This window comes from Streptomyces sp. TRM70350 (assembly GCF_019219825.1).
Lineage (GTDB): Bacteria > Actinomycetota > Actinomycetes > Streptomycetales > Streptomycetaceae > Streptomyces.
This window is the reverse complement of record NZ_JAHUXH010000027.1, coordinates 57,672-105,006: the sequence shown is the minus strand read 5'-3', so window position 1 is coordinate 105,006 and position 47,335 is coordinate 57,672. Positions and strand designations below refer to the sequence as shown.

The window sequence follows — 47,335 nt, the reverse complement described above, 5'->3', positions numbered from 1 at the left end:
AGCGGCAGATGTGGACGACGGGGCGGGTGTTTCTCAGATTGTTAGACCCACGTATCAAGCCACATCCGTGAACGCCAGTCGTCTATGGGGATCGCCTGCCCGGTGTAGATCGGCCAGAAGTAGACGAAGTTCCAGGCCACCAGCAGCACGAGTACGCCGGCGCCCGTGGCGCCCGCGACGCGGCGGGTGTCGGTGGAGTGGGGTGGGCCGACCAGGGCGCCGAGCAGCATCGCGACCGCGAGGCACAGGAAGGGGACGAAGACCACGGCGTAGAAGAAGAAGATCGTCCGCTCCTGGTAGAGGAACCAGGGCAGGTAGCCGGCCGCGATCCCGCAGGCGATGGCGCCCGCCCGCCAGTCGCGGCGGAAGAACCAGCGCCACAGCACGTACAGCAGCGCGAAGCAGGCCACCCACCACAGCATCGGCGTGCCCAGCGCCAGCACCTCGCGCGCGCACTTCTCGCCCGCGTCCACCGGGCAGCCGTCGGTGCCGGGGACGGGGGACTCGTAGAAGTACGACACCGGGCGGCCGGTGACGAGCCAGCTCCACGGGTTGGACTGGTACGTGTGCGGCGAGGACAGGCCGACGTGGAACTCGTACACCTGCGTCTCGTAGTGCCACAGGCTGCGCCACCACTCCGGGAACAGCCACGACCAACTGCTGTCCTTGCCCTCGGTCGCCGCCCAGTTGCGGTAGTAGCCGCCCGTGCCGTCCGTGGCGGAGAGGATCCAGCCGGTCCAGGACGCGAGGTAGGTGACGATCGCGACCGGGACCGTCGACAGGAACGCCCAGCCCAGATCGCGCCGGAGCACCGCCTTGTACGGGTGCCGGGCGCCCGCCACCTTCCGGGCACCGACGTCCCACAGCACCGCCAGCACACCGAACGCGGCCAGGACGTACAGGCCGTTCCACTTGGTGCCGATGGCCAGGCCCAGCATCAGGCCCGCCGCGATCCGCCACGGCCGCCGGCCGATCCGGGTGTGCTCCGCCGTGTGCGCGTGCGGGCGGACCCGGCCCTCGGCGTCCACGGGCAGCGCGGCGGCCAGTTTCGCCCGCGCCCGGTCCCGGTCCACGAGCAGACAGCCGAACGCCGCCAGCACGAAGAACATCAGCACGCCGTCCAGCAGCGCGGTACGGCTCATCACGAAGTGCAGCCCGTCCACCGCCATCAGCGCGCCCGCCAGGCAGCCGAGGAACGTGGAACGGAACAGACGGCGGCCGATCCGGCAGAGGAGGAGGACGGACAGCGTGCCCAGCAGGGCGGTCATGAAGCGCCAGCCGAACGGGTTGAAGCCGAACATCAGCTCGCCCAGCCCGATGACGTACTTGCCGACCGGCGGGTGCACGACATACGCCGCGTCCGTCGGGATGGGCACATGGCCGTTCTGGGACAGGATGAGGTCGTTGACGTTCTTGTCCCAGTTGACCTCGAACCCGCGGTGGACGAGCGCCCACGCGTCCTTGGCGTAGTACGTCTCGTCGAATATCACCGCCTTCGGGCTGCCCAGGTTCCAAAAGCGCAGCACCCCCGCGAACAGCGTCACCAGCAGCGGCCCGCCCCAGCCCGACCAGCGGGTGATCCGCTCGGCCAGGGGGTACCGGATGCCGAGCGCCGCCCACAGCCGCGGGCTCGGCTCGGCGTACGGCGGCACGAGCCGGTCCCGGACGTCGCCGCGGGGTCCGGCCGGGGTGTATCCGAAACGGCGCAGCCGCTGCTGCCACGAGGGCCGCTGCTCGTGGGAGGCCTGGTCCTGCCGGGTGTCCGTGGAGGACGCGGTACTGGTCACCGCGCCATCGTAGGGAACCCTTCTGTGGGAGTCCCGTGGACCGCCCCTGCGAGGATGGAAACGTGACAGGAACCCTTGTTTTGGCAGGCACCCCCATCGGCGACATCGCGGACGCGCCGCCGAGGCTCTCCGAGGAGCTGGCGCGGGCGGACGTGGTCGCCGCCGAGGACACCCGGCGGCTGCGGCGGCTGACCCAGGCGCTGGGGGTGACGCCCCAGGGGCGGGTCGTGTCGTACTTCGAGGGCAACGAGGCGGCGCGCACGCCGGAGCTGGTCGAGGAGCTGGTGGCGGGCGCGCGTGTGCTGCTCGTCACCGATGCGGGGATGCCGTCGGTGTCGGACCCCGGGTATCGGCTGGTGGCGGCGGCCGTGGAGCGGGACGTGCGGGTGACCGCGGTGCCGGGGCCTTCTGCTGTGCTGACCGCTCTCGCGCTGTCCGGGCTGCCGGTGGACCGGTTCTGTTTCGAGGGGTTTCTGCCGCGGAAGGCGGGGGAGCGGCTGTCGCGGCTGCGGGAGGTCTCCGGCGAGCGCCGGACGCTGGTCTACTTCGAGGCCCCGCATCGGTTGGACGACACGTTGGCGGCGATGGCCGAGGTGTTCGGAGTGGAGCGGCGGGCGGCTGTGTGTCGTGAGCTGACCAAGACGTACGAGGAGGTACGGCGGGGGACGCTGGGGGAGTTGGCGGCGTGGGCCGCCGAGGGGGTGCGGGGGGAGATCACCGTCGTGGTCGAGGGGGCTCCGGAGAGGGGTGCGGAGGTCGTCGACGACGAGGAGCTGGTGCGGCGCGTGCGGGTGCGGGAGGAGGCGGGGGAGCGGCGTAAGGAGGCGATCGCGGCCGTGGCTTTGGAGGCGGGGGTGCCGAAGCGGGTTGTTTTTGATGCTGTGGTTGCCGCGAAACGTGCGTTGTGAGCTGCGGGTGCTTCGTGGTTGATCGCGCAGTTCCCCGCGCCCCTTAGCGGCGTGTCCCATCCGTGGGTAAAGGGATAAGGGGGTTTCGGCAAGGTACCGCCAAGTCCCGTCCAATATTGGACAGATCCCGTGCTTTCGGTCTCGGTCGGCAGTCCACTGGATGACGGAACGCAAACCCGTTCCTCCAGCGGACCACAGGAGCTGGTATGAGCGAGATCACAGGCCGGACCGGCCTTCGCAACGGGGCGACCGCCGTCGTCAACGAGGCGTACTCCTTCGCCTGCATGCGCTGCGGGCACGGGTGGGAGCAGTCCTACGAGATAGAGCACCACGTCGACGGTGCGGGGCACGAGTTCGTCCTGTACGTGGCGGACGGGCGGGTCGTGCCGTCGCCCCTGAGCCGGCCGACGTGCGCCCAGTGCGGCGGTCACGTCGTGCGGATCATGCGGCCGGGCCGGGTCTCGTCGGCGCGCAACGCGGCGCGGCGGCACGAGCGGCGTCCGACGGTGGAGGTGCCGACGGTCCCCCGGCAGCGGCGCCACTGGCAGCTGTCCGATCTGCTGCACCCGTTCCACCGCCGGGCGAGCTGAACGGTGCGGCGTGCCCCTTTCGTAGGATCGGGGCATGCCCACCTCCGACAAGAACGCCGCCCCGCCCCTCCCGCCGCCGCTGGCGGTGCCCGTCGCCGACTCGCACACGCACCTCGACATGCAGTCCGGCACGGTGGAGGAGGGCCTCGCGAAGGCCGCGTCGGTCGGTGTCACCACGGTCGTGCAGGTCGGCTGCGATGTGAACGGCTCCCGGTGGGCGGCCGAGACGGCGGCGGCGTACGAGAACGTGCACGCGGCCGTCGCGCTGCACCCCAACGAGGCGCCGCGCATCGTCCACGGCGACCCCGACGGCTGGTCCCGGCAGGGGGCGCGCGAGCCCGGCGGGGACGCGGGGCTGGACGAGGCGCTCACCGAGATCGAGCGGCTGGCCGCGCTGCCGCACGTGACGGCGGTCGGCGAGACGGGGCTGGACCACTTCCGCACCGGGCCCGAGGGCAAGGCGGCGCAGGAGCGGTCGTTCCGCGCGCACATCGAGATCGCCAAGCGGCACGGCAAGGCGCTGGTCATCCACGACCGCGACGCCCACGCGGACGTGCTGCGCATCCTGAAGGAGGAGGGCGCGCCGGAGCGGACCGTGTTCCACTGCTACTCCGGGGACGCGGAGATGGCCGAGGTGTGCGCCCGCGCCGGGTACTACATGTCCTTCGCGGGCAACGTCACCTTCAAGAACGCCCAGAACCTGCGCGACGCGCTGGCGGTGGCCCCGCTGGAGCTGGTCCTGGTGGAGACCGACGCGCCGTTCCTGACGCCCGCGCCGTACCGCGGACGGCCCAACGCCCCGTATCTCATTCCGGTCACGGTGCGCGCGATGGCCGCCGTACGCGGTGTCGACGAGGACGCCCTGGCCACCGCCCTCGGCACGAACACGGCGCGCGCCTTCGGTTACTGACCGCCAACACGCCCACCCTGCGTAGTCGCGTCGCTTTGGAGAGCGACGACCGCTCCGCTAGGTTCTGGGGGCCCGATCCGGACCCCTCTGGACCCCTCCGGCCCCTGGAGCGTGTCGGCGTGAGCAACTCGCACTTCGAGACATACGGGACCAACCAGCCGTACGAGCCGTTCGAGACGTATGAGCCGCCGCCGGTGCACGGCGGGTTCGACGTGCACGGTGCGCCGACGCTTCCCTACGGCACCACGTCGGCCGCGTACACCGCGCAGGGTGAGGTGTACGGGGACACCTACCGGCCCGCCTACGAGATGGCCGAGCCCGTGCTGCCCCGGCAGAGCGCGCCGGAGGCCGCCGCGTCCGTCGCGCGCCCCCGCGTGGACCGGCGTGCGGCGCGCCGGCGCCGGGGGCGGTACGCCGAGCGCGCGGACCTCTCCGTGCGCCGGCTGCTGCCGCGGGCGCTGGTCGTGGCGTTCCTCGCCGGGGGCACCACCGCCTTCGTCGCCGAGGACAAGGCCGTGGAGCTGAACGTCGACGGCGAGCCCCGTCGCCTGCACACCTTCGCCGACGACGTCGGTGAGCTGCTCGCCGAGGAGGGCGTCGACGTCGGGGCGCACGATGTGGTCGCACCCGCGCCGGGCACCGAGCTGGACAGCGGTGACGAGATCGCCGTGCGCTACGGCCGTCCCGTGCGGCTCACCCTCGACGGTCACCGGCGCGAGGTGTGGACGACGGCGCGGACGGTGGAGGGGGCGCTCAGGCAGCTCGGGGTGCGTGCGGAAGGCGCGTATCTGTCCACCTCGCGCTCCCAGCGCATCGGACGTGCGGGTCTCGCGCTCGACGTGCGCACCGAGCGGTCGGTCACGGTCATGGCCGACGGCCGCGCCCGCACCATCCGCACCAACGCCGCCACCGTCGGCGAGGCCGTCGCGGCGGCCGGGGTCACCCTGCGCGGCCAGGACACCACCTCCGTGCCGCAGGACAGCTTCCCGCGCGACGGGCAGACGGTCACCGTGCTGCGGATCACCGGCGGCAAGGAGACCCGGGAGGAGGAGATCCCCTTCGAGGTACGGCGGATCGAGGACCCGACGGTACTCAAGGGGACCGAGGTGGTCGAACAGGCGGGGCAGCCGGGGCTGCGCCGGGTGACGTACTCCGTGCGGACCGTCAACGGGGTCCGGCAGAAGCCGCGCCGGATCGGGACCGAGCTGGTGCGCGAGCCGACCGCGCGGATCGTGAAGGTCGGCACCAAGCCGCTGCCGGACTCCGTCCAAGGCGCCGACGATCTCGACTGGCAGGGCCTGGCCGCCTGCGAGTCCGGCGGCCGCGCCGACGCCGTCGACCCCTCGGGGACGTACGGCGGCCTCTACCAGTTCGACGCCCGGACCTGGCGCAGCCTCGGCGGCACCGGCCGCCCCCAGGACGCCTCGGCGGCGGAACAGACGTACCGGGCGAAGAAGTTGTACACGCGGCGCGGGACCAGCCCCTGGCCGCACTGCGGGGCGCGGTTGCACCGGTGAGCCGCAGAGGGCCTGCCCGGGCCCCGCGTCCGCGGCATGGTCCGCCGGGCAGGCCCTAGGCTTGTCGCCGTGAGCAGCCCCACCCCCGACGCCCTCCTGGGTCCCGCCGACGTCCGTGAGCTGGCGGAAGCCCTCGGCGTACGGCCCACCAAGCAGCGCGGTCAGAACTTCGTCATCGACGCGAACACCGTCCGCCGTATCGTCCGCACCGCTCAGGTCCGGCCCGACGACGTGGTCGTCGAGGTCGGGCCGGGGCTCGGTTCGCTCACGCTGGCACTGCTGGAGGTGGCCGACCGGGTCGTCGCCGTCGAGATCGACGACGTACTGGCCGCCGCGCTGCCCGCCACGATCGCGGCGCGCATGCCGGCGCGCGCCGACCGGTTCGCGCTGGTGCACTCCGACGCCCTGCACGTCACCGAGCTGCCCGGCCCGGCGCCGACCGCGCTGGTGGCGAACCTGCCGTACAACGTGGCCGTCCCCGTCCTGCTGCACATGCTCGACACCTTCCCGAGCATCGAGCGCACCCTCGTGATGGTGCAGTCGGAGGTCGCCGACCGGCTGGCGGCGGCGCCCGGATCGAAGGTGTACGGCGTGCCGTCCGTGAAGGCCAACTGGTTCGCCGAGGTCAAGCGGGCCGGTGCGATCGGCCGGAACGTCTTCTGGCCCGCGCCGAACGTCGACAGCGGGCTCGTCTCGCTCACCCGCCGCGCCGAGCCGGTCAGGACCACCGCCTCGCAGCGCGCGGTCTTCGCCGTCATCGACGCGGCGTTCGCCCAGCGCCGCAAGACGCTGCGGGCCGCGCTCGCCGGGTGGGCCGGGTCGGCGGCGGCCGCCGAGGCGGCGCTCGTCGCGGCGGGCGTCTCGCCGCAGGCGCGCGGCGAGTCCCTGACAGTCGAGGAGTTCGCACGGATCGCGGAGGCCGCGTCATCGCGGGGGGCGGCCCCCACACCCCCGAAGGAGAGCCAGTGAGCGTGACGGTACGCGTCCCCGCCAAGGTCAACGTCCAGCTCGCGGTCGGCGCCGCCCGCCCCGACGGCTACCACGAGCTGGCCAACGTCTTCCTGGCGGTCGGGCTCTACGACGAGGTCACGGTCACCGAGGCCGACGAGCTGCGCGTCACCTGCGAGGGTCCCGACGCCGACCAGGTCCCGCTGGACCGGACGAACCTGGCGGCCCGCGCGGCCGAAGCGCTCGCCGCGCGGTACGGCCGCAGCGCGAACGTCCACCTCCACATCGCCAAGGACATCCCCGTCGCCGGCGGTATGGCGGGCGGCAGCGCGGACGGCGCGGGCGCCCTGCTCGCCTGCGACGCGCTGTGGGGCACCGGCGCCTCGCGGGACGAACTCCTCGACATCTGCGCCGAGTTGGGCAGTGACGTGCCGTTCAGCCTGGTCGGCGGGGCGGCGCTCGGCACCGGGCGGGGCGAGCAGCTGACGGCGCTCGACGTCGGCGGGACCTTCCACTGGGTGTTCGCGATGGCGGACCGCGGGCTGTCCACCCCGGCGGTGTTCCGGGAGTTCGACCGGCTCGGCGAGGGCACGGACATCCCCGAGCCCATCGCCTCCCAGGACCTCCTCGACGCCCTCGCCAAGGGCGACCCGGACGCGCTCGCCGCGGCCGTCTCCAACGACCTCCAGCCCGCGGCCCTCTCCCTCTTCCCGGCCCTCGCCGACACCCTCGCGGCGGGCCGCGCCGCCGGCGCCCTCACCGCGCTGGTCTCCGGTTCCGGCCCGACCACCGCCTTCCTCGCCCGCGACCCTCAGTCCGCGACGAAGGTGGCTCGGGCGCTGCGCACGTCGGGGACGTGCCGGACAGTGCGCACGGCGTCGGCTCCGGCGCCGGGGGCGACGGTGACTACGCGGCGTTAGCGGGCGGCACACCCTCCTCGCCCGATCTCCACGAGAAATTCGGGAACTTGTGATGCTGGTGGGGCAAGGGGATCGCTAAATTCCCTTGAATGTTTGAGGATTCCCCTTCCGTCTCCCACCGCAAGAAGAAGCCCCTCTCCCGCCGTGGCGTGATCGGCGCCGCCGGTGCCGTGGCCGCCGGAGCGGCGCTCACCCCGGCGGTCTTCGCGGCCACCGAGTCCGACACCCCCACCACGGACGCGGAGCCGGGGACGACCCCCGAGGCCTTCCCGGCCACCCGCACCGCCGCCGCCACCGGCACCGACTCCCTCCCCTTCGCCGCCTCCTACGTGGCCGTCCGCTGGACCGGTGCCCAGGACGGCGCCGGGATCCGCTTCCCGGACGGCTCCTGGCAGCCACTGACCCCCGGCTGCGCCACCGTCGAGGACGGCGGCACGGCACTCGTTCCGGCCGGTGCGGCCACCTCGTACGAGGTCAAGGCGCCCGGGGCGAAGCGGGTGCGCTCCCTGGCCATCGACTGCGCCGACGGACCGGACCGCACCTTCCACGTGCCGTCGCAGCCCACGCGCATACGAGGCGTGCGCTACCTCTCCCGCCCGGCCTGGGGCGCCGACGAGTCCAAGCGCTACAAGGACGGCCAGGTCAACTCGCCCGAGCAGTACTACCCGTTGCAGACGATCACCGTCCACCACACCGCCACGCCCAACGCCGACCCCGACCCGGCGGCCACCGTGCGGAGCATCTACGAGTTCCACGCGATCACCAACGACTGGGGCGACATCGGCTACCACTTCCTGATCGACGAGGCCGGCGTCATCTACGAGGGCCGCTACTCCGGCGACGACGGCATCCCCGCCTTCGACCCGGACGGCAAGCTCGTCACCGCCTTCCACACCGCCGGTTTCAACTCCGGCAACCTCGGCATCGCCCTCCTCGGCACCCTCAGCGACCAGGGCCCCACGCACGCCGCCAAGCGGTCCCTCACCCGGCTGATCAAGGTGATCGCCCGCATCAACGGCCTGGACCCGCGGGCGAATACCACCTTCGTCAACCCGGTCAACGGCGTGACCAAGGACGTCCCGGTGGTCAGCGGCCACCGCGACTGGCTGCAGACCGAGTGCCCGGGCCGGACCATGTACGACCTCCTCACCGAGATCCGCCCCGCCGCCGCCCGCTGACCTGCGCGGATCGGTCACCTCCCGGCGCGCACTACGCTGGGAGGCTGACCGATCCCCGGGAGCAGGAGAGAAATGGCCGTCAACCTGGTCAATGTCGAGAACGTCAGCAAGGTGTACGGCACCCGCACCCTCCTCGACGGCATCTCCCTGGGCGTCTCCGAGGGCGACCGCATCGGCGTCGTCGGCCGCAACGGCGACGGCAAGACGACCCTGATCCGGATGCTCGCCAAGCAGGAGCAGGCGGACTCCGGCCGGGTCACCCACTCCGGCGGCCTGCGCCTGGGCGTCCTCACCCAGCACGACTCCCTGGACCCCGGGGCCACCGTCCGCCACGAGGTCATCCGCGACATGGCCGACCACGAGTGGGCGGGCAACGCCAAGATCCGCGACGTGCTGACGGGTCTCTTCGGCGGACTCGACCTCCCCGGCTTCCCCCAGGGCCTCGACACCGTCATCGGGCCGCTCTCCGGTGGCGAGCGGCGCCGCATCGCGCTCGCCAAGCTGCTCATCGACGAACAGGACCTGATCGTCCTCGACGAGCCCACCAACCACCTCGACGTCGAGGGCATCGCCTGGCTCGCCCGGCACCTGCGCGAGCGCCGCTCCGCGCTGGTCTGCGTCACCCACGACCGCTGGTTCCTCGACCAGGTCTGCACCCGCATGTGGGACGTGCAGCGCGGAGTGGTCCACGAGTACGAGGGCGGCTACTCCGACTATGTCTTCGCCCGCGCCGAGCGCGAGCGGATCGCCGCGACCGAGGAGGTCAAACGGCAGAACCTGGTCCGCAAGGAGCTGGCCTGGCTGCGCCGCGGCGCCCCCGCCCGCACGTCGAAGCCGCGGTTCCGCGTGGAGGCCGCCAACGAGCTGATCAAGGACGTGCCGCCGCCCCGGGACAGCTCCGAGCTGATGAAGTTCGCCTCCTCGCGGCTCGGCAAGACCGTCTTCGACCTGGAGGACATCACCGTCCAGGCCGGTCCCAAGGTGCTGCTGAAGCATGTGACGTGGCAGCTCGGCCCCGGCGACCGCATCGGGCTCGTCGGTGTGAACGGCGCGGGCAAGACCTCGCTGCTGCGCGCGATGGCCGACGCGGCGCGGACGCAGGGCGAGGCACAGCCGGTGGGCGGGCGGATCGCCGTCGGCAAGACGGTCAAGCTCGCGTACCTCTCCCAGGAGGTCGCCGAACTGGACCCGGACTGGCGGGTCCTGGAGGCCGTCCAGCGGGTGCGGGAGCGCGTCGACCTCGGCAAGGGGCGCGAGATGACCGCGGGCCAGCTGTGCGAGACGTTCGGCTTCGGCAAGGAGAAGCAGTGGACGCCGGTGGGGGACCTCTCCGGCGGTGAGCGCCGTCGGCTGCAGCTGCTCCGGCTGCTGATGGACGAGCCGAACGTCCTCTTCCTCGACGAGCCGACCAACGACCTCGACATCGAGACGCTGACCCAGCTGGAGGACCTGCTCGACGGCTGGCCCGGCTCGATGATCGTGATCTCGCACGACCGGTTCTTCATCGAGCGCACCACCGACCGCGTGTTCGCGTTGCTCGGCGACGGCACCCTGCGGATGCTGCCGCGCGGGATCGACGAGTACCTGGAGCGGCGCCGGAAGATGGAGGAAGCGGCGGCGGCCACCCCCGCCGCGGTGAAGTCGGCGCCCGAGAGGACCGCCGCCGACCAGCGCGCGGCCAAGAAGGAACTCCAGAAGATCGAGCGGCAGTTGGACCGGATCTCCGAGAAGGAGAACAAGCTGCACGCCCAGATCGCCGAGAACGCCACGGACTTCGCGAAGGTGGCCGAACTGGACGCCGAGCTGCGGCAGTTGACCGGTGAGCGGGAGGAGCTGGAGATGCGGTGGCTGGAGCTGGCCGAGGACGCGTGAGTCGCGTAACAACGGCATCACGGGCCGGTGCTCCCTTGGGAACAGGGGCGCATCCGGCCCGTTTCGTTGTCGGTCCCGGGTGATAGAAATGGGCGGTCTGAGAACCGTCTGAGAATCATGGGTGTGGCGGAAACGCAGCGCCACGGGGCGCGGCGCCACATCAGTCACAAGGGGGAACCGCTGATGACCCAGCCGCCCAACCAGCCGCCGGGTGGCGGCTTCGGCGCGCCACAGGACCCGAGTCAGGGCACACCCCCACCACCGGCCCAGCCGCCCCAGCCCCCGCAGGGGCCGCCGCAGCCCGGTTACGGCTATCCGCAGCAGCCCGGTCCGTACGGTCAGCCGCATCCTCCGGGGCCGTACGGTCAGCAGCCCGGTTACGGCTTCCCGCAGCCCCCGTACCCCGGCGCGCCGGGCACGCCCCCCGGCTCCGGCTCGCGCAACCCCTTCCGGGGCAAGCCCGCGCTGGCCGTCGGTGCCGCGGTGGCCGCGCTGCTGCTCATCGGCGGCACCGTCTACGCCGTGACCAGCGGCGGCGACGACAAGAAGCCGGTCGCCGAGCAGAGCGACGACGCCAAGCCCTCCGCCTCCGACGCCCCGGTCAACCCCGGTGACGGCAGCGGCGACGGCCGCGCCGACCCGGACAACCTCAACGAGGGCCGCAAGGCGGGCGAAGGGCGGGTGCTCTGGTACAAGGAGGCGCCCGACGCGCCCGGTTCCGGCGCCAAGGCCCCCGGCATGTGGATCACCGACAAGACGGCGGTGAAGGCGGCGTACAAGGAGCTCGTCGCCTACAACGTCGGCGACGGCAGGCCCACGTGGGACCCGATCGGCTTCCCGCAGGAGATCTGCGCGGTCACCCCGCAGAAGACGGCCGACGACAAGATCGTCGTGGCGTACATGAACGGCTCCAGCGACCGCGCCGAGTGCAACAAGCTCCAGCTGATCGACCTCAACACCGGTGAGAAGGGCTGGAGCGGCGAGGTCGAGGACGGCGCGCTGTTCGACAGCACGCTCTCCATCGAACTGACCCTGGCCGGCGACACGCTGATGGTGGGCCGCTCGCAGTCCGGCACGGCGTACGACGTCACCACCGGCAAGAAGCTGTTCGACAAGAAGAAGTACGGCGACGCCTGCTTCCCGAGCGCGTTCGCGGGCGGCAGCCGGCTGGTCTCCGTCGCGTCCTGCGGCGCGGCCACGGACAACGAGCACGACGAGATACAGGAACTGGACCCGAGGACCGGCAAGGTCAAGTGGACCCGGGCCTTCGACAAGGGCTGGCGGGTCATGCGGGCGTACTCCGTCGACCCGCTGGTGGTCTACAGCACCAACGAGGACAAGGACGCCTGGAACATCTCCACCCTGGACGCCAAGGGCGGCTTCCGCTCCCAGGTCAAGGTCGACGAGGACTTCGCACCCGAGTGCGGCTGGTCCGTCCTCCAGCGCGACCTGACCGGCTGCCAGGGCGTCGCCGCCGACGCGAACACCCTCTACCTGCCCACCGAGGCCACCGGCGGCGCCAACGAGGTCGTGGCGATCAACCTCGCCGACGGCAAGGAGAAGTGGCGGGTGAAGTCCCCCGCGGACGAGTCGATGCTGCCGCTGCGGGTCGAGGGCGGCAAGCTCATCGCGTACGTCGAGCCGTCGTACGACGCGGGTGGCCAGATCGTGTCCGTTCCGACGACCGGCGGCAGCCACCGGCCGACGAAGCTGCTGCAGAACCCCACGGGCGCGGCGCAGGTCGAGGACAGCTTCTTCTCGCGGGACATCGCCTGGGTGGACGGCCGCTTCTACATCTCCACCACCCGGCTGTCCGGCGAGGACGAGGCCAAGGAGAAGCTGATGCTCGCCTACGGCAAGTGACGCGCCGTTCCGACTTGTTCCGCTGTTGTGCTGTTCCGCCGTCCCCGTCTCCCCGAGGTACCCACGTCATGACCCAGCCGCCGCCTCCGCCGCCCAACCAGCCCCCGCAGGGGGGTGGGTTCGGCTCGCCGCAGCCCCAGCCGCAGCCCCAGCCCCAGGATCAGCCGCCGGGGGCGCCGCCCGCGTTCGGTGCTCCTCAGCCGCCGGGGGCGCCGCCCGCGTTCGGTGCTCCTCAGCCGCCGGGGGGCGGTTACGGATATCCGGGGCCGCCTCAGGGGCCGCCGCAGCCTGGGTACGGGTATCCGCAGCCTCCGCAGCCGAATCCCTACGGGCCACCCGGGTACGGCTATCCGCAGCCGACCGTGCCGCTGCACCCGCAGGCGGGTCAGCCGGGGCAGGCGGCCGGTGGCGGGCGGAAGTTCAACGCGCAGGTGGCCATCATCGTGGCCGCCGTCGTGGCGATCGCGCTGATCATCGGTGGGGGTGTCTGGTACTCGAAGTCGTCCGGTGAGGGCGGCACGGACGACACCGCCAGTTCGAGCGGCGGCACGGGCGACGGCAAGGGGGGCGCCGAGAGCTCCTCCAAGGGCACCGAGAAGGTGCCGGCCGACCCGAACTCCAAGGTGCTGTTCCAGGTTCCGCAGCCCGAGGTCGACAAGGACGACTCCGTGGTCGTCACCGGCTCCTGGCTCACCGACAAGGTGTACGCCAAGACCGGTGTCGCCGAGATCGTCGGCTACGACCGGGACAAGGGCACCGAGCTGTGGACGATTCCGCTGCCCGGGCCGGTGTGCGAGGCGACCCGGCACACGACCGCGGACGGCAGGACGGCCGTCGTCTTCCAGCCCAGGATGCCCGCCAAGAACTCCTCCGAGGGGTGCAGCCAGGTCGCGGCGATCGACCTGAACGCGGGCAAAAAGCTGTGGACCGAGACCGCCACGTCCGGTGACCAGCCGATCAGCTTCGACAACGTCACCGTGAGCGCGAGCACGGTCGCCGTGGGCAGTACGAGCGGCGGTGCCGCGTTCGACATCGACAGCGGCAAGGCACTGTGGACGCCGAAGCCCGCGGACACCTGCTACGACGCCGGGTACGGCGGCGGCGCGAAGCTGGTCGCGGTGCGCAAGTGCGGGCAGTACGAGGCGCGTGAGCTGCACATCCAGACCATCGACCCGAAGTCCGGGAAGGTGATCTCGGAGTACAAGATGGCCAAGGGCATCGAGTACGCCAGTGTCGTGTCGACCGATCCGCTGGTCGTGGCGGCCGACGTGGGTGACTCGGCCGGGGACGGCAGCGGCATCTCGGACTTCTTCTCCGTCGACAACAAGACGGGGAAGCTGCGGGCGCGGATCTCGGCGCCGGGTGACTCCTACGCCGCCGAGTGCGACGGTATCTCCCGGGTCGAGGACTGCACGGGGCTGGCGGTCGGCAACGACCGGCTGTATGTGCCGACGGAGGAGCGGGACGGTTCCGGTGAGTTCGGCCGGACGAACTCGGTCGTGGTGTTCGATCTGGCGAGCGGGAAGCTGACCGGGCAGCGGGCGGACGCGGGGGACGGGTACACGATCACGCCGTTGCGGATGGACGGCGGGAACGTGATCGCGTACAAGAGCGGGCCGTACGACAAGGGTGGGCAGATCGTCAGCATCGACGGCGGCAGCTTCGAGCAGGTCAAGCTGATGGAGAACCCCGGGACCGATGCGGTGCGGGACGTGGAGTCGGGGAAGGAGCCGGGGTACGGCGAAGTCCTCTACTCGCAGGGGCGGTTGTACATGTCCGAGGTGTATGCCAGCGGGTCGGGTTCGGGTGGGGACGAGTACCTCGCCATCGCGTTCGGGGTGAGTGGTTGAGGGGGAATTTCGGCGATCTGGGGCACTTCTCACGAGTAGGGGCAGCGCGACGTCGAACAGCCGTGTAGCTTCCGGGGGCATGGCGGACGTCGGTGTTTGTGCTGGGTCTGTCCGTAGGGCCTTTGGACATCCATAGTGGGCGTCCACTGGGGGACTGGTGGGGGGACTGGGGGGGGTTGCTCGATGGGAGTGCGGCTCATGGTGGTCGACGACCACCGGTTGCTCGCCGAGGCGTTGGCCTCGGCGCTGAAGCTGCGGGGGCACCGGGTGCTGGCCGCGGCGGCGCCGGCCGTGGGGGCGGCGGAGCTGGTGATCGCGCGGGCGCCGGAGGTGTGTCTGTGGGGGACGGCCACGCCGGCCGAGGCGGGGGCGTTCGATCCGGTGGTGCGGATCAAGCGGGAGCGGGGGCAGGTGGCGGTGCTGGTGCTGGGGCCGGTGCCCAGTCCTCGGGGGATCGCGGCGGCGTTCGCGGCGGGGGCGTCCGGGTATGTGCGGCACGACGAGCGGATCGAGGGCGTCGAGCGGGCGATCATGAAGGCGCGGGCGGGGGAGGCGGCGGTGGCGCCGCAGTTGTTGCAGGGGGCGTTCGGGGAGCTGCTGAATCCTGCGGCGCAGCCGGACGACGAGGGGCAGCGGTTGTTGGAGATGCTGACGCCTCGGGAGGTTGAGGTGTTGGTGCGGGTGGCGGACGGGGAGGACACGCGGCTGATCGCGGCGGGGATGGGGATTGCGCCGTCCACTGCTCGGACGCATGTGCAGCGTGTGCTGATGAAGTTGGGGGTGGGGTCGCGGTTGGAGGCGGCGGCGTTGGCTGCGCGTACTGGGTTGCTGGATCGGGCGGGGGCGTTGCCGGGGCGTGGTGACGGCTGAATGCCTGCGGCGGCCTGCGCGGGTGGGTGCGTGGTTGCGGCTGAGTGCCTGCGGCGGCCTGCGCGGGTGGGTGTGTGGTTGCGGCTGAGTGCCTGCGGCGGCCTGCGCGGGTGGGTGCGTGGTTGCGGCTGAGTGCCTGCGGCGGCCTGCGCGGGTGGGTGCGTGGTTGCGGCTGAGTGCCTGCGGCGGCCTGCGCGGGTGGGTGCGTGGTTGCGGTAGCGCCTGCGGTGCGTGGGTGGGTCGGGGCCGCGCCGGGGGGTGTCCGTCCTCGGAACGGCGCGGAATCGGTCACTCACCAACTCGCCCGTGTTGACGCGCCAACCGCTGCGGGCGGACACCCCCCGACACGCCCCCTTCCGTGCGTACGCGAGTGCGGCTGTCGCGGTGGCTGCCGCAGCATGCGTGCGTACGGCCGCGCCATGCCGCTGTCTCGGCCGCAGCCTGCGCAGCTGCGGCCGCGCGTACCCCTCGCCGCGGGTGCGCGCTGCCGCGCTACCGCTTAGCTGCGGGTGCGGGCTGCCGCAGTGGCCCGCCCCAGCCGCGATGCAGGGTGTGGATCGGACGGGTGGGGCGGGAAACCGTGCGGCGTTTACTCCTGGCGGGTGTCGTCCGGGGTGATCGGTGGGGGTGGCGGAGCCGTGGGGCGGAGTTTTAGCCAGGTCAGGAAGAACAGGCCCAGCAGGAGCATGCCCAGGCCTGTCCAGAGGTTGATGTTGACGCCCTCGGCCTTGTCGATCGCCGCGTCGTCGTCCGTGAGGCCCGCGATCGTGACGATGACGCCGTAGACGACGAAGAGGCCGCCGATGATGCGCCGGATGTCGAAGAGCCGGGCGGCCGTCGCGGACTTGCTCTCCAGTTCGGTGACCTCCCGCAGGACGTCACGCTCGGAGTACTCGTGGTGCTGCTCTGACATGGTCTCTCCATCCTCCCGCGGTCAGAACGAGAACGGGATGTAGCAGGCGGCAGCCAGGATCACCGCGCCCCAGCCGAGCAGCGCCGGCTTGCGGTACCACGCCTCGTCGCCCTTCGCGGGCGGCTCCGCCATGCCGGGGGAGCGGGTGCCGTAGACGAGGCCCTGGAGGTCCTCCATGGGCTTGGGGGCGGTGAAGAGGGAGACGGCCACCATGACGACCGCGCCGGCGACGAAGCCCGCGATCGCGGAGACGAAGTTGGCGCCCTGGTCGGAGGGTATGTCGATGACGCCCTGCCGGTAGACGACGAAGTAGTTGACCATTGCGGCCGTGGTGCCGGCGAGGAGGCCCCAGAAGCCCGACTTCATCGACGCGCGCTTCCAGAACATGCCGATGATGAAGACGACGAACATCGGGACGTTGAAGAAGGAGAACAGCGTCTGCAGGTACGCCATGATGTTCGAGAAGGCCGACGCCAGGAACGCCGTGCCGATGGAGGCCAGGACGCCGACCGCCGTGATGATGCGGCCGAAGCGGACGTAGTAGGAGTCGTCCCGGCCCCGGACCGCGTACCTCGCCCAGATGTCGTTGGTGAACACCGTGTTGAAGGCCGACACGTTGGCCGCCATGCCCGCCATGAAGGCCGCCAGCAGGCCGGTCACCGCGAGGCCGAGGACGCCGTTGGGCAGCAGGTCCTGCATCAGGTAGGGGATGGCGTCGTTGTACTGGTAGCCCGACTCGGGGGTGCCGAACCGGGGGATCAGCGCGGCGGCGACCAGGCCGGGGATCATCACCAGGAAGACGATGAAGATCTTCGGGAACGCGGCGATCAGCGGGGTGCGCTGGGCGGCGGAGAGGTTCCTGGCCGACAGGGCGCGCTGGACCTCGGCGAAGTTCGTGGTCCAGTAGCCGAAGGAGAGCACGAAGCCCAGGCCGAGGACGATCGTGAGCCAGTTCGCGCCGAGGGGGTTGGCGTCGCCGATGCCCGTGCCGCCCCAGGCCGTCATGAAGTCATCGCCCCGGGTCGCGGTGAGGGTGTCGGACAGGCCGTCCCAGCCGCCGACCTTCTTCAGGGCCAGGAACGTGAGCGGGATGAGTGCGGCGAGGATGACGAAGAACTGGAGTACTTCGTTGTAGATCGCCGAGGAGAGGCCGCCGAGGGTGATGTAGGCGAGGACGAAGAAGCCCGCCACGACGATCGCCACCCACTCCGGCCAGCCCAGCAGTGCCTCGACGACGATGGCGAGGGCGTAGAGGTTGACGCCCGCGATGAGGACGGCGGCGAAGGCGAACAGGATCGAGCTGAGCAGGTGCGCCGGCCTGTCGAAGCGCAGGAGCAGGAACTCGGGGACCGAGCGGACCTTGCTGCCGTAGTAGAAGGGCATCATCACCAGGCCGAGGAAGACCATGGCCGGGATGGCGCCGACCCAGTACCAGTGGGTGGTGTAGACGCCGTACTGGGCGCTGTTGGCGGCCATGCCGAGGATCTCGGTGGCGCCGAGGTTGGCCGCGATGAACGCCAGGCCGGTGATCCAGGCGGGCAGGGAGCGCCCGGAGAGGAAGAAGTCGAGGCTGGTCTTCACCGAGGCGCGGGCGGCGAACCCGACACCGAGGACGACGACGAAGTAGATGCCGAGGATCGCGTAGTCGAGCCAGTTGGTGGGGAGCCGCAGCTCGGCGGAGAGCAAAGTGGGGGTTTCCATACGCACTCGCTTCGTTGCGTGGACTGATCCGGTGCGGAACCTATGAGATGTTGACTGTGGTGGTGAGTTGTGTTTTGGTGTGTTGAGTTCTGTTGAATGACTTGGGTGGCTCGAATGAGGAGTCCGCGGTGAAGAAGACCTCGACCCGTCTGGCGGACGGTCGTGAGCTGATCTACTACGACCTGCGGGACGACGCCGTGCGCGACGCGGTCGACCGCCGTCCGCTGGAGCGGACCGTGACGACCTCCGAGATCCGCCACGATGTGCTGCTGGGCGACGCGGTCGCGATCGCCTCGCACCGCCAGGGCCGGACCTACCACCCGCCGGCCGACGAGTGTCCCCTGTGCCCGTCGCAGGGTGAGCGGCTGAGTGAGATCCCGGACTCGTCGTACGACGTGGTGGTCTTCGAGAACCGTTTTCCCTCGCTGGCCGGTGACTCCGGGCGCTGCGAGGTCGTCTGCTTCACCTCCGACCACACCGCGTCCTTCGCGGACCTGAGCGAGGAACAGGCGCGGCTGGTCCTGGACGCGTGGACCGACCGTACGTCGGAGCTGTCCCATGTGCCCTCCGTCGAGCAGGTCTTCTGTTTCGAGAACCGGGGTGCGGAGATCGGTGTGACCTTGGGTCACCCGCACGGGCAGATCTACGCCTACCCCTTCACCACCCCTCGCACCGCCCTGATGCTGCGGTCCCTCGCGGCCCACAAGGACGCCACGGGCGGGGGGAACCTCTTCGACGCCGTCCTGGAGCGCGAGCTCGCCGGCGAGCGGGTCGTCCTCGAGGGTGAACACTGGGTGGCCTTCGTGCCGTACGCCGCGCACTGGCCGTACGAGGTCCACCTGTACCCGCGTCGCCGGGTGCCCGACCTGCTCGCGCTCGACGAGGGGGCCCGCTCGGAATTCCCCCAGGTCTATCTGGAACTCTTGAGGCGCTTCGACCGTATCTTCGGCGAGGGTGAGCCTCCGACGCCGTACATCGCCGCCTGGCACCAGGCGCCGTTCGGCCAGCTGGAGGAGTTCGAGGGCGTCAGCCGTGACGACTTCGCGCTCCACCTGGAGCTTTTCACCATTCGCCGTACGTCCGGCAAGCTGAAGTACCTCGCGGGTTCCGAATCCGGCATGAGCGTGTTCATCAACGACGTGCCGCCGGAGCGCGCGGCCGAGCGATTGCGAGAGGTAGCTAGTTCATGAGCGGGAAGTACCTGGTCACCGGTGGTGCGGGATACGTGGGCAGCGTGGTCGCCCAGCATCTGCTGGAGGCCGGCCACGAGGTCGTCGTACTCGACAACCTGTCCACCGGCTTCCGCGAGGGCGTGCCCTCGGGTGCTTCCTTCATCGAGGGCGACATGCGCGACTCCGCCAAGTGGCTGGACTCCTCCTACGACGCCGTGCTGCACTTCGCGGCCTGCTCCCAGGTCGGCGAGTCCGTCGTACGGCCGGAGAAGTACTGGGACAACAACGTCGGCGGGACCATGGCCCTGCTCGCCGCCATGCGGGCGGCCGGGGTGCGCAAGCTCGTCTTCTCCTCCACCGCCGCCACCTACGGTGAGCCGGAGCAGGTGCCGATCGTCGAGTCCGCCCCCACCGCGCCGACCAACCCCTACGGTGCCTCCAAGCTCGCCGTCGACCACATGATCACAGGCGAGGCGAAGGCGCACGGGCTGGGCGCGGTGTCGCTGCGCTACTTCAACGTCGCCGGCGCGTACGGCGAGTTCGGCGAGCGGCACGACCCCGAGTCGCACCTCATCCCGCTGGTGCTGCAGGTGGCCCAGGGCAGGCGCGACGCGATCTCCGTCTACGGCGACGACTACCCGACGCCGGACGGCACCTGCATCCGCGACTACATCCACGTCGCGGACCTCGCGGAGGCACACCTGCTGGCCGTCGAGGCGGCCGTCGCGGGCGAGCACCTGATCTGCAACCTCGGCAACGGCAACGGATTCTCCGTCCGCGAGGTCATCGAGACGGTCCGTCAGGTGACCGGCCACCCGATCCCCGAGGTGGTGGCCCCGCGCCGGGGCGGCGACCCGGCGGTGCTGGTGGCGTCGGCGCGGACGGCCCGCGAGCGGCTCGGCTGGAACCCGTCCCGCGCGGACCTCGCCGGGATCGTCGCCGACGCCTGGGAGTTCGCGCAGCGGCGCGGCAAGTAGAACGTACGAAAGGGTCAGGGGCAGGGCATGAGCGAGGCTGTCGCAGAGGCTGTCGCCGAGCGGTTCAGGGAGCTGTACGGGGCCGATCCGCAGGGCGTGTGGGCCGCGCCGGGACGGGTCAACCTCATCGGTGAGCACACCGACTACAACGACGGCTTCGTGATGCCGTTCGCGCTGCCGCACACCGCGGTCGCGGCGGTGTCCCGCCGGGACGACGGCGTACTGCGACTGCACTCGGCGGACATCGAAGGCGACGCGGGCGGCGTGGTGGAGCTGCGCGTGGACGCCCTGGAGCCGGAGTCGGACAAGAACTGGACGGCGTACCCGGCGGGCGTGGTCTGGGCGCTGCGCGCGGCGGGCCACGAGGTGGGCGGCGCGGACATCCACCTGTCCTCCACGGTCCCGGCGGGCGCGGGCCTGTCGTCCTCGGCGGCGCTGGAGGTGGTGATCGCTCTCGCCCTGAACGACCTTCACGACCTCGGGCTGAAGGGCTGGCAGCTGGCCCGCCTGTGCCAGCGCGCCGAGAACGTCTACGTCGGCGCCCCCGTCGGCATCATGGACCAGACCGCGTCCGCCTGCTGCACCGCCGGCCACGCCCTGTTCCTCGACACCCGCGACCTCTCCCAGCGCCAGATCCCCTTCGACCTGGCCGCCGAGGGGATGCGGCTGCTGGTCGTCGACACCCGGGTCAAGCACGAGCACAGCAGCGGCGAGTACGGCAAGCGCCGGACGGGCTGCGAGAAGGGCGCGGCCCTGCTGGGCGTCGACGCCCTGCGCGACATCCCGTACGCCGAGCTGGACGCGGCGCTGGACCGCCTCGGCGACGACGAGGAGGTCCGCAGGCTGGTGCGGCACGTGGTCACGGAGGACCAGCGCGTCGAACGCGTCGTCTCCCTGCTGGAGTCGGGCGAGACCCGGGCGATCGGCCCGGTCCTCACCGAGGGCCACGCCTCCCTGCGCGACGACTTCCGCATCTCCTGCCCGGAGCTGGACCTGGTCGTCGACACCGCCCGGTCGGCCGGGGCCCTGGGCGCCCGGATGACGGGCGGCGGCTTCGGCGGCTCGGCGATCGTGCTGGCGGAGGTGACGGACGTCGACGCCATCACCAAGGCGGTGGAAGAGGCGTTCGCGGCCGCGGGCTTCATGGCGCCCCGGGTGTTCGAGGCGGTGCCTTCGGCGGGGGCGCGGCGGGTGCGGTAGGGCTGCCGCGGTCAGTTGGTGGCCAGGCGCTTGGTCAGCGTGAACTCCGTGATACCGGGCGGGTAGTCGGGGATCGCGCACACCACTTCGTACCCCTGCTTCCGGTAGAAGCCGGGAGCCTGGAAGTCCCAGGTCTCCAGTCGGGCGGCGGCGCAGCCGCGCTCCACGCGGGCGATGCGCTCCGCCTCGGCCAGCAGGAAGGAGCCCAGGCCGGTGCCGCGGTGGCGTTGGTCGACCCAGAGGTACGTCACATGCAGCCAGGTCGTCCAGGTGTGCCCGACCAGGCCGCCGGCCAGGTCGCCGGTGGCGTCCAACGCCCAGACGTGCAGGGGGGCTTCGCGGCCGGCGGGGGTGCCGCGCAGGGCGCGCAGGACGGGGGAGGCTGCCGTATTGGTGTCGCGGAGCCGGGAACGGAGAAGATCGCGCCGGGCTCTGTCGACTTCTGTCTCAATACGAAACATGCGCCTCACCATAAACGCGCTGGACAACCAGTTCTGCAAATTGCCTTCCGCTCCTGCCCCCCGCCCGTACTCTGATGAACAGCACCGGTGGGGGCCGGTGCTGTTCAGGGGGCGAGACAAGTCGGGTACGACGCCCGAAGTGGGGGTAGCGGTTTCTGCACGGCGGCGGCCGTGCGGCTGCGGCGACCCCGTCCTGGGGAACGGCAGACACACCCACCAGGACTGCTTCGGGCGGCGTACCCGCACCGGTCATTCGGCTCCCGTCGATGGGCGTCCCCTGCTCTTCGAGAGCTCGGGGAAGGGGGTTTCGTGGTTCGCATCCGAGTCCTGGTCGTCGACGACCACCGCATCTTCGCCGAGTCCCTCGCCGCGGCGCTCGCCGCCGAGCCCGATGTCGACGTCTCCGCGGCCGGCAGCGGTCCCGCCGCGCTGCGCAGCCTGGAGCGCGCGGCCGCCGAGGGCCGCCGGTTCGACGTGCTGCTCGTCGACGCCGACCTGGGGGGCAACGTCCCTGGGATACGGCGGCCCGCCGTGCCCGTGCAGGAAGGCGGCGTGGACGGGGTCGTGGACGGCATCTCCCTGGTCGCCGGGGTCCGTTCCGCGCAGCCCGGGGTACGGGTCGTCGTGCTCGCCGAGAAGGACGATCCCCGGCGTGCCGCGCTCGCCCTGCAGGCCGGGGCGGGCGGCTGGGTCGCCAAGGACTGTTCGCTGTCGAGGCTGCTCACCGTCATCCGGGGCGTGCTGCGCGACGAGACGCATCTGCCGCCCGCCCTGCTCACCGGCGTCCTGCGCGAACTGACCGCCGCGCGCAGGCATCGCACGGAGAGCGAACGGCTGGTGGAGTCCCTCACCCCGCGCGAGCGGGAGGTACTGCGGTGCATGGTCGCGGGCCTGGGCCGCAAGGCCGTCGCCGAACGCCTGTACCTCTCCCCGCACACCGTCCGCACCCACATGCAGAACGTCCTCGGCAAACTAGGCGTCCACTCCACCCTCGCCGCCGTCGCACTGGCCCGGCGTGCGGGCGTGGGCCCGGCCGACCTGGGCCCCACCGCCCGACTCACGCCGGAGGAAAGCAACAGCGCCTGACCGACTCCAAAGGGATACGGGGCGCCTGATCGGGTTCGGTCGGGCAGCGCGCTGAAGGGGTGCGCGGACTGCGCGCTCAGCCCTCACCGGCCCGAGGCCGAGGGACGGCCGAGCGTGGTGGTGTCGGCGGGTGCGCCTGATCGGGTTCGGTCGGGCAGCGCCTTGAAGGCGCGGGGACTGCGCGCTCAGCCCCCACCGGCCCGCGGCCGACGGACGGCCGAGCGTGGTGGTGTCGGCGGGGGTGCCTGATGGGGTTCGGTCGGGCAGCGCCTTGAAGGGGCGCGGGGAACTGCGCGCTCAGCCCTCACCGGCCCGCGGCCGACGGACGGCCGAGCGTGGTGGTGTCGGCGGGGGTGCCTGATCGGGTTCGGTCGGGCAGCGCGCTGAAGGGGTGCGGGGACTGCGCGCTCAGCCCTCACCGGCCCGAGGCCGAGGGACGGCCGAGCGTGGTGGTGTCGGCGGGGGTGCCTGATCGGGTTTGGTCGGGCAGCGCCTTGAAGGGGCGCGGGGAACTGCGCGCTCAGCCCCCACCGGCCCGCGGCCGACGGACGGCCGAGCCCGCAGCGCGCCCGCGGGGAACTGCGCGACCGCCCCCACCGGCCCACAGCGCGCCTACCCGGGGATGTTGTCGAACGGCGCGGTCAACTGCCGCAGCAGCGCCGCCAGTTCGATGCGCTGGGCACGGGAGAGCTCCGCGAGGATCGCGCGTTCCTGGTCCAGCAGGCCCGCCAGGGCCTGGTCCGCACGGTCCCGGCCCTCGTCCGTGAGCCGGACCAGGACTCCACGCCGGTCACTGGGATCGGGCAGCCGCTCCACCAGGCCCTTTTTCGCCAGGCGGTCGATACGGTTCGTCATCGTGCCGGAAGTGACCAGGGTCTGGGTCAGCAGCTGTCCGGGCGAGAGCTGGTACGGCGCCCCCGCGCGGCGCAGCGCGGTCAGGACGTCGAACTCCCAGGGCTCCAGATTGTGCTCGGAGAAGGCCAGCCGACGTGCCCGGTCCAGGTGCCGGGCCAGCCGGCTCACCCGGCTGAGTACCTCAAGCGGTTCCACGTCGAGGTCCGGGCGCTCCCGGCGCCACGCTGCGACCAGCCGATCGACCTCGTCCTCCATGGCGATCAGTGTAGTGGTTGTGTCGACGTGAAGTCTCTTGACGTCGAGATACTTGGTTGTCAAGCTGAGGGCATGGCCGACCCCACCTGGGACCCCGCCCAGTACCTGCGGCACGCCGGACACCGTGCCCGCCCCTTCACCGACCTCCTGGCCCAGGTCCCCGACCTGCCCACCGACCCGCCCCGCATCGCCGACCTCGGCTGCGGCCCCGGCAACCTCACCGCACTGCTCGCCACCCGCTGGCCCACCGCCAACGTCACCGGCTACGACAACTCACCCGAGATGCTGCACCGCGCCCGCGCCGAGCACGCGGACCCCGGCCGCCTCGACTTCACCCACGCCGACCTGCGCACCTGGGCGCCCGGTGAGCCGTACGACCTGATCCTCAGCAATGCCACGCTCCAGTGGGTCCCCGGTCACGCGGACCGCTTCGCCGACTGGATCGCCGGGCTCGTCCCCGGCGGCACGTTCGCCTTCCAGGTCCCCGGCAACTTCGACGCCCCCAGCCACCGGCTGATGCGCGAGCTGGCCGCATCCCCGCGCTGGCGGGACCGCCTGGCCGACACCCTCCGGCATGCCGACGCCGTCCTCACCCCCGAGGCCTACCTGGAACGCCTCACCGCCCTCGGCTGCTCGGCCGACGTCTGGGAGACCACGTACATCCATCTCCTCACCGGCGAGGACCCCGTCCTCGACTGGGTGAAGGGCACCGGCCTGCGCCCGGTCCTCACCGCCCTCGCCGACGACCCCGAGGCCGCGCGGGCCTTCGAGGACGAGTACCGCACCGCCCTCCGCGAGGCCTATCCGCCGGGCAGGCACGGCACACCGTTCCCCTTCCGCCGCATCTTCGCCATCGCCCGCAAGGAGACGCGATGATCACCGCTGTGGACCACGCCCAGCCCGCCACCCCACCCGCCTCCGAGGACCGGCTGCGCGCGTACCACGCGGACGTCCCCGGCATGACCGAGATCCCCAAGCCACCGGCACTCGCGGCACGCGGCTGCTGCTGGTCCCAGGCGGGGGCGGCGCAGCTGCACCTCGGCATCGAGCCCGGCTTCCGCCCCGCCCGCGAGGCCCACCCGGGCCTGCGGGTCACCGACATCGAGTCCTGCGCCGCCCGGCTCACCGCCCACGGCGCCACCATCACCTGGGACGACCACCCCCCGGGCCGCCGCCTCTACTCCACGGACCCGGTCGGCAACCGCCTGGAGCTCCTGGAGCCCGGCTGAACGGCACCCACCCGCGTGCGCGGCAGCACGCGGACCGTCGACCTCCGCCGCATCGCCGGTTCCGCAGCGCCGGAACAAGGGGCGCGGGGAACCGTGCGACCCACCACGACGGCGGCGCAGACGATCACGGCGCCCCCGGCACGCCCCGCGGAGCGCTCAGCTCTTGCGGTGTCCGATCAGCCGAGGCTTCTGCTCCAGCCCGTCCAGCCCGTGCCACGCCAGATTCACCAGATGCGCCGCCACCTCCGCCTTCTTCGGCCGACGCACCTCCAGCCACCACTGCCCGGTCAGCGCGACCATGCCGACCAGCGCCTGCGCGTACAGGGGCGCCAGCTTGGGGTCGAAGCCGCGGCTTTTGAACTCGCGGCCCAGGATGTCCTCCACCTGAGTGGCGATGTCCGAGATCAGGGACGCGAACGAGCCCGTCGACTGCGGGATGGGCGAGTCACGGACCAGGATGCGGAAACCGTCCGTGTACTCCTCGATGTAGTCCAGCAGCGCGAACGCCGCCTGTTCGCACAGTTCCCGGGGGTGGCCCGCCGTCAGCGAGCTGGTCACCATGTCCAGCAGGCGCCGCATCTCGCGGTCCACCACGACCGCGTACAGCCCCTCCTTGCCGCCGAAGTGCTCGTACACCACCGGCTTGGACACCCCGGCCTTCGCCGCGATCTCCTCCACCGACGTGCCCTCGAAGCCCTTCGCGGCGAAGAGGGTGCGACCGATCTCCAGCAGCTGCTGGCGTCGCTCCGCACCGGTCATACGGGTACGGCGCGCACGCCGCGGCTTGTCGTTGCTGGAGGTGCTGCTGGAGTCGGTCGCCACGGCGTCAATCATGCCGCCTCGGCGGCCTGCCTCCCCCGCCGGGAGCCGTCCGACCCGGACGTCCGGCGGGAATCGATACGCGAGCGTGACGGCCAGCGCACGTCGTACGCCCACCCGGCGAGTTCGAACCAGCGGATCAGCCGGGCGGAGGAGTCGATCTGGCCGCGCTCCACACCGTGCCGCGCCGACGTCGGGTCGGCGTGGTGCAGGTTGTGCCAGGACTCACCGCAGGACAGGATCGCCAGCCACCACACGTTGCCCGACTTGTCCCGCGACCGGAACGGCCGCTTGCCCACCGCGTGGCAGATCGAGTTGATCGACCAGGTCACGTGGTGCAGCAGCGCCACCCGGACGAGCGAGCCCCAGAAGAACCCGGTGAACGCGCCCCACCAGGACATCGTCACCAGACCGCCGATCAGCGCCGGCAGCGCCAGGGACACCACCGTCCAGACGATGAACTGGCGGGAGATCGCCCGCAGCGTCGGGTCCTTGATCAGATCCGGCGCGTACTTGTCCTGCGGAGTGCGCTCCTCGTCGAACATCCAGCCGATGTGCGCCCACCACAGACCCTTGATCAGGGCCGGGACGGTCTCGCCGTACCGCCACGGGGAGTGCGGGTCGCCCTCCGCGTCGGAGAACCTGTGATGCTTGCGATGGTCGGCCACCCAGCGCACCAGGGGGCCCTCGACCGCCATCGACCCGGCGATCGCCAGCGCGATCTTCAGCGGCCGCTTGGCCTTGAACGAACTGTGGGTGAAGTGCCGGTGGAAACCGATCGTGATGCCGTGGCAGCCGAGGAAGTAGAAGAAGACCAGCAGACCCAGGTCCAGCCAGCTCACCCCCCAGCCCCACGCCAGCGGTACGGCCGCGACCAGCGCGAGGAACGGGACGATGATGAAGAGCAGGAGCACACCCTGCTCAAGAGAACCCTTCCGGGCGCCGCCGAGTGTGGCGGACGGAGTATGTTCGGCGGTGGCCTGCGAGGTCGACTTCGGGGCGTCGTCGATCACATCGGAGCTCGTGGTCATGGGTGCGTCCCCTGTGGGGTCGTGGGTTGAAACAGGTGCCGGGGGGTAGCGGAAACCGGGTACGGCTCGGACGAGACCTCCCTACGGTTCCGTAACCTACGGCGTCGTAAGTATGTCAGCGCGTCGCCCGGCGGCAAGAGCCCGTGACCCTGCGCGTCCCGGCCGAGACCTATCCTTGGAGTCGGTCGGACAGCGCGGTCCGTTCTGATTCCTTTCCCGGAAGTCCGGCCCGTAATGCGGCACCCGCCGTGCGACGGTCACCGGGTTCCCTCCCACACGAGCTTCAGACGAGCTTCAACACTGCAAGGAGCCGCACCTGTGAGCAGTGCCGACGACCAGACTGTGTCCCCGGCGACCACCAGCACCGAGCTGCGCGCCGACATCCGCCGGCTGGGCGACCTCCTCGGTGAGACGCTCGTCCGTCAGGAGGGCCCCGAGCTGCTGGAACTCGTCGAGAGGGTACGCCGCCTCACCCGCGAGGACGGCGAGGCCGCCGCCGAGCTGCTGCGGGGCACGGAACTGGAGACCGCGGCCAAGCTGGTCCGCGCCTTCTCCACCTACTTCCACCTGGCCAACGTCACCGAGCAGGTGCACCGCGGCCGCGAGCTGCGCGCCAAGCGCGCCGCCGAGGGCGGACTTCTCTCCCGCACCGCCGACCGGCTGAAGGACGCCGACCCCGAGCACCTGCGGCAGACCGTCCGCCACCTCAATGTTCGTCCGGTGTTCACGGCCCACCCCACCGAGGCCGCCCGCCGTTCGGTCCTCAACAAGCTCCGGCGCATCGCCAAGCTCCTCGACACCCCGGTCCTCGACACCGACCGCCGCCGCCACGACACCCGGCTGGCCGAGAACATCGACCTCGTCTGGCAGACCGACGAGCTGCGCGTCGTACGCCCCGAACCCGCCGACGAGGCCCGCAACGCCATCTACTACCTGGACGAGCTGCACGCCGGCGCCGTCGGTGACGTCCTGGAGGACCTGACGGCGGAACTGGAGCGCGTCGGCGTCAAGCTGCCCGACGACACCCGCCCCCTCACCTTCGGCACCTGGATCGGCGGCGACCGCGACGGCAACCCCAACGTGACCCCCGAGGTCACCTGGGAGGTGCTGATCCTCCAGCACGAGCACGGCATCAACGACGCCCTGGAGATGATCGACGAACTCCGCGGCTTCCTGTCGAACTCCATCCGCTACAGCGGCGCCACCGAGGAACTCCTGGAGTCCCTCCAGACCGACCTGGAACTCCTCCCCGAGATCAGCCCCCGCTACAAGCGCCTCAACGCCGAGGAGCCCTACCGCCTCAAGGCCACCTGCATCCGGCAGAAGCTGGAGAACACCAAGCAGCGCCTCGCCAAGGGCACCCCGCACGAGCCGGGCCGCGACTACCTCGGCACCGGCGAACTGCTGCACGACCTGAAGCTGATCCAGACCTCGCTGCGCGAGCACCGCGGCGGCCTCTTCGCCGACGGCCGCCTCGACCGCACCCTCCGCACCCTGGCCGCCTTCGGCCTCCAGCTCGCCACCATGGACGTACGCGAACACGCGGACGCCCACCACCACGCCCTCGGCCAGCTCTTCGACCGGCTCGGCGAGGAGTCCTGGCGGTACGCGGACATGCCGCGCGACTACCGTACGAAGCTCCTCGCCAAGGAACTCCGCTCGCGCCGCCCGCTCGCCCCCACCCCCGCGCCCGTCGACGCGGCCGGCGCCAAGACCCTCGGCGTCTTCCAGACGGTCAAGCGGGCCCTGGAGGTCTTCGGCCCCGAGGTCATCGAGTCGTACATCATCTCGATGTGCCAGGGCGCCGACGACGTCTTCGCGGCGGCCGTGCTGGCCCGCGAGGCGGGCCTGCTCGACCTGCACGCCGGCTGGGCCAAGATCGGCATCGTGCCGCTGCTGGAGACCACGGACGAGCTCAAGGCCGCCGACTCCATCCTGGAGGACATGCTCGCCGACCCGTCCTACCGGCGGCTCGTGGCGCTCAGGGGCGACGTCCAGGAGGTCATGCTCGGATACTCCGACTCCTCCAAGTTCGGCGGCATCACGACCTCCCAGTGGGAGATCCACCGCGCCCAGCGGCGGCTGCGTGACGTCGCCCACCGGTACGGCGTACGCCTGCGGCTCTTCCACGGCCGCGGCGGCACCGTCGGCCGCGGCGGCGGCCCCACCCACGACGCGATCCTCGCCCAGCCCTGGGGCACCCTGGAGGGCGAGATCAAGGTGACCGAGCAGGGCGAGGTCATCTCCGACAAGTACCTGATCCCGTCCCTGGCCCGGGAGAACCTGGAGCTGACGGTCGCGGCCACCCTGCAGGCCTCCGCCCTGCACACCGCGCCCCGCCAGTCCGTGGAGGCCCTCGCCCGCTGGGACGCCGCGATGGACGTCGTCTCCGACGCGGCGCACGCGGCCTACCGCCGCCTCGTGGAGGACCCGGACCTCCCGGCGTACTTCTTCGCCTCCACCCCCGTCGACCAGCTCGCCGACCTGCACCTGGGTTCGAGGCCTTCGAGAAGGCCCGACTCCGGCGCCGGTCTCGACGGCCTGCGGGCCATCCCGTGGGTCTTCGGCTGGACCCAGTCCCGGCAGATCGTCCCCGGCTGGTTCGGCGTCGGCTCCGGCCTCAAGGCGCTGCGCGAGGCGGGCCTGGACACCGTGCTCGACGAGATGTACGAGCAGTGGCACTTCTTCCGCAACTTCGTCTCCAACGTCGAGATGACGCTGGCCAAGACCGACCTGCGGATCGCCGGCCACTACGTCGACACCCTCGTCCCGGACGAGCTGAAGCACGTCTTCGACACCATCCGCGCCGAGCACGACCTGACCGTCCGCGAGATCCTCCGGGTCACCGGCGAGGATGAACTCCTCGACGCCCAGCCGGTGCTGAAGCAGACCTTCACCATCCGCGACGCCTACCTGGACCCGATCTCCTACCTCCAGGTGGCCCTGCTCAAGCGCCAGCGCGACGCGGCGGCCGCGGGCGCCGAGCCCGACCCGCTGCTCTCCCGGGCCCTGCTCCTGACCGTCAACGGCGTGGCGGCGGGCCTGCGCAACACCGGCTGACGGCCGCGGACACGACGGTGCCCCCGTGCTGCGTACGAGCACGGGGGCACCGTCCGTCTCCCGCCGCTACGTCAGCCCTGGTCGGCGCCCGACTTCCGGCGCCGGAAGACCAGGTAACCACCGGCGGCGAGCAACGCGGCCGCCGCACCGGCGAGCAGGCCGACGGGGGCGCTGCTACCGGTCTTGGCCAGGTCGCCCTCGGCGCCGCCGCCCTGCGCGGACGGGGCAGCGGACGGCGCGGAGGACACGGCGGGCGCGGCACCCTCCTCGGACGCGCCCGGGGAGGCGGCCGGAGCCTCGGAGCCCTCGGCCGTCTCCGACGGCGTGGCGGACGGTGTCGTACCGTCGGTCTCCTCCTCGGAGCCGCCCTCGTCGGTGTCGCCGCCGGTGTCGTCGGAGCCGCCCGGCGTCGTGCCCCCGGTCACCGGGCAGGTGTGCGACAGGTTGAACAGCTCCAGGTCACCGCCGCGCACCTCGGCGACCGCGGAGGTCAGCTCGGCCCCCGGCAGCGACCACACGTACGCGTGCTTGTCGGACGGCGGACCGAAGTCCGTCACCACCTGCTGCCCGCCCGGCTCGAAGGTGACGGTCAGCTTCACGAAGTCGGAGGACTTCCCCGGCAGCACGAAGTGCCAGCCGTCCTGCCCGTCGGGCACACCGGGGCACTGATCCCGGCCCTGCCGCGGGGCGCCGCCGTCGGCAGTGGTGGCGGTGCGCGGAAGCTGCTGGCGCAGCTGCACGCTGTAGGTGTTGTCACCGGAGTCGGTGGCGTGGGCGGCGGCCGGGGAGACGAGCAGGGCGGCCGCGGCGACGGCGGACAGGGCGCCGGCACGAGTGAGGGTATGCATGGGACGTTCCATCTTCGAAGTGTCCAACGGGGAAGATGTGGAGGGGGCGGCTAAGAATCCTGCAGGTCCCGGCAACAGAACAAGCACGAACAGGCAACGCACAGACCCTCCACAGACATGGAGAGCGACGATACGTCGTCAGATCACCACGAACGCGGCCGTGATGAGCGCACCCCCGGCCCCCGCCAGGACCCACCCGACCCGCGCCCGCCCCAGCCCACCCGCGACCACCACCGACGCGAGCAGCAGCGCCCCGCCCAGCGGCACCCAGGAGTGGAGCACCCCCGCGGGACCCGAACGGACGACCTCGCTGCCGCCCGGCTTCACTACAACGGAGTACGTCTCCCCGTCCCGCACCGCCGCCGAGTTCTCGATGACCACCCGCTCACGGGCCTGCGACCCCGCGGAGACCGGCGTGTACGGTCCGGCACAGGTGTCGTCCCCGCAGCCGGTCACCCTGATCGTCCCGCTCTCCCGTCCCTTGGTGAGCATCACGTACTGGGCGGAACTCCAGGACGCCCACACCCCGGCGATCAGAATCAGCGCCGCGACGACCCCCATCGCCGCGAGCCGCCCGAACCGCAGCGCGACGAACGCGCCCTGACTGGAGACGACGGCAGAAGGCATGGCGGCGATCCTTGGCCATGCCTGCACGGCCAGTCAACCGGGGTGGGAGACACGTCAGGAGTTGTACGAACTCTGCGCCCGCTCAAGCCCCTCGGTCACCAGACACTCCACCGCGTCCGCCGCCCGGTCCACGAAGTAGTCCAGCTCCTTGCGCTCGGCGGCGGAGAAGTCCTTCAGCACGAAGTCGGCGACCTGCATACGCCCCGGAGGACGCCCGATCCCGAACCGCACCCGGTGATAGTCCGGCCCCATCGCCTTCGTCATCGACTTCAGCCCGTTGTGCCCGTTGTCACCACCGCCCAGCTTCACCCGCAGCGTGCCGTAGCCGATGTCCAGTTCGTCATGGACGGCGACGACATGAGCGAGAGGCACCTTGTAGAAATCGCGCAGCGCGTTCACCGGACCACCGGAGAGATTCATGTACGACATCGGCTTCGCCAGCACCACCCGGCGGCTCGCCGGCCCCGGCGGACCGATCCGCCCCTCGACGACCTGTGCCTGCGCCTTGCTCGCCCGCCTGAACCTGCCCCCGATCCGCTCCGCCAGCAGATCGGCCACCATGAACCCCACATTGTGCCGGTTCATCGCGTACTCGGGCCCGGGATTCCCCAGCCCCACGATCAGCCAGGGGGCACCCGCGTCGGTCGTCACGTCGTCCATGTCTCCTTCATAACGCGCCAGCCGCTGCCCCCACGGGGAACAGCGGCTGACAAGACGAAAAAGGTGAGGATCAGGCCTCGGCAGAAGCCTCTTCGCCCTCGCCCCCGGCCTCCTCGCCCGCGGCCTCCTCGGCCTGCGCGGCCAGAACCTGGAGGACCACCGCGTCCTCCTCGACGGCCAGCGTGACGCCGTTCGGAAGCTTCACGTCCTTGGCGTGCACCGCGTCACCGGCCTGAAGACCCTCCACGGACACCGTGAAGCTCTCCGGGATGTGGGTCGCCTCGGCCTCGACCGGCAGCGCGTTCAGCACGTGCTCCAGCAGGTTGCCGCCCGGCGCCAGCTCGCCCTCGGCGACGATCGGAATCTCGACGGTGACCTTCTCGCCCCGCTTGACCAGCAGCAGGTCGACGTGCTCCAGGAAACCCTTCAGCGGGTCACGCTGCACGGCCTTCGGGATCGCCAGCTCGTTGGCCTCGCCGTCGATGTCCAGGGAGATCAGGACGTTCGGCGTACGCAGCGCCAGCAGCAGGTCGTGGCCCGGGAAGGTCAGGTGCAGCGGCTGGGCACCGTGGCCGTACAGCACACCGGGAACCTTGTTGTCACGGCGGATACGACGGGCGGCACCCTTGCCGAACTCCTTGCGGGTCTCGGCGGTGAGCTTCACCTCGGACATACGGATCACTCCTCGTAGGAACTAGGAACGGACGTGGTCACCCGGCCACGAACGGCCTGCTACGAAGAGCGCGTCGATAACGGACCGCCGTACCCCGTCGCAGAACGGACCACGGCCTCCCTCGCCGAGCAACTGCACCAGAATACTCGGCGAGGAAGGCCACAGAGAAGTTGATCATCAGCGCCCTCCGGGCGCGGGCGATCGAGCAGAGGCTTACTGCTCGTCGAACAGGCTCGTCACCGACCCGTCCTCGAACACCTCACGCACCGCACTCGCGATCGTCGGCGCGATCGACAGAACCTTGATCTTGTCCAGGTCACGCGCCAGCTCACCCGGCGTCGGCAACGTGTTCGTGAACACGAACTCACTCACCCGCGAGTTCTTCAACCGATCCGCCGCCGGACCCGACAGCACACCGTGCGTCGCCGTCACGATGACATCCTCCGCACCATGCGCGAACAGCGCGTCCGCGGCGGCACAGATCGTCCCACCGGTGTCGACCATGTCGTCCACCAGCACACACACCCGGCCCTTGACCTCACCCACGACCTCATGGACGGTCACCTGGTTCGCCACGTCCTTGTCCCGCCGCTTGTGCACGATCGCCAGCGGCGCACCCAGCCGATCGCACCAACGGTCCGCGACCCGCACCCGGCCCGCGTCCGGCGAGACCACCGTCAGCTTCTCCCGATCCACCTTCCCGCCCACATAGTCGGCGAGCAGCGGCAGCGCGAACAGATGATCCACCGGCCCGTCGAAGAAGCCCTGAATCTGGTCCGTGTGCAGATCGACGGTCAGAATCCGGTGCGCACCCGCCGTCTTCATCATGTCCGCGATCAGACGCGCCGAGATCGGTTCACGCCCACGGTGCTTCTTGTCCTGCCGCGCGTAACCGTAGAAGGGCACGATGACCGTGATGGAGCGCGCCGACGCACGCTTCAGCGCGTCAATCATGATCAACTGCTCCATGATCCACTGATTGATCGGAGCCGTGTGGCTCTGGATCACAAAACAGTCCGCGCCACGCGCCGACTCCTGATACCGGACGTAGATCTCACCGTTCGCGAAGTCGAAGGCCTTCGTCGGGACGACCCCGACACCCAGCTGGTGGGCGACCTCCTCGGCAAGCTCGGGGTGGGCGCGGCCGGAGAAGAACATCAACTTCTTCTCGCCGGTCGTCTTGATCCCGGTCACAGCACTGTCTCCTCAGAGGTGTCTCAGCTGGATGTTGACACGACGTCTCAACCGAGATACGTCGTCTCAGCTGGTGGGTGCGGGTGTGCACTTATCACGGTACGCCGTCCCGGACGGACCTGTTTCCGGTCAGCCTTCGCCGTCCGACTCCCGGGACGCCGCCTCGGCCGCCTTCGCCGCCGCGCTCCCCGGACGCTTACGAGCCACCCAACCCTCGATATTCCGCTGCTGACCACGGGCCACGGCCAGCGAACCGGGCGGCACATCCTTCGTGATCACCGACCCGGCGGCCGTATAGGCACCGTCCCCGACCGTGACAGGAGCCACAAACATGTTGTCCGACCCCGTCTTGCAGTGCGAACCGACGGTCGTGTGGTGCTTCTGCTCCCCGTCGTAGTTCACGAACACGCTCGCGGCACCGATGTTCGTGTACTCACCGATCGTCGCGTCACCGACGTACGACAGATGCGGCACCTTGGTGCCCTCACCCACGGAGGCGTTCTTCGTCTCCACATACGTACCGATCTTGGCCTTCGGCCCCAGCCGCGTACCGGGCCGCAGATAGGCATACGGCCCCACCGTCGCCTCCGGCCCGACCTCCGCCCCCTCGGACACCGTGTTGTCCACACGCGCACCGGCCCCGACACGGGTGTCCTTCAAGCGGCTGTTGGGCCCGACCTCCGAACCCTCACCGAGATGCGTCGCACCCTGCAGCAGGGTGTTCGGGTGCACGAGGACATCCCGCTCGAAGCTCACGGTCACATCGACCCACGTGGAAGCGGGGTCGACGACGGTGACGCCGGCGAGCATGGCGGCGGTCAGCAACCGGTCGTTGAGGATGCGCCGCGCCTCGGCGAGCTGCACACGGTTGTTGATCCCGGCGATCTCACGGTAATCACCGGCCACCGAGGCACCGACACGGTGCCCGGCCTCACGCAGGATCCCGAGGACATCGGTCAGATACTCCTCGCCCTGACTGTTGTCCGTCCGCACCTTGCCGAGAGCGTCGGCGAGCAGACGCCCGTCGAAGGCGAAGACCCCGGAGTTGATCTCCCGAATCGCCCGCTGCTCCTCGCCGGCGTCCTTGTGCTCCACGATCGCGGTGACCGCACCGGATGCCGGGTCCCGCACGATCCGCCCGTACCCGGTCGCGTCCGGCACCTCGGCGGTCAGCACGGTGACGGCGTTGCCGTCCCCGGAGTGCGTACGGGAGAGGTTCTTGAGGGTCTCGCCGGTGAGGAGGGGAGTGTCACCGCACACGACGACAACGGTCCCGTCGACGGCACCCCCCAACTCCTCCAGGCCCATCCGGACGGCGTGACCGGTGCCGTTCTGCTGCGCCTGGACGGCGGTGCGTACGTCGGGGGCGACCTCGGCGAGATGAGCGGTGACCTGCTCGCGGGCGTGCCCGACGACCACGACGAGGTGCTCGGGCTCCAACTCACCGGCGGCGGCGAGCACATGGCCCACGAGGCTGCGTCCGCAGATGTCGTGCAGGACCTTGGGTGTGGCCGACTTCATACGGGTGCCCTCACCCGCTGCGAGTACGACGACGGCTGCCGGGCGAATGGCGCTCACGGGATGCCCTTCGGCTGTGGAGGGGGTGTGGACAACCGCAGGATACCGGGGTGGGTGCGGGGGGAGATGAGAGCGGGTCCTGACCTGGCTAGGTCAGGACCCGAACTGAAGGGTGACGCACTGTGGCTCCCCCGCAAGGATTCGAACCTTGACCTGCCAAGACCAAAACTTGGTGTGCTGCCTGGTTACACCACGGGGGACAGTGCCTCAGACCTTACCGGAGTCGCGCGGTGGCGCCAGCAGCTATTCCGTTCCACCAACCTTCAATGCGGCAGTACAGCTCGGCTCCTTGCCGGACTCGTACGACAAGGCAGCCGCAATAGTCGTCGCCGATGTTCTTGCGAACGGTCTTGGGGTTGTGCTTCTTGAGCGTGGTCCGTTGCAGAGCGGACACGTCGATGCCCATGGGATCGGCCCAGTACTGCTCGGCGCCGGCCACGTCTGCGCTCTCGTGGATCATGACCCGGAACCCGAGGCGCTCGCGCGCCACACCCAGCAGGTCGAGCCAGGCAAGGAAGACGTGGATCACCGCCGGGTCGCTGTTGACGAAGTTGACAACTTCGCGGCGCCGGTACGGCTTGCTTTTCTGCCCCTCGGCCCAGTAGAGCGCGATTCCGGCCATGAACAGGTCCCTGTCAGTGAGCTCTCCGATCTCCTGTGCAGCCCCCTCCTTGACCCGCTTGCGCTCCTCGTCCTGCGCGTTGCGCAGGCGCGCCAGCCCGGCCTGCATGAGCTCCCGGTGCTCCTCCGGCGTGTAGCGAGGCTCCGGCTTCGGGAGATCCCGCACCCACAGCGACACAGAGGTCCTGGAGCACCCCAGCTCCGCCTCGATCTGGTCGTACGTCCAGCCCTGGAGCCGCAGCTCCCGTCCGCGCGCCCGCAGGTCGTCCTTCGCGTTCGGCCGCTTCGTCCACGCCGGTGGTGGCTCCCCCTTCACCAGCTGGTTGAGGATGTCGTTGTTGAAGATCTTCAGCTCGTCGCGGATCTGCCGAAGGCTGTAGCCCGCCCGCCGCAACGCGACCGCCCGCTCCCGGAGGCCCTCGAAGTCCGCGTACTTGCCAGATGAATGTGCCATACGCATACCGCCCAGCCGGAATAATCCATTCCGGGGGTGAACGTTCGTGGATCGCCTGTTCGAGGGATTCCGGCCGGTTTCGTTGCCGTTCGGCTACGGACTGTGGTGTGGCCAAGTCGTGGAAACTCGCCGGAAAAGCGAAGGCCACCGCCCGTAGGCTGGGAGGCATGACCACGACGGGGGAAGCGCGCGCCGAGGGCCTGACCGGGCCGTGGTGGTGGGCGAGATGGCGTAGTGCGGTGCTGGACGGGACGCTTGCGCTGGTGTCCGCGGTGGAGTGCGGTGCCGAGGGGGTGCCGTTCGCGCGGGACGCGGGGATTCCGGTGGCCGCGGGGGTGGTCTTCGGTGTGCTGGCCGGTTCGACGCTGCTGTTGCGTCGGATGTGGCCGATTGCCGTCGTGCTGGTGTCGATCGCGATCTCGCCGGCGCAGATGGGTTTCCTGCTGACCGTCGTCGGCCTGTACACGCTCGCCGCGTCGGAGCTGCCGCGCCGGATCATCGCGGCGCTGGCGGGGATGTCGCTGCTGGGGACGCTGGTGGTGACGTTCGTACGGGCGCAGCAGGACATGACGCGGGGCGAGGTGTCGAATCTCGGGGACTGGTTCGTCCCGTTCATTTCGATCACCGCTTCGCTCGGGGTGACGGCTCCGCCGTTGCTGCTGGGCCTGTATGTGGGTGCTCGGCGTCGGTTGATGGAGAGCCTTCGGGAGCGGGCGGACAGTTTGGAGCGGGAGCTTCAGTTGCTCGCTGAGCGGGCGGAGGAGCGGGCCGAGTGGGCGCGTAATGAGGAGCGGACGCGGATCGCGCGGGAGATGCATGACGTTGTCGCGCATCGGGTGAGTCTGATGGTGGTGCATGCTGCGGCCCTTCAGGCTGTGGCTCGGAAGGATCCCGAGAAGGCCGTGAAGAATGCCGTGCTGGTGGGGGACATGGGGCGGCAGGCGTTGACCGAGTTGCGGGAGATGCTCGGGGTGCTGCGCAGTGGGGACGGTGGCGCGGGGCGGCGTGAGGGGGCGTCGGTGCCGTTGGCGGCGGTGGGGGCGGCCGCGGCTGTCGCTGCGGCGGCTTCGCGGGCGGTCGCGGACGAGGAGGGTGCGGTGGGGGAGGGGCCCTGCCTGTCCGAGCTGGACGAGTTGATCGGGCAGTCGGCGGCCGCGGGGATGGTGGTCGATCTGTCGGTGGAGGGGGAGGCGCGGGCGTATGCGCCGGAGGTGGAGCAGACGGCGTATCGCGTGGTGCAGGAGGCGTTGACGAACGTGCACAAGCATGCGGCGGGGGCGAAGACGCATGTGCGGTTGGCGCATCGGGTGTCGGAGATCGCGATGCAGGTGGAGAACGAGCCGCCGCCGGAGGTCTCGTCCGCGTCCTCGGCCCGGTTGCCCTCGGGGGGCAATGGGCTGGTGGGGATGAGGGAGCGGGTCGTCGGGTTGGGTGGGGTGTTTGTGTCCGGGCCGACGGACGCGGGGGGTTTTCGGGTGTCGGCGGTGATTCCGGCGTCGTAGGCGTCGTGGGAGAACGGTCTCAGCCCGCTGTCAGGCGTACCGGTTCCATGCCGGAGACCAGGCCGGTGAGGGCCTTGTCGATGTCGGGGCCGAGGTACCAGTCGCCGGTGTGGTCGAGGGCGTAGACGCGGCCTTCGGTGTCGATGGCGAGGAGGGCCTGGGTGTCGGGTTCGGCGCCGAGGGGGCTGACTTCGGTGTCGAGGGCGCGGCCGAGGTCGCCGAGGGTGCGGGCCATGTGGAGGCCGTGCAGGGGGTCGAGGTGGAGGCTCGCGGGGGCTATCTGGCGGCCGGGTCCGGTGGGGGTGATGTGCAGGCCGCCGAATTCGGCCCAGGCCTCGACCGCGGCGGGGAAGACGGCGTGCCGGTGGCCGGCGGGTGAGGTGTGGTCGCGGAGGGTGTCGGCCCAGATCTCGGCCTGTTTGATGTCCCAGCGTCCGGGGTGCCAGCCGGCGGCGCGCAGGGCGGCGTCGACGGGTACGGCGAAGCGGGTGGTGGAGGTGCGGTCGGTGTGCATCGGCCCCTTCGTTCGTCGTGCGTGCGTGTGTCTTGCTGTGGGTCAGTGCTTTGGCGTGGGGTCGACGATGCGGACGCCGAAGTGGGCGCTGAGGGCGGTGCAGGCGCGGCAGGGGGCGGCGAAGCTGCCGTGCAGGGGGTCGCCGTCCTCGCGGATGCGGCGGGCGGTGAGTTTGGCGTGTTTGAGGGCCTTGCGGGCTTCGCCGTTGGTCATGGGTTTGCGGGCGGCGCGTTTGCTGCGGGCGGCGTCGGCGGCGGCGATGTGCCGGGAGATGAGGATGGCTTCGGCGCAGCGGCCGGTGAAGCGGTCGCGTTGGGCGCTGGTGAGGGTGTCCAGGAAGTCCTGGACGAGGGGGTGGAGCGGTGGGGGCTGGTCGCCGCGGGCGGCGGTGCCGGTGAGGGTGGCGCCGCGGACGGAGAGGGCGGCGGCGACGGTCGGGAGTATGCCGTCGCGGCGGTGGCGGAGGGTCGGCGCGGGGCGGGTCTCGGTGGCGCTCCAGCCGATGCGCGGGTCGCCGGATGTCCCGGCGTGTGCTCCCGTTTGCGTCGCGTTCATGATCGTTTGTTCCCCTCCGTGCATCCCCCGTGCATCCCCCCGGCGGACACAGAGTGCCAAATGCCGTGGCCGGTGCGGAAGCTGGGGCACTGCGACACGCCCGGGTCGGGTCGTGCTGTCACGGTGGGGTGACGGCTGGTCACCGTGGGCGGAGTGAGGGTTTCCGGTGCTGTGACGTTCGCCGGTGACCGGTTTCGTCGTACCGCATAGGCTGTCGGCACCGCGATGCGCGGTCAACGCGTTGGAGACAGTTGATACGGGGCGTAGTGGGCCGAAGGGTTCGAAAGGCTTCGCTACGGGCCGTACCAGAGTGCCGCAGGGGGCAACCGCCATGACGACAGGTCGGCTCGGGCAACAAGCCGCGCCGCCGAACGCGGCCTATGCCGGGCAGGTCGTGCATTTCCCGGATCCGGTCCGGGCGGCCCGTCACCCGAGAGGGGTACGGGTGGACGAGCGCGGCTACCCCGACTTCTCGCCCTATGCGCGTGCGGCCGCTGAGATCGCGGAGCCGCCGGCGGGTTTCGGTGTGGACGAGTTGCGGCTGACCGACTATGTGTCGGCGAATGCGGCGCTGTCGGCGTCCGGGCACGAGTTGTGGGACACGGTGTCGCCGGTGGCGACTCCGCACGGGTGGACGTGGCATCACGTGGCGGGTTCGCGGCGGCTGGAGTTGGTGCCGGTCGAGGTGAAGGCGTTGCTGCGGCATCACGGTGGGATCGCCACGGCCGCGGTGGATCAGGTGAAGCGGGGGACGCGGCCGCTGCAGGAGACGCGGCCGGCGCATTTCGGGTTGCCGAAGTCGGGTCTTGCGGTGACGGAGGCGCAGGTGCAGGGGGTCGAGGAGGACCTCGGGTACCGGTTGCCGGGTGCGTACCGTTCGTTCCTGAAGGTGGCGGGTGGGTGTGCGCCCGTCGGGACCGCGCTGGACGCGGAGTTGGGGCTGCTGATCGACCAGCCGTTCTTCACGGTGCGGGACGAGGCGGCGGTCAATGACCTGGTGTACGTGAACAAGTGCCTGCGCGACCATCTCACCAAGGACTACTTGGGTGTGGGGTTTGTGCAGGGTGGTCTGCTGGCCGTGAAGGTGAAGGGCGAGCGGATCGGTTCGGTGTGGTTCTGCGCGTACGACGACGCGCGGGACGTCGATCCCTCGTGGTCGCCCGCGGAGCGGGTGGAGCGGTTGCTGCTGCCGTGCGGGGAGGACTTCGACGTCTTTCTGTCGCGGCTCGCGGGGTCGCCGCCGGAGTTGGAGACGGTGGCGAATCTGATGGTGGACGGCGGTTTCGCGCGGGCGGTGGATGTCTCGTCCTCGGTGTCGGTGGGGGAGTGAGCTGACGATGGTGACCTTCGCGCAGGCGCAGGAGCGCGCCGAGGAGTGGATCAACGGGGATGTGCCGTCGTATCAGCACCGTGAGGTGCGGGTGCGGGAGTTCGAGCTCGGGTTCGTGGTGTGGGCCGAGGACCGCGCGGACGGGCCGCGTGCGGACGGGGGCGGGCAGCGGCTGGTGATCGCGCGGGACAGCGGAGAGGCCACGTTGTGGCCGTCGCTGCCGGTGGGGGAGGTCATTCGGCGGTACGAGGAGGAGTACGGGCGTCCGGACGGGGCTTCGGAGACGCCGGCGCCGGCGGTTGCGGAGCGGGTGGATCTGAATCAGACGTCGTTCTTGTTGAGTCCGCCGGAGTGGTTGCAGGAGGCGGCGGACAGGTTGGGGATTCCGGATCGGCGGGGCGCCGGTTCGGGTTCGGGTGCGGGGGCCGGAGGTTCGGCTGCTGGTGCTGCTTCTGGTGGGACGGGCGCCGCGGGTAGTGGGGTGGCGTGGCCTGCTGCCGGGGGCAGTGCTGACGGGGCGTCGGAGCCTGACGCGGGTTCGGGGGCGCGTGTCGGGGCGTCTGCGCCGGGGGCGCCCGCCGGGGCGACTCCCTGGGCCGGGACGGACACCAACGCCGACGCCGGTGAGGACCGTTCCGTGCCGTTGCCGGAGACGGTGTTCGCGCCGCCGTTGAGTGGGGCCGATGAGGAGGAGGCGGCGCCGGTGGCGCCACCGGAGGCGCGGACGGCGTTGATGGCGGGGGGGAGCCAGCTTCCGCCTACGGCGGTTGCTCCGGCGGTCGGTGAGATCGGTGAGATCCAGGAGACCGCTGGCTTTGCGGGTGCCGCTGGGCCGGGTACGCCGCCGCCTCCGTCGGTGCGGGAGACGCCACCTCCGGGGGCTCCGGGTGCTTCCGGTGGCCCTGGTGCTTCAGGTGGCCCCGGTGCCGCCGGTGCCCCCGGTGGGCCGGTGAGTCCCGTTCCTTCCGCTGCTCCGTCAGGTGGGCCGTTTGTTCCTGGTGGGCCGAGTGGGCCAAGTGCTCCTGGTGCGCCAGGCGGGCCAGGCGGGCCAAGTGCTCCCGGTGGGCCGGTTACTCCCGGTGGCCCGGGTACCCCGGCGTACGGCTATCCGCAGGCGCCGGGCGTGCCGCAGTCGTCGGCCGGTGCGGGGCTGCCGCTCGCTCCGGACGCCGGGGACATCGCCGACGCGGCCACGAGCAAGGCCGCGCCTCCGCCGCGTCGGGGGCAGGGCGCGACGCCGCCTCCGCCGCCGGGTGCTCCGGGTGCGCCGGGTGTGCGCCCGGGGAGTACGCCTCCGCCGCCCGGTGCTCCGGGTGCGCCGGGTGCGCCGGGTGCGTCGGCGGGTGGATACGTGCCCACGCAGCTCGTGTCGTCCCTCGGGCCCGACGGTCCTGAGGGGCCCGCAGCCGGTCCGGGCGCGCCGCAGGCGCCGGGTGCGCCGACTCCGCCCGGGCCCCCGCAGCCGCCGGGAACTCCGGGCACGCCGGGCGGTACCCCTCCCGGCGGTGTCCACCATGCCGCGACGATGCTGGCCGACCCTGGGCAGTCGGGCCCGGGTGGGGGCGCACCGCAGCCTCCGGGCCCGCCTCAGCCTCAGCCTCCGCGTGCGCCTGGTGCGCCGGGCGCGCACGGCTCGGCAGGGGGCGCGCGTGGGGCCGTGCACCATGCGGAGACCGTGCTGGCCGCGCCTCCCGTGGGCGGGCCCGGGACGCCTCCGCCCCCGCAGGCCCCCGGCACGCCCCCGCCCCCGCAGGCCCCCGGCACGCCCCCGCCGCCGCAGGCCCCCGGCACGCCCCCGCCGCCGCAGATCCCGGGCGCTCCGGGCGCTCCTGGTGTCCCCGGCATGCCCCCGGCGCCGGGCGCGATGCCGCCGCCGCACGCTCACCCGGCGCCCGGTCGGCCGCCGATGCCGGGACAGCCGGTTCCGGGTCAGCCGGTTCCGGGTCAGCCGGTTCCGGGTCAGCCGGTTCCGGGTCAGCCGCCGGCGTACGGCTACCCGCAGCAGGGGCAGCCGACCGTCGGCCCGGGCTATCAGGCCGTACTGCGCTACCGCGCGCAGGACGGTTCGGAGCAGCAGCTGATCCGGCGTTCGGCGCCGGGTACGCCGCACCCGGAGTGGCAGATCTTCCATGAGCTGCGGGCGATGAACGTGCCGCCGGACCAGGTGCTGGAGCTGCACACCGAGTTGGAGTCGTGCGAGCTGCCGGGCGCGTACTGTGCGCGGATGATCCGTGAGCAGTGGCCGCAGGCGCGGATCACGAGCATCGCGCCGTACGGCACGGATCACGCGAGCCGTCAGCAGGGTATGCAGCAACTGCTCGCGCACCAGGGCGAGTTGCATCAGGTGGCCGACGGTCCCGCGCGCCCCGCGCCGGTGCGTGCGCCGTTGCCGCCGGTGCAGCCGGCTCCGCCGATTCCGCCGGAGGGTGTGGCGCAGGAGCTGGCGGGGGCGTTCGGGCCGGGTGTGTTCCGGTTCGAGCAGGCGGCGGTGTCCCGGCAGGGTGTGCCGCCGGTCGTGGCGCACACGCTGGTGGTGGCCGGACTGCCGCTGGACATGGGGCCGTTCTTCTGGGCGCAGGCCCAGCCGGGGCGGCCGGTGCCGACGCTCGCGGAGCTGGCGCAGGAGCGGGGGGTGCAGCCGGCGTCGGACGCGGGCTCGTACCTCGTCATGGGCAGCGACTTCGGCAAGGCGATCTGTGTGCAGTACGGCACGGCGCACATCGTGGCCGTGCCGGTGGAGGCCGGGCCGGGCGGTGCGCCGGTGCCGCCGCAGTTCGTGAACACCGGGCTTCCGGAGTTCGTGCGCTGTCTGGCGCTGCTGGGGCGGATGTGGCGTCTGCGGTTCGGGCTGAACCAGGAGCAGGCGGGGCGCTGGACCGTCGACTTCCAGGCCCAGTTGGCCTCGCTCGATCCGGCGGCGCTGGGTTCGCCGGAGAGTTGGTGGTCGGTGCTGCTGGAGCAGATGTGGGACGGGTTGTTGTGACGCGGGCGTCGCGCTGACGCCGTCTGCGGGAAGGGCCGGGCCCGGTCGTGTGACCGGGTCCGGCCCTTCTGTTTGGCTGTCGGCTGCGGAGTGTCGGATTATGACCACTTCTGTCCGATACATCAAAATATGCGCTAAATCGACATCGTTCGAGGGGTTCCGGAATGAGCAGCGCATCCGTGTCGCCGCATGGCTTTGTGACAGTCCGGGGGCGCGGTTACCGCCCCGATCAGGTCGATGCGTACGCCGAGGCGTTGTCCGAGGATCGTGACGCCGCCTGGGAACGGGCCGCCCGCCTCACCGTCCTGGCCAGGGAGATGGAGGAGGAGGTCGAGCGGCTGCGGGTGGCGGTGGCCGAGCTTCCGGCGCAGACGTACGAGGCGCTCGGGGAGGGCGCTCGGCGCCTTTTCCAGATGGCGCAGGAGGAGGCCGCGGCGGTACGGGAGCGCGCGCGGCGCGCGGCGCAGGAGCAGCTTGCGCAGGCCGAGGCGTACGCCGAGGGCGTGCGCCGGGCGGCGCAGGACGAGGCCGACGCGCTCCTGGCGGAGGTCGAGGAACGTGCCCGGCACCGGGTGCTCGCCGCGCAGGCCGAGGCGGACGAGATCCGTATCGCCGCCCGGCGCGAGGTGAAGGAGGGCCGCACCGAGGCGCTGTCGGCGTTGCGCGAGGTCCGGCAGCGCACCGACGCGATGCTGGCCGAGCAGGAGAAGGAGCACGCCGAGCGCTGGGCCGCGGTGGAACGCGAGGCCGCGGAGGGTGCCGCCGCCGTGGACGCGCAGCACGCCGAGCGGGTCGCGCGTGCGGAGGCCGCGCTGTCCGAGGCGAAGCAGGAGTTCGCCGACGCCGAGCAGGCCGACCGGCGTCGGCAGGAGGAGGCGCGGGCGCTGGCCGCCGAGGTGCTCGCGCAGGCGCGGATGCGTGAGGACCGTATCGCCCGTGAGACGGAACGGGTGTTGCGGGAGCACGGGGAGCGCTGGGACGACGTACAGGCGCACATCGACCACGTACGCGACAGCCTCGCGGCGCTGACGGGCGGGCGCGCCCCGGCGGAGTGAACACCGCCGGGGCGTCCCCGTGCGGGGTCAGCCCTTCCTGCGCACGAACACCGCCGGGGCGTCCCGTGCGGGGGCAGCCCTTCCTGCGCACGAACACCGCCGGGGCGTCCCGTGCGGGGGCAGCCCTTCCTGCGCACGAACACCGCCGGAACGTCCCCGTGCGCGGTCAGCCCTTCCTGCGTGCCGCCCCGGCCAGAATCCACCCCTCCACCGCCTCGTACTGCCGCCGCTGCTCCTCCGCCTTTCGCCGGCCGGACACCGTCGTCCCCAGCCATCCGAAGGCGAAGCCCAGGGGGACGGAGACCAGGCCGGTGGTGGTGAACGGGAAGTAGGTGAAGTCGGCCTCGGGGAAGGCGGAGACGGGCGATCCGGAGACCAGGTTGGTGCCCGGCATCAGGATCACGACCGCGAGGGAGCCGCCGATGAGGGTGCTCAGCAGGCCGGTTCGGGTGTAGCGGCGCCAGAAGAGGCCGTAGACGAGGGCGGGCGCGATGGCGGAGGCGCCCAGGGAGAAGGACAGCGTCACCAGGGGCTGCAGGCTGCGGTGCTGGACCAGTGTGGCCAGCAGGATCGTCGGGATGCCGATCGCGACGGCGGAGACGCGGGCCAGCGTCATCTCGCGGCGGGCGGTCAGATCCTGGACGCGTCCGGCGAAGACGTCGTGGGCGAGCGAGTTGGCGCAGGCCAGGATCATGCCCGCGACCGAGGCGAGCACCGTCAGGAAGACGGCGGTGGTGACCGCCGTGAACAGGAACGTCTCCGTGGTCGTCACCTCCGGTCCGAGCGCCGCCTGGGAGCCCAGCAGATAGGCGGAGTTGCCCTGCGGGTCGGCGCGGGCGATGATCTCGCGGCCGATCAGCGCGGTCGCGCCGATGCCGACGACCGTGATGATCAGCACGAAGACCGCGACGCTGGACACCGCCCAGGACATCGACCGGCGCACCTGGCGGGCGCTGGACGCGGTGTACATGCGCATGGTGACGTGCGGCAGGCAGGCGCCGCCCAGCACCACGCACAACTCGGCGGTGATCATGTCGAGGCGGGGGAACGGCCCGCCCTCGAACTGCAGCCCGGAGGCGAGGAACGCGGCGTCCACGCCGCTGCGCTCCGCCGCCGTGTCGAACAGTGCGACGACATCCCAGTCGAACTTGTTCAGCACGAGTAGGGCGACCACCGCGCCCGATCCGAGCAGCATCACCATCTTCAGTATCTGGATGAGTGCGGTCCCTTTCATCCCCCCGATCGCGGCGTAACTGATCATCAGGGCGCCCAGCCCCACGATGCAGCCCGTCTCCACCCCTGTGCCGGAGATTCCCAGCAGAAAGGCCATCAACTGTCCCGTGCCCGCGAGCTGGACCAGCATCATCGGCAACAGCGCGGCCAGCGTCACCACACACGCGGTCACCCGCACACACCGCCCCGGCATACGGCGTGCGAAGGCGTCTCCCATCGTGAAACGGCCCGCGTTCCGCAGAGGTTCCGCCAGCAGGAACATCAGCAGCATCAGCGACAGCGCCGTACTGAGCGCCAGCACGATCCCGTCGTGGCCGTACAGCGCGATCACCCCGCCCGTGCCCAGCACGGTCGCCGCGGAGATGTAGTCGCCGGCGATCGCCAGGCCGTTGCGCATCGGGGACAGGGAGCTGTAGCCGGTGTAGAACTCGTCGAGGTCGTCCCGGTCCGGGCCGGTCATCACACACAGCAGCAGCGTGATCGTGGCGACGACGGTGAACGCCACCAGCGACATCGTCTCCGCCGACTCACTGAATCCCGTCACCGTGCCGCCCCTCGCTTGGCGTCCAGCGCGGCCTGTCGGCGGATCCGGTCCGCGAGCGGATCGACCCGCACGCGCGCGGTGTGCTCGTACAGCGCGATCGCGAGCCAGGTGACGGGCAGTTGCGCCAGCGCGAGCAGCAGTCCGGCGGGCAGTCCACCGGCGACCTCGGCCGTCATGAACCCCGGCGCGAACGCCGACAGCACGAGGAACAGCGTGAAGTACCCGAGCGCGGTGAGCGTCGCCACCCGCCGCTGCCAGCGGTAGGCGCTGCGCAGGATGCGCAGGTCGCTGTGGTGCCCGAGCGGCGCGCGCACCGGCGCACGCCGCGGGGCGGGCTCGGGCTGCGGTTGCGGTTGCCAGGGATAGCTCGGGTACGTCGGTGAGGTGGGCGGGACGTTTCGGGTGAACGGCGAGAAGAAGGGGTCATGGGGCGGTGGACAGGACGGATGTCGCGGCTGTGGTGACAACGGGTCGTGGGACATCCCGTGCTCCTTGCGCGGCTCGGGTCCGTGGCGGTGGACCGCAGGGAGGTGGGGGGCGGGCCACGCACGCTACTCGGCGGGCCCAGGGCGCGCGGCGTTTTGGGCAAACTGAGTGGTCGGTATGCGCTTACTTCGAGGCGCCGGGGATGACCTGCGCTGTTACCCGCGTTAACTCCGACTTTTGGCGCCACAGTTGGGGCCTGCGAGAGATGAACAAGCCTCATGGGCACGGGAACACGCATGCCCGCGCGGATGAGCGGCGCGCGCCGCCGCCCCATCCGGTCGCGCGGGCGACAGCTTCCCGCTTGACCCTCACGCGACGGCAGGGTGCAGCCTGAGTGGGCCGCAGGGAGGAACCGACCCCGAGACGGACTCCACCCAAGGGGGGACTGCCCCTAGGGGGATCTCCGTACCAGGGGTCGGGGAGGGTTCGTCCCGGCGGAGGACGAGGGATGCTCGGGCCGTCCTTAATCTGGCTTTACGCCGCTGAGGGTGCCGCCGGGGGGCAAG

Annotated in this window: 40 protein-coding genes and 1 tRNA gene; 22 read left to right on the top strand and 19 right to left on the bottom strand. The window is 71.2% G+C overall.

The genetic code is table 11. The features are described 5' to 3' along the window. Positions 1-41: 41 nt before the first annotated feature. The gene (locus tag KWI83_RS29950) at positions 42-1,787 is read right to left on the bottom strand and encodes a dolichyl-phosphate-mannose--protein mannosyltransferase (protein ID WP_218517506.1); all 1,746 of its coding nucleotides are present in this window, start codon (positions 1,785-1,787) and stop codon (positions 42-44) included. 62 nt (positions 1,788-1,849) lie between these two features. Between KWI83_RS29950 and rsmI the strand changes: the two genes are divergently transcribed. The 11 genes from rsmI to KWI83_RS29895 all read left to right on the top strand — a co-directional run bounded on the left by rsmI (position 1,850) and on the right by KWI83_RS29895 (position 15,213). Beyond that, on the top strand, positions 1,850-2,695 hold the full coding sequence (rsmI, locus tag KWI83_RS29945; protein WP_218517505.1) for a 16S rRNA (cytidine(1402)-2'-O)-methyltransferase: 846 nt from the start codon (positions 1,850-1,852) through the stop codon (positions 2,693-2,695). A gap of 206 nt (positions 2,696-2,901) precedes the next feature. Further along, entirely contained in the window at positions 2,902-3,285 is a 384-nt protein-coding gene (locus KWI83_RS29940; RefSeq protein ID WP_218517504.1) for a hypothetical protein, read from the top strand. A gap of 34 nt (positions 3,286-3,319) precedes the next feature. After that, the gene (locus KWI83_RS29935; RefSeq protein WP_218517503.1) at positions 3,320-4,195 is read left to right on the top strand and encodes a TatD family hydrolase; all 876 of its coding nucleotides are present in this window, start codon (positions 3,320-3,322) and stop codon (positions 4,193-4,195) included. Positions 4,196-4,314: 119 nt separating this feature from the next. Next, the gene (locus tag KWI83_RS29930; RefSeq protein WP_218517502.1) at positions 4,315-5,712 is read left to right on the top strand and encodes a resuscitation-promoting factor; all 1,398 of its coding nucleotides are present in this window, start codon (positions 4,315-4,317) and stop codon (positions 5,710-5,712) included. A gap of 69 nt (positions 5,713-5,781) precedes the next feature. Continuing rightward, positions 5,782-6,681 (top strand): 16S rRNA (adenine(1518)-N(6)/adenine(1519)-N(6))-dimethyltransferase RsmA, encoded by a 900-nt coding sequence (gene rsmA / locus KWI83_RS29925; RefSeq protein WP_218517501.1) that lies wholly within the window; start codon positions 5,782-5,784, stop codon positions 6,679-6,681. Further along, on the top strand, positions 6,678-7,580 hold the full coding sequence (locus tag KWI83_RS29920; RefSeq protein WP_218517500.1) for a 4-(cytidine 5'-diphospho)-2-C-methyl-D-erythritol kinase: 903 nt from the start codon (positions 6,678-6,680) through the stop codon (positions 7,578-7,580). The genes rsmA and KWI83_RS29920 overlap by 4 nt, the downstream gene beginning before the upstream one ends. An 89-nt stretch (positions 7,581-7,669) precedes the next feature. Next, entirely contained in the window at positions 7,670-8,758 is a 1,089-nt protein-coding gene (locus KWI83_RS29915; protein ID WP_218517499.1) for an N-acetylmuramoyl-L-alanine amidase, read from the top strand. 72 nt (positions 8,759-8,830) lie between these two features. Next, positions 8,831-10,630 (top strand): ABC-F family ATP-binding cassette domain-containing protein, encoded by a 1,800-nt coding sequence (locus tag KWI83_RS29910; RefSeq protein ID WP_218517498.1) that lies wholly within the window; start codon positions 8,831-8,833, stop codon positions 10,628-10,630. Positions 10,631-10,813: 183 nt separating this feature from the next. Beyond that, positions 10,814-12,493: a PQQ-binding-like beta-propeller repeat protein gene (locus KWI83_RS29905; RefSeq protein ID WP_218517497.1), complete on the top strand. Its 1,680-nt coding sequence runs from the start codon at positions 10,814-10,816 to the stop codon at positions 12,491-12,493. A gap of 68 nt (positions 12,494-12,561) precedes the next feature. After that, positions 12,562-14,343: a PQQ-binding-like beta-propeller repeat protein gene (locus tag KWI83_RS29900; RefSeq protein WP_218517496.1), complete on the top strand. Its 1,782-nt coding sequence runs from the start codon at positions 12,562-12,564 to the stop codon at positions 14,341-14,343. Positions 14,344-14,526: 183 nt separating this feature from the next. Continuing rightward, the gene (locus KWI83_RS29895; RefSeq protein WP_218517495.1) at positions 14,527-15,213 is read left to right on the top strand and encodes a LuxR C-terminal-related transcriptional regulator; all 687 of its coding nucleotides are present in this window, start codon (positions 14,527-14,529) and stop codon (positions 15,211-15,213) included. A gap of 589 nt (positions 15,214-15,802) precedes the next feature. On the opposite strand, the gene KWI83_RS29890 is transcribed toward KWI83_RS29895, so the two are convergent. Both KWI83_RS29890 and KWI83_RS29885 read right to left on the bottom strand, forming a co-directional pair. Then, positions 15,803-16,126, bottom strand: coding sequence for a hypothetical protein (locus KWI83_RS29890; RefSeq protein WP_218517494.1), 324 nt, complete (start codon positions 16,124-16,126; stop codon positions 15,803-15,805). 21 nt (positions 16,127-16,147) lie between these two features. After that, positions 16,148-17,827, bottom strand: coding sequence for a sodium:solute symporter family protein (locus KWI83_RS29885; RefSeq protein WP_218517493.1), 1,680 nt, complete (start codon positions 17,825-17,827; stop codon positions 16,148-16,150). A 128-nt stretch (positions 17,828-17,955) separates the two neighbouring features. Between KWI83_RS29885 and galT the strand changes: the two genes are divergently transcribed. The 3 genes from galT to galK are packed head-to-tail and all read left to right on the top strand — an operon-like array spanning position 17,956 to position 21,176. After that, a complete protein-coding gene (gene galT, locus KWI83_RS29880) occupies positions 17,956-19,017 on the top strand; it encodes a galactose-1-phosphate uridylyltransferase (protein ID WP_218517492.1) in 1,062 nt (353 codons plus the stop codon). Next, complete coding sequence (galE, locus tag KWI83_RS29875) at positions 19,014-19,976, top strand: UDP-glucose 4-epimerase GalE (RefSeq protein WP_218517491.1); 963 nt, start codon at positions 19,014-19,016, stop codon at positions 19,974-19,976. The genes galT and galE overlap by 4 nt, the downstream gene beginning before the upstream one ends. Positions 19,977-20,003: 27 nt before the next feature. Further along, positions 20,004-21,176: a galactokinase gene (galK, locus tag KWI83_RS29870; RefSeq protein WP_218517490.1), complete on the top strand. Its 1,173-nt coding sequence runs from the start codon at positions 20,004-20,006 to the stop codon at positions 21,174-21,176. 11 nt (positions 21,177-21,187) lie between these two features. Here galK and KWI83_RS29865 read toward each other — a convergent pair whose 3' ends face one another. Beyond that, positions 21,188-21,649: an N-acetyltransferase gene (locus KWI83_RS29865; protein WP_218517489.1), complete on the bottom strand. Its 462-nt coding sequence runs from the start codon at positions 21,647-21,649 to the stop codon at positions 21,188-21,190. A 297-nt stretch (positions 21,650-21,946) separates the two neighbouring features. On the opposite strand from KWI83_RS29865, the gene KWI83_RS29860 reads away from it, so the two are divergent. Beyond that, the gene (locus KWI83_RS29860) at positions 21,947-22,723 is read left to right on the top strand and encodes a response regulator transcription factor (RefSeq protein ID WP_218517488.1); all 777 of its coding nucleotides are present in this window, start codon (positions 21,947-21,949) and stop codon (positions 22,721-22,723) included. A 612-nt stretch (positions 22,724-23,335) separates the two neighbouring features. Here the strand turns inward: KWI83_RS29860 and tamR are convergent. Then, positions 23,336-23,833, bottom strand: a complete 498-nt coding sequence (tamR, locus tag KWI83_RS29855; RefSeq protein WP_218517487.1) for a MarR family transcriptional regulator TamR — start codon at positions 23,831-23,833, stop codon at positions 23,336-23,338. A gap of 72 nt (positions 23,834-23,905) precedes the next feature. Here tamR and KWI83_RS29850 point away from each other — a divergent pair, with 72 nt between their 5' ends. Beyond that, positions 23,906-24,709 carry a trans-aconitate 2-methyltransferase gene (locus KWI83_RS29850; RefSeq protein WP_218517486.1) on the top strand — a complete coding sequence of 268 codons (804 nt, stop codon included), beginning with the start codon at positions 23,906-23,908 and terminating at the stop codon, positions 24,707-24,709. Beyond that, positions 24,706-25,062, top strand: a complete 357-nt coding sequence (locus tag KWI83_RS29845) for a VOC family protein (RefSeq protein ID WP_218517511.1) — start codon at positions 24,706-24,708, stop codon at positions 25,060-25,062. The genes KWI83_RS29850 and KWI83_RS29845 overlap by 4 nt, the downstream gene beginning before the upstream one ends. Before the next feature lie 156 nt (positions 25,063-25,218). On the opposite strand, the gene KWI83_RS29840 is transcribed toward KWI83_RS29845, so the two are convergent. Then, a complete protein-coding gene (locus tag KWI83_RS29840; RefSeq protein WP_218517485.1) occupies positions 25,219-25,896 on the bottom strand; it encodes a TetR/AcrR family transcriptional regulator in 678 nt (225 codons plus the stop codon). Then, complete coding sequence (locus KWI83_RS29835) at positions 25,893-26,912, bottom strand: fatty acid desaturase (protein ID WP_218517484.1); 1,020 nt, start codon at positions 26,910-26,912, stop codon at positions 25,893-25,895. Before KWI83_RS29835 ends, KWI83_RS29840 begins: the two co-directional genes overlap by 4 nt. A 318-nt stretch (positions 26,913-27,230) precedes the next feature. Here KWI83_RS29835 and ppc point away from each other — a divergent pair, with 318 nt between their 5' ends. Continuing rightward, the gene (gene ppc / locus KWI83_RS29830; RefSeq protein WP_218517483.1) at positions 27,231-29,972 is read left to right on the top strand and encodes a phosphoenolpyruvate carboxylase; all 2,742 of its coding nucleotides are present in this window, start codon (positions 27,231-27,233) and stop codon (positions 29,970-29,972) included. Positions 29,973-30,043: 71 nt separating this feature from the next. Here ppc and KWI83_RS29825 read toward each other — a convergent pair whose 3' ends face one another. The 8 genes from KWI83_RS29825 to KWI83_RS29790 all read right to left on the bottom strand — a co-directional run bounded on the left by KWI83_RS29825 (position 30,044) and on the right by KWI83_RS29790 (position 36,627). Next, on the bottom strand, positions 30,044-30,820 hold the full coding sequence (locus tag KWI83_RS29825) for an LPXTG cell wall anchor domain-containing protein (RefSeq protein ID WP_218517482.1): 777 nt from the start codon (positions 30,818-30,820) through the stop codon (positions 30,044-30,046). 138 nt (positions 30,821-30,958) lie between these two features. Then, positions 30,959-31,447, bottom strand: a complete 489-nt coding sequence (locus KWI83_RS29820) for a hypothetical protein (protein ID WP_218517481.1) — start codon at positions 31,445-31,447, stop codon at positions 30,959-30,961. A gap of 54 nt (positions 31,448-31,501) precedes the next feature. Then, positions 31,502-32,107 carry an aminoacyl-tRNA hydrolase gene (gene pth / locus KWI83_RS29815; RefSeq protein WP_218517480.1) on the bottom strand — a complete coding sequence of 202 codons (606 nt, stop codon included), beginning with the start codon at positions 32,105-32,107 and terminating at the stop codon, positions 31,502-31,504. A 70-nt stretch (positions 32,108-32,177) separates the two neighbouring features. Beyond that, positions 32,178-32,780 carry a 50S ribosomal protein L25/general stress protein Ctc gene (locus KWI83_RS29810; RefSeq protein WP_218517479.1) on the bottom strand — a complete coding sequence of 201 codons (603 nt, stop codon included), beginning with the start codon at positions 32,778-32,780 and terminating at the stop codon, positions 32,178-32,180. Positions 32,781-32,993: 213 nt separating this feature from the next. Beyond that, on the bottom strand, positions 32,994-33,974 hold the full coding sequence (locus KWI83_RS29805) for a ribose-phosphate diphosphokinase (RefSeq protein WP_218517478.1): 981 nt from the start codon (positions 33,972-33,974) through the stop codon (positions 32,994-32,996). A 129-nt stretch (positions 33,975-34,103) separates the two neighbouring features. After that, positions 34,104-35,552, bottom strand: coding sequence for a bifunctional UDP-N-acetylglucosamine diphosphorylase/glucosamine-1-phosphate N-acetyltransferase GlmU (glmU, locus tag KWI83_RS29800; protein ID WP_218517477.1), 1,449 nt, complete (start codon positions 35,550-35,552; stop codon positions 34,104-34,106). 123 nt (positions 35,553-35,675) lie between these two features. After that, positions 35,676-35,752 (bottom strand) — tRNA-Gln (locus tag KWI83_RS29795). Positions 35,753-35,766: 14 nt separating this feature from the next. Continuing rightward, the gene (locus KWI83_RS29790; RefSeq protein WP_218517476.1) at positions 35,767-36,627 is read right to left on the bottom strand and encodes a hypothetical protein; all 861 of its coding nucleotides are present in this window, start codon (positions 36,625-36,627) and stop codon (positions 35,767-35,769) included. Positions 36,628-36,794: 167 nt separating this feature from the next. On the opposite strand from KWI83_RS29790, the gene KWI83_RS29785 reads away from it, so the two are divergent. Next, on the top strand, positions 36,795-38,129 hold the full coding sequence (locus KWI83_RS29785) for a sensor histidine kinase (protein ID WP_218517475.1): 1,335 nt from the start codon (positions 36,795-36,797) through the stop codon (positions 38,127-38,129). Between the two features lie 19 nt (positions 38,130-38,148). Here KWI83_RS29785 and KWI83_RS29780 read toward each other — a convergent pair whose 3' ends face one another. After that, positions 38,149-38,643: an SUKH-3 domain-containing protein gene (locus KWI83_RS29780; protein ID WP_218517474.1), complete on the bottom strand. Its 495-nt coding sequence runs from the start codon at positions 38,641-38,643 to the stop codon at positions 38,149-38,151. Between the two features lie 42 nt (positions 38,644-38,685). Next, positions 38,686-39,198, bottom strand: a complete 513-nt coding sequence (locus KWI83_RS29775) for a YwqJ-related putative deaminase (protein WP_218517473.1) — start codon at positions 39,196-39,198, stop codon at positions 38,686-38,688. A 331-nt stretch (positions 39,199-39,529) separates the two neighbouring features. Here KWI83_RS29775 and KWI83_RS29770 point away from each other — a divergent pair, with 331 nt between their 5' ends. The 3 genes from KWI83_RS29770 (at position 39,530) to KWI83_RS29760 (ending at position 44,566) form a co-directional block, all read left to right on the top strand. Continuing rightward, on the top strand, positions 39,530-40,528 hold the full coding sequence (locus KWI83_RS29770; protein WP_218517472.1) for an SMI1/KNR4 family protein: 999 nt from the start codon (positions 39,530-39,532) through the stop codon (positions 40,526-40,528). 7 nt (positions 40,529-40,535) lie between these two features. Next, positions 40,536-43,511 (top strand): SUKH-4 family immunity protein, encoded by a 2,976-nt coding sequence (locus KWI83_RS29765; RefSeq protein ID WP_218517471.1) that lies wholly within the window; start codon positions 40,536-40,538, stop codon positions 43,509-43,511. 164 nt (positions 43,512-43,675) lie between these two features. Continuing rightward, on the top strand, positions 43,676-44,566 hold the full coding sequence (locus KWI83_RS29760) for a cellulose-binding protein (RefSeq protein ID WP_218517470.1): 891 nt from the start codon (positions 43,676-43,678) through the stop codon (positions 44,564-44,566). 166 nt (positions 44,567-44,732) lie between these two features. On the opposite strand, the gene KWI83_RS29755 is transcribed toward KWI83_RS29760, so the two are convergent. Both KWI83_RS29755 and KWI83_RS29750 read right to left on the bottom strand, forming a co-directional pair. Beyond that, complete coding sequence (locus tag KWI83_RS29755) at positions 44,733-46,343, bottom strand: cation acetate symporter (protein ID WP_218517469.1); 1,611 nt, start codon at positions 46,341-46,343, stop codon at positions 44,733-44,735. Beyond that, on the bottom strand, positions 46,340-46,825 hold the full coding sequence (locus KWI83_RS29750) for a DUF485 domain-containing protein (protein ID WP_218517468.1): 486 nt from the start codon (positions 46,823-46,825) through the stop codon (positions 46,340-46,342). The genes KWI83_RS29755 and KWI83_RS29750 overlap by 4 nt, the downstream gene beginning before the upstream one ends. Positions 46,826-47,335: the final 510 nt, after the last annotated feature.

What these genes read in the sequence shown, in the direction of transcription:
- KWI83_RS29760 (WP_218517470.1), top strand. Translation starts at nt 43,676, where the DNA reads ATGAGCAGCGCATCCGTGTCGCCGCATGGCTTTGTGACAGTCCGGGGG.
- KWI83_RS29785 (WP_218517475.1), top strand. Translation starts at nt 36,795, where the DNA reads ATGACCACGACGGGGGAAGCGCGCGCCGAGGGCCTGACCGGGCCGTGG.
- KWI83_RS29750 (WP_218517468.1), bottom strand. Translation starts at nt 46,825, where the DNA reads ATGTCCCACGACCCGTTGTCACCACAGCCGCGACATCCGTCCTGTCCA.
- KWI83_RS29780 (WP_218517474.1), bottom strand. Translation starts at nt 38,643, where the DNA reads ATGCACACCGACCGCACCTCCACCACCCGCTTCGCCGTACCCGTCGAC.
- KWI83_RS29820 (WP_218517481.1), bottom strand. Translation starts at nt 31,447, where the DNA reads ATGCCTTCTGCCGTCGTCTCCAGTCAGGGCGCGTTCGTCGCGCTGCGG.
- pth (WP_218517480.1), bottom strand. Translation starts at nt 32,107, where the DNA reads ATGGACGACGTGACGACCGACGCGGGTGCCCCCTGGCTGATCGTGGGG.
- KWI83_RS29885 (WP_218517493.1), bottom strand. Translation starts at nt 17,827, where the DNA reads ATGGAAACCCCCACTTTGCTCTCCGCCGAGCTGCGGCTCCCCACCAAC.
- KWI83_RS29770 (WP_218517472.1), top strand. Translation starts at nt 39,530, where the DNA reads ATGACGACAGGTCGGCTCGGGCAACAAGCCGCGCCGCCGAACGCGGCC.
- KWI83_RS29765 (WP_218517471.1), top strand. Translation starts at nt 40,536, where the DNA reads ATGGTGACCTTCGCGCAGGCGCAGGAGCGCGCCGAGGAGTGGATCAAC.
- KWI83_RS29905 (WP_218517497.1), top strand. Translation starts at nt 10,814, where the DNA reads ATGACCCAGCCGCCCAACCAGCCGCCGGGTGGCGGCTTCGGCGCGCCA.
- KWI83_RS29790 (WP_218517476.1), bottom strand. Translation starts at nt 36,627, where the DNA reads ATGGCACATTCATCTGGCAAGTACGCGGACTTCGAGGGCCTCCGGGAG.
- KWI83_RS29865 (WP_218517489.1), bottom strand. Translation starts at nt 21,649, where the DNA reads ATGGTGAGGCGCATGTTTCGTATTGAGACAGAAGTCGACAGAGCCCGG.
- KWI83_RS29850 (WP_218517486.1), top strand. Translation starts at nt 23,906, where the DNA reads ATGGCCGACCCCACCTGGGACCCCGCCCAGTACCTGCGGCACGCCGGA.
- KWI83_RS29810 (WP_218517479.1), bottom strand. Translation starts at nt 32,780, where the DNA reads ATGTCCGAGGTGAAGCTCACCGCCGAGACCCGCAAGGAGTTCGGCAAG.
- KWI83_RS29835 (WP_218517484.1), bottom strand. Translation starts at nt 26,912, where the DNA reads ATGACCACGAGCTCCGATGTGATCGACGACGCCCCGAAGTCGACCTCG.
- KWI83_RS29825 (WP_218517482.1), bottom strand. Translation starts at nt 30,820, where the DNA reads ATGCATACCCTCACTCGTGCCGGCGCCCTGTCCGCCGTCGCCGCGGCC.
- KWI83_RS29940 (WP_218517504.1), top strand. Translation starts at nt 2,902, where the DNA reads ATGAGCGAGATCACAGGCCGGACCGGCCTTCGCAACGGGGCGACCGCC.
- galK (WP_218517490.1), top strand. Translation starts at nt 20,004, where the DNA reads ATGAGCGAGGCTGTCGCAGAGGCTGTCGCCGAGCGGTTCAGGGAGCTG.
- KWI83_RS29910 (WP_218517498.1), top strand. Translation starts at nt 8,831, where the DNA reads ATGGCCGTCAACCTGGTCAATGTCGAGAACGTCAGCAAGGTGTACGGC.
- KWI83_RS29935 (WP_218517503.1), top strand. Translation starts at nt 3,320, where the DNA reads ATGCCCACCTCCGACAAGAACGCCGCCCCGCCCCTCCCGCCGCCGCTG.
- KWI83_RS29890 (WP_218517494.1), bottom strand. Translation starts at nt 16,126, where the DNA reads ATGTCAGAGCAGCACCACGAGTACTCCGAGCGTGACGTCCTGCGGGAG.
- galE (WP_218517491.1), top strand. Translation starts at nt 19,014, where the DNA reads ATGAGCGGGAAGTACCTGGTCACCGGTGGTGCGGGATACGTGGGCAGC.
- KWI83_RS29840 (WP_218517485.1), bottom strand. Translation starts at nt 25,896, where the DNA reads ATGATTGACGCCGTGGCGACCGACTCCAGCAGCACCTCCAGCAACGAC.
- KWI83_RS29845 (WP_218517511.1), top strand. Translation starts at nt 24,706, where the DNA reads ATGATCACCGCTGTGGACCACGCCCAGCCCGCCACCCCACCCGCCTCC.
- KWI83_RS29775 (WP_218517473.1), bottom strand. Translation starts at nt 39,198, where the DNA reads ATGAACGCGACGCAAACGGGAGCACACGCCGGGACATCCGGCGACCCG.
- KWI83_RS29900 (WP_218517496.1), top strand. Translation starts at nt 12,562, where the DNA reads ATGACCCAGCCGCCGCCTCCGCCGCCCAACCAGCCCCCGCAGGGGGGT.
- tamR (WP_218517487.1), bottom strand. Translation starts at nt 23,833, where the DNA reads ATGGAGGACGAGGTCGATCGGCTGGTCGCAGCGTGGCGCCGGGAGCGC.
- KWI83_RS29895 (WP_218517495.1), top strand. Translation starts at nt 14,527, where the DNA reads ATGGGAGTGCGGCTCATGGTGGTCGACGACCACCGGTTGCTCGCCGAG.
- KWI83_RS29915 (WP_218517499.1), top strand. Translation starts at nt 7,670, where the DNA reads ATGTTTGAGGATTCCCCTTCCGTCTCCCACCGCAAGAAGAAGCCCCTC.